This is a genomic window from Leisingera sp. JC1 (genome assembly GCF_001679925.1).
GTDB lineage: Bacteria > Pseudomonadota > Alphaproteobacteria > Rhodobacterales > Rhodobacteraceae > Leisingera.
On record NZ_LYUZ01000095.1, the window covers coordinates 1 to 45109 of the forward strand.

A 45109-nucleotide genomic window follows, 5' to 3' on the forward strand; every position below is an offset into this window, starting at 1 on the left:
GCTGGTCGGCGACGTCGATTTCGCCTCCGCCGCGGACCGCGCCGGCGCCATCACCCCGGTCCCCGGCGGCGTCGGCCCGATGACCATCGCCTGCCTGCTCGCCAACACCGTCACCGCCGCCTGCCGCGCCAACAACCTGGCAGAGCCCGAGGGCCTCACTGCCTGAAGCGCAGACCGCTGAGGTCCGAACAGATCTGCTCCCGCCGGAACGCCTCCGGCGGGAGTTTTTTTGTTCAAAGATGAAGGTGGAGATTAAGCGGAGACCGGCACCATGGTGCCTTGCAGGAGGGCGACCAGCTTTTCCTCTTCGCCTGTCACCGCGTGAACCTCTGCCGTGACGATCACCAGGCGGCGGCCGGGCTTGATGACCTTGCCGGCGGCACGCAGATAGTCCCCTGAACCGGGGGCCAGCAGGTTGATCTTCATCTCCGCTGTCATCACTTCACTGCCTTCCGGCATCAAGGTAAGCGCCGCATAGCCTGCGGCGGTGTCGCCGATGGCAAAGCTGAGCGCCGCATGGGCCACATCGTGCTGCTGGCGGCTGCCGGGCAGGATCGGGGCGGTGATCACCACTTCGCCGGGCGCGACGCTGGCGACCTCCGCGCCCAGTGTCTGCATCATGCTCTGCTTGGCGAAACTGCTGCGGATGCGGTCATCCATCACATCTGTCCTTCTGCTGGTTGCGCCAAGCATAGAAGAGGCCGGATGGCAAAGGGTCTGTGACGCTGCGCCACTTAGCGGGGCATTGGCACCGGCAGCGCCTGCGGGCCGGTCAGGATCGCCAGCGCGTCCCTTTGCATCAGCGTGGAGAGCGCGGGATCGGTGCTGCGCAAGCCGCCGGTGTAGGTGCCGAAGGCGGGCAGGATCAGGCGCGACTGGTCGAGCAGGAAGCAGGGGCGGGAGGTGCTGCGCACCCGCGCCTTGGGGTGGTAGTGACCGGAGATTTCTCCCTGGGCAGCAGGAACAGCGATATGGCGGAAGGTAAGGGGGGCAAGATGCAGCTCTGCCATCTGCTCGCCGCCCAGATCCGCAGGGGCCGGGTCGTGGTTGCCGGTGATCCAGATCCAGCGGCGATTCTGCATAAGGGCACCCAGCTGCGATTGCTCCGCATCCGGCAAAGCCCGCGAGGCGTCGTCGTCGTCGAAACTGTCGCCGAGGCAGACCACCGTGTCCGGCTGCAAGGCAGACACCAGGTCTGCAAGGCGGCTGAGCGTGTCCCAAGTCTCGTAAGGCGGCAGGGCGCTGCCGCCGCGCCGGATGTGGCGCTCGGATTTGCCCAAGTGAAGGTCGGAGACGCAGAGCAGACGGTGCTCTGCCCACCAGAGCGCGCCGGAGCTGAGGGCAGTGAGGCGGACGCCTGCGAGGGTGAAATCATATCCGGTCATGGTTCGGGTTTATCTGTCACAGCCCGGCAGGCAAGGGTTATTGCGGCAGCTTGTCCAGCCCGGATTGCTGCATCAGCGCCGCGGCCTCCTGCTGCAGCAGTTTCTCTTCAGCCGCGCCCTTGACCGGGACCTTGCCAACCTCCAGCAGCAGGGGTGCGGCGAGGGGGGAGATGCGCTCCAGCCGCCGCAGCGTGATGCGGCCGCGGGTCCGCTCCAGCATCTCCTCGATCCGCCCGAAATCCACCAGACCCCGCAGGGCTTCCTCACGGGTGATGTCCATCAGCAGGTGATCGGGATCGTACTTGCGCAGCGTGTCATAGAGGATGTCGGAGGAGAAAGTCGCCTGCCGCCCGTTCTTGCGCGCGCCGGGGGTGTTGCGCTCGATCAGGCCCGCGATGGTGGCAGCGCCGCGGAAGGAGCGTTTCATCACCGCATTGCCGGCCAGCCAGCCCTCCAGCCCGTCGCGCAAGCTTGCCGGGTCGAACAGCGGGGCGGGGTCGGTGACCTCTTGCAGGCCCCAGATCAGGGTGGCGTAGTCGGTCGATACAAAGCCCAAAGGATCTAGCCCCAGTTCCTCCATCCGCTTGGTCAGCAGCAGGCCCAGGGTCTGCTGGGCATTGCGCCCGGCAAAGCCGTAGACGCAGATGTGCTCGCGGCTGTCGTGCGGGAAGCTTTCGATCAGCAGCCGCCCGGCGCGGGGCAGTTCGGAGACCTCCCGCTGCAGGTCCAGCCAGTCTGCGGTGTGGCGGGGCAGGGAGGGCCAGCTGTCCTGTTTGAACATCGCCAGGATGCGGGCGCTGAGCTGGGTGGAGGTGGCGAATTTACTGCCGGAAAACACCGCGATCTTGGGCTTCCTCCCAGGGTTGCGGGTGACCTCCACGGTCATTTCGCGCAAGCCCTCGTAGCGCACGGTCTGGCCGCCGATCAGGAAGGTGTCTCCGGGGGTGAGGGTGGCGGCAAAGGCTTCCTCCACCTCGCCCAAGGGTTTGCCGCCGCGGCTGCGTTTCAGGCGGACCTTGATCAGGTCGGCGTCCTGGATGGTGCCCAGGTTCATGCGGATGCGGCTGGCCGCGCGCGGGTCGCGCAGCTGCCATTTGCCGTCCGGGCGCTGCAGCAGGCGCTGCCACTGGTCATAGGCCTTCAGCGCGTAGCCTCCGGTGGCGCAGAAGGTGAGGCAGGCATCAAACGCAGCGCGGGTCAAGCCAGCATAGGCGCCGGCTTGGGTCATCTCGGCATAAAGGTCATCTGCATCAAACGGGCCTGAACAAGCGGCAATCAGGATGTGCTGGCACAGCACGTCACGGGGGCCGGACCCGCGCGGGTCGCCGTCCAGATCATTTTCGCGCACCGCCTCCAGCGCGGCGCGGCATTCGACCACCTCAAACCGGTTGGCAGGCACCAGCAGGGCCTTGGACGGCGCATTGTAGCGGTGGTTGGCGCGGCCGATGCGCTGCACCAGGCGTTTCACGTTCTTGGGGGCGCCGATCTGGATCACCAGATCCACATCACCCCAGTCGATCCCAAGGTCCAGCGAGCCGGTGCAGACGATAGCGCGCAGCTCTCCCCGGACCATCGCCGCCTCGACCCGTTCCCGCTGAATCCTGTCGAGCGAGCCGTGGTGGATGCCGATCGGCAGCGCGTCTTCGTTGGCGAGCCAGAGATTGTGAAAGAAGATCTCCGCCTGGGCGCGGGTGTTGTGAAAGATCAGCGTGGTCTTGTGCGCCTTGATCTGTTCCATCACCGCCGGGATCGCATAAGCCGCACCGCCGCCGGCCCAGGGCGGGGCCTCTTCGGTTTCCAGCATCCTTATGTCCGGCGCAGGACCGGGATCGGCCAGCACGATATCGCAGGGGTCCGGATGGCGGGCCAGGTAGCTGGCGATGGCCTGCGGGTCATCCACCGTGGCTGACAGGCCCACCCGCCGCAGGTCCGGGCACAGCGTCTGCAGCCGCGCCAGCGCCAGCATCAGCTGGTCGCCGCGTTTGCTTTCGGCCAGCGCGTGGATTTCATCCACCACAACCCGCCTGAGGCCCTTGAATGTGCGGGCAGCGTCCTCGTAGGAGGTCAGCAGCGCCAGGCTTTCCGGCGTGGTCAGCAGGATATGCGGCGGGTCGGCGCGCTGGCGCCTCTTGCGGGAGGCAGGCGTGTCGCCGGTGCGGTCATCAATGCGGATCGGCAGGCCGGTCTCCTCAACCGGCGTGCGCAGGTTGCGCTTGATATCCGCGGCCAGTGCCTTGAGCGGCGAGATATAGAGCGTGTGCAGCCCGTCGTGGGTTCCGTCGGCCAGTTCCGCCAGTGTCGGCAGGAACCCCGCCATTGTCTTGCCGCCGCCGGTGGGGGCGATCAGCAGAGTGCAAGGCGCCCCGGCCCGCGCCAGCATGGCGTGCTGATGCGGATGGATGGTCCAGCCGCGGGCGGAGAACCAGTTTTCAATCGCTTCAGGCAGGGCAGGGGCGGTGTCACTCATCCTGCGGAATCTGGGAGGCTTTGCAGCTCATTGCAATGTCATTTGCTGTCATAGGCGGTACGGGAATCCAGAACCTGCTGATGCCGCCCGGCGGCCCAGATGGTCAGGGATTTCATGTGTTCCAGAAGCTCCTGCCCCAGGGGTGTCAGCGCATAGGACACAGCCACCGGCGGGCCGGGATCAACGCTGCGGGTGATATAGCCGTCGCGCTCCAGCTTGCGCAGGTTCTCGGTCAGCACCCGCTGGGTCACATCGCCGATGGTGCGCCGCAGCGCGCCGAACCGCAGCGCGCCGTCCTCCAGCACCAGCACGATCAGCATCTGCCATTTGCCTGTCACCTGCGACAGAACCTGCCGGATCGGGCAGTTCTCGGCTTGGTCCTTGGAGAGGGCGGTTACTGGAAGCATACCTGGTTCCTAAATAGTGCGTAATTGATATCTGGTGCAGAAAGGATACCACATTGGGCTGTCACGACAATGTGATTCGAAAGGACATCCGATGAGTGCCAAAGAACTCGTCCTGAATGCCGTAGCGGCGATCTTCACCTCGTTTAACCCGGAGGCGGCAGAGCAGCTGCTGGCGCCGGGCTATATCCAGCACAACCCGATGGTGCCGACCGGGGCTGCGCCCATTATCGGCTTCATTCCGGCGCTGAAGGAAAGCGGTGTCACGATGGAGGTCCACCGGGTGATTGCCGAGGGCGACATGGTGGTGCTGCACAGCACATTCGGCAATGCCCAAGCCTTTGGCGGGGAGACGCTTGTGGCCTTTGACGTCTTCCGGGTCGAGGACGGCAAGGTGGCTGAGCATTGGGACAACCTGCAGCCGCCCGCCGCGCCGAACGCCTCAGGCCGCACCTTGACCGACGGCACGACGGAGATCACGGATCTGGACAAAACCGCGGAGAACAAGGCGCTGGTGCAGGGTTTTGTAACTGACGTGCTGTACGGCAAGGCGCCGGAGAAGATCACCAGCTACGTCTCGACAGAGACCTACCTGCAGCACAACCCGAATATCGGCGACGGGCTGGAGGCCCTTGGCGGCATGATCCAGCATCTGGCGGAAACCGGCCAGGCGCTGGCCTACACCAGCACCCCGATTGTGGTGGCTGAGGGGAACTTTGTCTTTGCCGCCTCAGAGGGCAGCCTGGGCGAAACCCCAATGGCGTTCTTCGATCTGTTCCGCGTCGAGGACGGCAAGATCGTCGAGCACTGGGACACCGTCAGCCCGATCCCGGCAGAGATGGCGCATGAGAACGGCAAGTTCTGACGGCGGTCAGCGAAAAGGGCGGGGATGACCCCGCCCTTTTTTGATCACTTCACGATGTGCTCGTCCTTTACGAACATGTTGGCCCAGGCCCGGTCGATCAGTTCCGGCGACATCTGGTAGGGGATGCCCTCGAACTCGCAGATAGAGATCATCTGGTCGATCAGGAACACCGGCTGGTAGTTGGCGTAGATGTTGCTGATCGTCGGGTATTTCTTCTTCAGCAGGTGCACCAGCGCCGCCTCGTCCAGCGGCATGCCCTTCTTGCGGGCCACCATGGCAAAGATCTTGAGGAAGTTTTCCTGGTTCGGCCCGTCGATCTTGATCTTGAAGAAGATCCGGCGCAGCGCCGCCTGGTCGAAAATCTCATTCGGGTGGAAGTTGGTGGAGAAGATCACCAGCGTGTCAAAGGGCACCTCGAATTTCTCGCCCGATTGCAGCGCCAGGATGTCCTTGCTTTCTTCCAGCGGAACAATCCAGCGGTTGACCAGCGACTGCGGCGGCTCCGCCTGGCGGCCAAGGTCGTCGACGATGAAGATGCCGCCGGTGGATTTCAGCTGCAGCGGCGCCTGGTAGGTGCGGGCGGTGGGGTTGTAGACCAGATCCAGCATGTCCAGCGACAGCTCGCCGCCGGTGATCACGGTGGGGCGCTCGCACATCACGTAACGCTCGTCAAAACGGCGGCGGCGGCGCAGGGCGTTGGGGTCTTCCGGCTCCTGCTCGACCGCGGTGTGCACGATCGGGTCATAGACGGTGATCACCTGGCCCGCGTATTCGATGGCGCGCGGCACATAGACATGATCCCCCAGCGCATCGCGGATGCCGTTGGAGATCGAGGACTTACCGTTGCCCGGCGGGCCGTACATCAGGATCGAACGACCGGCGCTAACAGCCGGGCCCAGATGGTCCAGCAGGCTGTCCGGAAGCACCAGATGCCCCATCGCATTGGTCAGCTGGTCGCGGGTCACCTGGATATTGCGGATCGACTGGCGCTTCACCTGCTCGCGGTAAACCGCCAGCGGCACCGGCATGGCGCCGAAATATTCCGACTGGCTCAGCGCATCCTGGGCGCGGGACTTGCCCGCGTCGGTCAGCTGGTAGCCCATTTCATTGCCGCTGTTGGCGTTCAGCGTGCCGGTGGCCTCCAGCAGCCGCTGCTCGCGGGCCATGTCCACCAGCTCCTGGGTGACAGAGGACGGCAGGCAGATCGCCTCGGCGATCTCAGTCACATTTTCCACGTTCTTGCGGAAGATGGTCTTGAGCAGGATATCCCGCATCATCACCACCGGCAGCTGCATCTGTTCCAGCCCCTTGGGGGCGGGCGGGGCAACAACGGCGAGGTTTTGCATGTTCATGGCGGTGCCTGTTCCTGATATCCGTATCCGGCCCCGGCAGACGGGGCGCTCCTGGAAACAGACTATTCAGGACTGTGGCAACAGCGGGGCAGAGCTGCAGCATTTCCGCGAAGCAACACGGAAACGCCGAATTGTTTGAAACTTTTGCACGCTGTGCGCCTGCCTTGGGTCAGCTGCCGAACTGTGCGGCAAGCCCCAGGTAAATGGCGAGGGTGGCCCCCAGGCACAGGCCCATCGGGAAGCTCTTGCCGGTGTCCCAGCTTTGCCATTGCGGCGCTAGCTGCCGCAGGCGGGTGTATTTGGCAATCCGGTGCGCGGTGAAGCCGGCCAGCAGGGTGGCGGCGAAAACCACCATCAGGAACCGTAAATCTCCCAGGGCAATGAAGGGCGCGGCGGCGCCTGCAAATTTGGCGTCGCCGGCGCCGACAGCGCCGGCTGCATAAAACAGGAACCCAAGGCCGACGCCGATGGGCAGGTGCAGCAGCTGCCAGCCGTAATCCGCCCAGCTGGGCATCACCAGCGCCCCGATCACCACATAGATCACCGCCAGCAGGTCAACCGCCCAGTTGGGAATCCGCATGCCGCGCAGGTCAGTCAGCGCCACCGTGTAGCACAGCGGCAGCACGAAGGGCAGGAACCACAGGGCGGCATGGGCCGGGAACTGCATGGCTCAGCCGTTTTCCAGCGCCGCCAGGGAGCGCGCAGCTTCTTCAAAGTGCTGCGGGTGGGTGGCAATCGCTTCGCGCAGCAGGTTCTCGCCAACCTTAACGTCGCCCTGCTTGATCGCGGACAGCGCCAGCGTGTGCAGCAGCAGGGCGCGCTCGGTCTGTTTCAGCGGGATCACCGGCAAGGAGTAGTTGCGCTGCGCGCCGCGGGCCAGAACGAGGTTGTTCTTGGCGGTGAACAGGCTCTGGTCCTGACGGATCGCGTCGCCGAACAGGCGCTCTGCACCGGTAAAGTCGCCGCGGGTCAGCTTGGAATACCCCCAGTTGTTCATGATCTTGGCGGGCGTGGTGGTCAGCCCGACCGCGATTTCATAGAAGCTGTCGGCGCGTTTCCAGTCCTTGTTGGCGTCGGCGACAACAGCCTCCAGCCGGTAGCGCTCATAGGTCTCATAGGTCGGCGGCACCTTGTCCAGTTCCGCCTTGGCCTGATCCCATTCGCCGCTGCGCACCAGGGCGCCGGCCAGGTGGACGCGGTCCTCGCTGCTGGCGCCTTTCATCGACACAACCTGCTTCCAGGCAACGGCGGCTTCGGTGTTGCGCTTGGCGCGGGTCAGCGAATGCGCCAGGCCGCGGTGCAGTTCAATCCGGTCCGGACTGTTCCTGATGGTGCGCTGGAAATGGGCCACCGCTTCATTCGGATCGGCCACGTTCAGCATCACATCGTTGAGATTGCTTTCGTCGATGACGTTCACTTCCTGCAAGGCACGTTCGACGGATTCATCGGCTTTCTCCGCGCAGGCCGACAGGACCAGCGCCCCTGCTAGAGAAGCGGATAGAAAAATCTGCTGGCGCATTGGTGCGTCCTTTTTACTGCTCTGCCTCTGTTATGGTGTCTGGCGAATCAGGTAGCTGCCGCCGCCCTGCCGCACCAATTTGTAGTCTTCTTTTTGCGGAGCAGTATGCGCAGGATTTTCAAGTTTTGCGAGTGCCAGGCGTAAATTATCGCGGATTGCGTCACTTTCGCCATTGTCGAGCGCGTAGGCGCGATGGAACACCTGCACCGCTTCGGCGGTCTTGCCGCGTTCCATCAGCGTGACACCCAGATTATTCATCGGTTCCGGCCAGTCCGGATCGGCGGCCACGGCCTGGCGCAGCAGGTCCTCGGCCTGTCCCAGGCGCCGCAGGCCCAGCTGGGCGCTGCCCATGCCGGACAGCACTTCCGGCGTCAGCCCGTTATCCAGCGCCGCACGGGTGAAGGCCTCAAGCGCCAGGTTGTACTCTCCCGCGGCCATCAGCCGGTTGCCGACCAGCAGGGCGTCTGCCTCTTCGCCGCGCAGGTCCGCGCCCGGCGCCCAGGGGCTGTCCTTGTCCTGTCTCAAACCGCCCGGCGCACATGAAGCCGCCAGCGCAACAGCGCTGGCGGCGGTGAGAGCCAAAAGCAGCCGGACACCGGGTGCCCGTTCTGTCAAATTCATTATTGGGGTCCCAGATTGCCCAGATTTGCGATGTTCTGCGCCGAGGGGCCGACCAGGATGATCAGCAGCGGCGGAACCGTCAGCCCCATTGTGGCAAGTGTCATCTTCACAGGCAACTTGTTTGCGGCCTCTTCCGCCCGCATGACCCGTTTGTCGCGCATCTCGCCGGCATAAACCCGCAGCGCGTCGGCGATCGAGGTGCCGAAGCTGGCGGACTGGATCATCACCGTCACAAAGGAAGAGACATCCATCACGCCGCAGCGGGTGCCGAAATCCCGCAGCACCTTGTCCTTGTCCTTGCCCGCTTTCATTTCATGGGCAACCACCTGGAATTCTTCCGACAGCTCCGGGTAGGAGCTGCGCAGCTCCGAGGCCACCCTCACGATGGCCTGGTCCAGCGACTGACCGGCCTCGACGCAGACCAGCATCATGTCCAGCGCGTCCGGGAAAGCGTCCGTGATCGCCTGCTTGCGGGCCTCGATGCGGCGGGTGATCCAGTAACGCGGCAGGAAATAGCACACGGCCGCGGGGGCCAGAATGCGGATCGCCATCTGCTGGCCGTCGAATTCCACATCCGCCTTCAGAACGTAGACAAAGAACAGCCCGCCCATCAGGCCGACCAGCCCCAGGGCAAACTGGGCAAAGTGGAACAGCCGCACGGAGTCCTTGGAGATATAGCCCGCCTGCCGCAGCCGCAGTTCCATCGCGGACAGCTCGTCAGCATTCTGCGGCTCCAGGAAGTTGGCGAATTTCTGCAGCTGTTCATTGCGGCCGGTCTGCCGCAGCCGCTCCTTCTGCGGCGACTGCCGGGTTTCCGGCTTGATGTTCTTCTGCAGCTTCTTCAGCGGGTCTTCCCGCTGGTTCATGAGCAGCGGAATGGCCAGCAGGATCATGAACATACCCGCAATGCCAAGCGCCAGAAGCGGGCCGAACGGGCCGAACTGCGAGGTGAGGAAGCCTTCGATACCGGTCAGGAAATCCACGGTCCGCTCCTTAGACTTTGATGTTGGTCAGAATGCGCATGACGATCAGGTTGGCGGTCAGCATTGCGCCAACGACGAAACATGCAGGGATGAACCAGGGGTGGTCCGTGACGTTGTCATAGTAGTTGGGGTCCTTGACCAGGATCCCGATCAGGCACAGCAGCGGGAAACCGGACAGGAACTTGCCGGACCACTGCGCCTCGGCGGTGATCGCCTTCACCCGGCGGAACAGTCGGAAGCGGGCGCGGATCACCTTGGCCAGGCCTGCCAGCACCTCGGCCAGGTTGCCGCCTGACTGCTGCTGGATGGTCACAGCCACCGCCAGGAAGCGCATGTCCTGCATGTCCAGGCGCTCCGCCATCTCCTTGAGCGCCTCGCCGACATCGCGGCCATAGGCGCACTCATCGGAGATGACGCCGAATTCGGTGGCCAGCGGGTCTTCGACCTCGTTGGAGACGATCTGAATGGCGGAGGTGAACGGGTGGCCGACGCGAAGCGAGCGCACCATCAGCTCCACCGCATCGGGCAGCTGTTCCTCAATCAGCGCCATGCGCTTGGCCGCCTTCTTGTTGACCCAGAAGAACACCGCCCCGACACCGATGATCACGGCGCCCAGAACACGGACTGGCAGCGGCGCCGCAGTGCCGATGCTGAGACCGACAAACGCCAGCCCGGCCAGCCCGGCCATGATCACGATCAGCTGCTTGGGGGAAAAGGCGATGGCCGCCTTCTGCGCCCGTTCGGACAGCAGCGAATACAGCGGGATCGACTGCGATTTGGCGTGCTGGCCCATCTCCTTGCGCAGCTGCTCCAGCACCTGCTCGCGGTTGTTGCCCTTCTCCATCATCTCCAGCCGGCGGTTGACCTTGCTGTTCAGACTGATGGATTTGCCAAAGACAAACAGATACAGGCCTTCGACCAGCGCCAGAATCCCAAAGAAGATCGCGCCGTAAATAAGCGGTTCGGCACTCAGTTCCATCAGCGGGGCTCCATCGTGGTGGGTTCATAGATCGACGGCGGCAGGTCGTAGCCCCACAGGCGGAACCGCTCCGAGAAGTGGCTGCGCACGCCGGTCGCGGTGAAGTGGCCGATAATCTTGTTGTCCGGGGTCAGGCCGACGCGCTGGAACCGGAAGATTTCCTGCATCGAGATCACGTCGCCTTCCATGCCGGTGATTTCGGTGATCGAGGTCATCCGGCGGGAACCGTCCTGCAGGCGCGAGGCCTGCACGATCAGGTTCACAGCCGAGGCGATCTGGCTGCGCACCGCCTTGATCGGCATCTCGATGCCGGCCATGGCGATCATGTTCTCCAGACGCGAAATACCGTCGCGGGCAGAGTTGGCGTGGATCGTGGTCATCGAGCCGTCGTGGCCGGTGTTCATGGCCTGCAGCATGTCGATCACTTCCTCGCCGCGGGTCTCGCCGACGATGATGCGGTCAGGGCGCATCCGCAGCGCGTTTTTCAAACAGTCGCGGGGGGAAACCTCGCCTTTGCCTTCCACGTTGGGCGGGCGGCTTTCCATCCGGCCCACATGGGTCTGCTGCAGCTGAAGTTCCGCGGTGTCCTCGATGGTTAGGATGCGCTCGGCATTGTCGATGAAGGACGACAGCGCGTTCAGCGTGGTGGTCTTACCGGACCCGGTGCCGCCGGATACGATGACATTCAGGCGGGTGGAGACTGCGGCTTGCAGATAGGCCGCCATTTCCTCGGTGAAGGCGCCGAAATTCACCAGATCGTCGATGCCCAGCTTGTCCTTTTTGAACTTCCGGATCGACACCAGCGACCCGTCCACCGCAATCGGCGGCACCATCGCGTTGAAGCGCGAGCCGTCGGCCAAGCGGGCGTCCACATAGGGGTTGCTTTCATCGACGCGGCGGCCAACGGCGGACACGATCTTGTCGATGATCCGCATCAGGTGCTTCTCATCCTTGAACGCGATGTCGCTCAGTTCCAGCTTGCCGCTGCGCTCGACAAAGATCTGGTGCGGGCCGTTCACCAGGATATCGCTGACCGTCTCATCCTGCAGCAGGGTTTCCAGCGGCCCAAGCCCGGTCACCTCGTCATACAGTTCCTTGTTCAGCGTCTGCCGGTCCTCGCGGTTCAGCACGATGCTCTTTTCGGCCAGGATCTCTGTCGAGATGTTGGAGATCTCGGACCGCAGCTCGGCCTCGCCCGCGCGTTCCAGCGCCGCCAGGTTCAGGTTTTCCAGAAGCTCCCGGTGCAGCTGGATCTTGATCTCGTTCAGCCGCTCCTTGCGCTTGCGCTCCTTATCCATCGGGGCCGCTTCCGCCGCCTTGCGCTGGACCGGGCGCCGCAGGCTGACTGCAGGCTTGCCGTTTGCAGGTGCGGCCGGCTCCGGCGCCGGCGCCGGTGCAGCAGGTTTCGCGGCCTGTTTCTTGTACTTGGAAAACATCAACTCACCCCCAATTCAAGCCGTTCAGGCGGCTTCTGCTTCACTGCGGCCCAGCTCGTGCAGCGAGGCTGCAAGCTTGGCGATTTCCTTGCGCAACGGGTTCTTCGCGGCAGAGACAGCCAGCGGCAGACCGTGGTCGCAGCTCTGCAGGATCTGCTTGCCGCCGTCAGGCAGCTGCAGGTCGATCGAGATCCCCAGGGATTCGGCCATCCGCTTGACCCGGCTCTTGCCGGTCAGGTCGGTGAACTTGGGCGCCCGGTTCAGCGCAAAACGCAGCTTCTCGAACGGCAGGTCTTCGGCCTGCAGCGCCCGCTTCAGACGCAGCGCGTTCTGGGCCGAGCGCATATCCAGCTCGATCAGCGCGAAATAGACATGCGCCATGTTCAGCACCGTCTCGGTCCATTGCACCAGCGTGTGCGGCATATCGATGACGACGAAATCGAAATGGCTGCGGGCCATCGCAATGACACGGGTAATGTCCTCATGCGACAGCAGATCCAGCGGCACCATTTCGGCCGGCGCTGTCAGGACCTGCAGCTTGTCCTGGAACGGGATCAGGGCCTGGCCGAACAGATCCTCGTCCATGTTTTCCGATTCGCTCAGCATTTCCATCACCGCGTCGCGGCGCGGCAGGTCCAGGTAAGTTGCGGCCGAACCCGCCTGCAGGTCGAGGTCCAGCAGGCAGACGGTAGGCTCTTCATGCTCGCTGAGTGCTGCAAGCTCCCAGGCCAGGTTGACCGCCATGGTTGTGGAGCCGGTGCCGCCTGCCAGTCCGTGGCAGACGATCACCGCGCCTTCGCGCTGGCTGCCGGACTGCAGCTGATGCTGGTTCTGTGCCGCAGCGGGTGCCGGAGCCGGTGCCTGCAGCCGTTCGATGGCCGCCTGCAGCTCCTGTTCCGGCAGCGGGTAGGGGACAAATTCGTCAGCACCCTGGCGCAGCAGCGTGTGCAGCGCGGCCGGGGTCACGTCTTCGGCAATCAGGATGACCTTGATGCCGCGTGCTTTGGCCTGGGTGATGATCTCTCCCATCAGCGGCAGGTCGCCCTCGTCGGCGCTGTCGATGGCCAGAGCAATGAATTGCAGCGGTTCCGCTTCGGCCTGGCCAAAGAAGGCCAGCGCCTCGGTAAAGCCCAGATCGCCCCAGGCCTCGCCCAGTGCGGCTTCCATGTCTTCAATCAGGAGGTCGAAATTCTGCACGTCGCGGCTGACAGTGCAGGCAACAATCGCAGGTGTTTCTGTTTGCGGCATACCGCTGCTCATCGCCATCATCCTTGTTCACTTGGGCGGACCGGGCTTTGGGCACAGTCCGCCTCTTGGAAACAATGTCGGCGGCAATCTAGGCGATATTGGGGCCAAAAATCCCCAAATATGGGGAATTGTTACTACTTCGTAACCGACGGGCGGCAGGGGTCAGGACACAGCAATCCCGCATTTCTGGCGCGTGAACCGCCGCAAAGCAGCGGCCCTGACCCCTTGGACTTGACCGGTTTTGCCCCTGAGCTGCGCTATCGCCGCTTGAATTGGTGCCACTGTTCCAGCGGCCTTTGCCTGGTCAGGAACAAAATCAGGCAAACCAGCGGTGCAAAAAAGGAAGGGCCCTGATCCCAGGGCCCGCCTTATTAACCTTCGTCGATGGTGGTGATGGTCAGCGAGGTCGGAGGTATCGCGCTCTCGATATACTCGCGGTAAATGACCTTGGCGTATTTGCCGTCCAGCAGGGTCGGGTGCCGCTTCAGGAAGCCGCTCACCTCGGTCACGGTGCGGCGGTTGCGGCGCTCGCGGTCCGGCGTCGGAATCAGCGGCTGCGTCTCGCCGAAGGAGACCACCGCCTCAAGCCGGTTGCGGCTGATGCCGCGCGACACCAGGTAGTTGACCGCCGCACGTGCCCGGCGCAGGCCGAGGGACTTGTTGTAGGCGTTGCTGCCCACCGCATCCGTATGGCCGAACACGCGGAACCGCACCTCGGGGAACTGCTTGATCCAATGCGCCTGCCGGTCCAGCACCGCACGGGCTTCCTGATCCAGGCGCGCGCTGTCGAAGTCAAAGTTGATGGTGTTAGGCACTTCCTTGGCGAAGCGGCCGGCCAGTTGAATGGCATAGCTGCGGTCGCCCTTCATGACAGCGGCGTTGGTTGCGGCCGCGTCGCCGAAATGCTTTTGCTGCTGTGCGCTGAAACCCGTGGCGTCAGTGCAGGCTGCGACACTCAGCATCAGGCCGGCCCAGGCGATTTTTCTGATCATCCGCTCAATTCCCTCTGCTTAGTCCAGCACGTAGCCGTAGGAGCCGTTGAAATCCTGACGCGCAACTTCCGCAGCGGCGCCTTTGACATTGCGCTCCGTTGCACCCAGCAGGAACAGATCCGCTTCGCTGGGCGCTTTTACCCGGTCGGTCGGCAGCACCAGCGCTTCGCCGCGGGTCGGTGTGACCAGATGCGCGCTGACAATGATAACCAGCTCCGATTGCGAGTGCTGGAAATCTGCGCTGCGGAACAGGGCGCCGAGGATCGGCACGTCACCCAGCCAGGGCACTTGTGCATTGTTGTCGAGGAAGTTGTCTTCGATCAGGCCGGCGATGGCAAAGCTCTCGCCATCCCGCAGCTCAACAGTGGTCGATGCTTCACGGCGGGTGAAGGCGCTGACAGTCAGGTTGTTCAGGGTAAAGCCGTTGCTCGGGTCCAGTGCGGACACCGCAGCCACCAGCTCAAGGTTGATCAGATCACCGTCGACAACACGGGGAATGAAGCTGAGCTCGATGCCGAAGGGTTTGTATTCAATGCTGATTTCCCCTTCGTTCCCGGTGGTGGGGACGGGGTATTCACCGCCAGCCAGGAAGTTCGCTTCCTGCCCAGACAGTGCAGACAAGTTCGGTTCGGCCAGGGTGCGGACCAGCCCTTTACGCTCCAGCGCTTCCAGCAGCAGGCGCACGCGGGCGTTGCCGACACCGAAATCAAACAGGAACGCGCCCTGGATATTGTCCTGAGGGGTGATTGTGTCGGTGCCGACACCGTTACCGGCAGCCAGCATCGTGCCGGTTTCAATTGCCTTATTGCTCGAAGCGGTTGCCAGCGACGCGCTGAGCGACTTGGTCACTGACCGCTGCATCTCGGCGAATCGGACCTCAAGCATGACCTGCTGAATGCCGCCAACCGACATCAGGTTGCTGACACGCTCGGGCGCATAGCGCTCCGCCAGGTCCAGCGCCCGCTGCAGGCGGGCAGAGCTGGACACCACGCCCGACAGCACGATGCCGTCGTTTGCGGTGCGCACTTCGATTTTCTCGTTCGGCAGGATCTGGCGCAGGCGCTCCTTGAATTCGGTCACATCCGCAGCCACCCGCACTTCCACGTTGGTGATCAGCTGCCCGGAGCCGTCAAGCAGCGTCAACGTGGTCAGACCCGGGGATTTGCCCAGCACATAAATTGTGCGGTCGGACAGGGACGAAATGTCCGCGATGCCCGGATTCGCGATGCTGAGTTCCGCGAAGGGGGTTTCGCTTTCAACCACCACGGCGCGGTTCATGGGCACGTCCAGCGTCGCCGCCGTGCCTTTTTTTACCACCCGCAAGGATTGTGCCGATGCCCCATCCGCACCCGGTATGCCAATAAACGATAGACCCAAAAGGGCCGCCGCAACGAACCTACGAATTTTCATGTGACCTGCCTTTCCGATCACGCCTCATTGTTCGGGTCTTTATGCCCGCTCTTTCCGGCACTGTGGGACAGTTCCCGAATTATTGCAAGAATCAATGGCTTCGGGGCCTTTCTTAAGCAGCGCGGCATGTGGGGCCTAAGCAACAGACAGTTCAGCCGCGCTCCGGAAGGACGCGCGGCTGAACCTGTTAATGCACTGTAATGGAACAGAAAGCTTAGTTGGTGCAGGGGATCGGGATGGCCACAACTTCTGCGCCGCGGCGGGTACGGATGGTGCAGACTTGTTCCCTTTCGACCTCCTGCGGGGCTTCGATTGCGCCAAGGCCCAGAAGCTTGCGCTGGTCCACTTCGATGACTGAGGCAATGGTGTCATCGCCTGCACCCACCAGCGCCAGCGTCAGCTTGCCGGTGCTCTGCGCCTGGGCCAGGGCGGCAACTTGTTCAGGTCGCGCTGCAACAGTAACCGTGCGGGCAATGACGGCCCCATCGATATCGTTGCTGGCCTTCTGGTCCACCGCGATCAGTTCCACATTGGTCTCGATCAGCCGGGTGAAATCGCCCTGAACAGCGCCTTCCTGGCGCACTTGGCCAGTCCAGTAGATGTCGACCTTGTCGCCGGGACGCAGAAACCCTGACACGCCGGAGGACACATCCACCCGGATCGCAAAGGCACGCATGCCGCGCTCCAGCCGCGAAGTGATGCCGGCGTCTTCACCGGGCAGGGTGATCTTGCTGGCCATGATGGCCTCGTTCTTTTCCATGGTGCGCAGGATGACGCGGGGGGCGTCGTCCGAACCCGGCGGGAACAAAGCTTCAAGGCTGGTGAACACGCCTTCCGGCAGGCTTTCCTTGGGCCAGCGCACCTGGCGGATGTTTTCCTTGGTCAGGCGGTGGCCGTATTTCAAAGTATCCGTCGCAACAAAGATGTCGACGGTGGGGATGTTCTCAACCCGGGACGCGCGTTCCTGCGCAAGCGCGTTCTGATATGCGCTGACATATTTCTTCGTCATCATCACGGCGCCGCCGGCCAGGGCAACGCCAACAATCAGTACCAGTACAAAAATACCGCGCATAACTGTTCCTTTCGTGTGGTCTTCAACCCGCCGGGCAGGGGGTGTCAGCGCCGGAATGCCGTATTGTTACAGGGGCAGCTGCACCTGGGTTCAGGCGTAGTGCGCAATCAGGCGGAAATGGCCTGACTTATTGGAAGACCGAGTCTTGCAACTCGCCAATCGTTTCGGCAGCGTTATTCACATAGGTCTTGGTGCTGGTGCTGACTTGCTCAACGCCTGCCCCGATCGACACAAATGCAATGCCTGCAATCGACGCAACAACTGCAGTCAGAACAACCCAGTCAACGGTCACCGCTCCGTGTTCATCTGAGCGGAATTTGGCAAAAAGTGAAAACATGGGTTCCACCTTCTTTCTGCTTTTCTTGGGAAAAGAGGCCGCGCATCTTCGCAATGCGCGGCCCCTCAGCTTAAGAAATTGCCGTTTGCGGCCACTGCTTACGGAGTGGTGGTGCCGGTGTCGAAGGTGGTCGGCACTTCGCCGTCAACCGCGGTCAGGAAGTCGCCGGTCGAGCCTGCGATGGTTTCGATGCCGCCACCGATCGAGGAGTAGGCAACGCCGGCCAGGGCTGCAACAGCTGCGGTCAGAACGACCCAGTCAACAGTCACGGCGCCGTCTTCGTCTTTGCGGAAGTTTTTGATGAACTTGATCATAGTTTGGTCCCTCCAAAGGATCTCAGAATTTGGTCCATCCCGCCGTCGCTCTGGAACCTGCTCTCTCACCAGCTTTGGTTCCTGTCCGGCTTGGATGAGTACATATAGCCAGTGCAGCGTGGCAGGATTTGGGCTGAAAGCCGCAAAACGCTGCCCAATTTTAACTTTTCAACAAGATCTCATGTAACCTGCTGTTTTTGCGGGGTTAAAAAATCATTACCAGCGGGACTCCCGTGGTATTTTCGCGCCAGTCAGGGGCAAATATGGCGATTACGCCAGATTCCCGGGCGGAAAAGCTGGTATTCGCCCGCCGGTTTTCCGAGTCTCGGGCGATAAAAACCAACGGCAGGCAGAGCAATGTCCGTGCGAAACGCAATATTGTCGGCGGCCCTGTGCGTCTTGCCCCTGGCGGCAGCGGGGCAGGAGGCGCCCAAACCCTTTCCCGCGTTCGAAGCTAAGCGGGTCAAGCCGCCCGCACCGGGAACCGGCAAGCGCATCACCGTGCAGATCGAGCCCGCGCCAGAGCCGGAGGCGGACATCGCAAGCCCGGCAGCCCCTGCCGCCGGAGCGCCGGCACCCAGGTGTCGCCGGCCCTGGTCCTTGCGGTGATTGCAGTCGAAAGCGCAGGTAAACCCGATGCGGTCAGCTCTGCCGGGGCGCAAGGGCTGATGCAGCTGATGCCCGACACTGCCGCGCGGTTCGGGGTCAGCGATGCGCTGGAGGCCAAGCAGAACATTTCCGGCGGCGTCCGCTATCTGGACTGGCTGATGAAGGAGTTCGAGGGCGACCCGATGCTGGTCCTTGCGGGCTATAACGCGGGCGAGGGCGCGGTGCGGAGCCACAAGGGCGTGCCGCCCTATGCCGAGACGCGCGACTACGTGCCCAAAGTTCTGGCCGCCTATCGGGTTGCGCGCGGATTGTGCACGACCCCGCAGATGTTCCTGTCCGACGGCTGCGTGTTCCGGATGCAGAACTGACACCGCGCTGCGCCCGGCGGCGCTGCGCGCTTTGTTCCGGGCGGGATGGCGTTCTTTCGCAGGGTGTTGCACCCCCACCGTACGGTGCCTTCACGCAATCCTCACCCCGATCTGCCATACTCCCAAAAGATCGCGATCCCCCGCCATGGTTTCCGCGCGCGGGGCCATGATACGAGGCGCAGGCATCTGTGAGGCTGCCTGCGTAACACCCGGAGACCGGCCCTGATAAAAAGGGGGTCGTCCAGGATATCCTGTCCGAGCAGGCCCCCCGTGGGGTCTGTCCAACTCCACCCGGCGGCGCCGCCCCCTTAACTGGGACACAGCGCGAAACGGCACGAACCGAACAACAAAGACCTGCAAAACAAAAAACCGCCCGGGCAGATGCGCCCCGGCGGCTTGAAGGCCTGCGGCTGAGGCAGGCGTTTGGCTATATCCGCGGCAGCAGCGCCGCGTCAGTCCACGATGGTGGCTTCGGTGGCTGCGCGCAGCTCGTCTTCGCTGACGCCCTCAGCGCATTCCACGATCTTCAGCCCGCCCTCGACAACGTCCAGAACGCCGAGGTTGGTGATGATCCTGTCGACCACGCCCCGGCCTGTCAGCGGCAGGGTGCATTCCTTCAGCACCTTGCTGTCACCATGCTTGTTGGCGTGGTCCATCACCACCACCACACGGCCGACACCGGCCACCAGGTCCATGGCGCCGCCCATGCCCTTGACCAGCTTGCCAGGGATCATCCAGTTCGCCAGGTCGCCGTTCTCGGCCACTTCCATCGCGCCCAGGATCGCCATCGCGATCTTGCCGCCGCGGATCATCGCAAACGACTGCGCCGAGTCGAAATAGGCAGTCTGGGGCAGCTCGGTGATGGTCTGCTTGCCGGCGTTGATCAGGTCGGCGTCCTCTTCGCCCTCATAGGGGAAGGGGCCCATGCCCAGCATGCCGTTCTCCGACTGCAGGGTCACTTCCACTCCCTCGGGGATGTAGTTGGAGACCAGCGTCGGAATGCCGATGCCGAGGTTCACATACCAGCCGTCCTGCAGCTCCTGCGCGGCGCGAGCCGCCATCTGATTGCGGTCCCAAGGCATTATGCTTGCTCCTTCTTCTGACGGACGGTGCGCTGTTCGATGCGTTTCTCGTGGTCGCCCTTGATGATGCGGTGCACGTAGATGCCGGGCAGGTGGATCGAGTCGGGATCCAGCGAGCCGGTGGGCACGATCTCCTCGACCTCAACCACGCAGACCTTGCCGCAGGTGGCAGCCGGCGCGTTGAAGTTGCGGGCGGTCTTGCGGAACACCAGGTTGCCGGTCTCATCCGCTTTCCAGGCCTTGACGATGGCGAGGTCGGCAAAGATGCCTTCCTCCATGATGTAGTCTTCCATCGCGCCGTCGGGGCCGGTGGGGAACTGCTTCTCCATCTTGCCCTCAGCAATCACGGTGCCGACGCCGGTCTTGGTGAAGAAGCCGGGGATGCCCGCGCCGCCGGCGCGCATGCGCTCCGCCAGGGTGCCTTGCGGGTTGAACTCCAGCTCCAGCTCGCCGCTCAGGTACTGGCGCATGAATTCTGCGTTCTCGCCCACGTAGGAGGAGATCATCTTCTTCACCTGCCGGGTCTGCAGCAGGATGCCGATGCCGAAATCATCAACGCCCGCGTTGTTGGAGGCAAAGGTCAGGTCCTTGGTGCCCGCGTCCTTGATCGCCTGCAACAGCAGCTCGGGAATGCCGCAGAGGCCAAAGCCGCCCGCGGCGATGAACATGCCGTCGTGAAGCAGCCCGTCGAGCGCTTCAGCGGCGCTGGAATATACCTTTTTCATGGAGATCTCCCATTATGCCGGTTGCAGGGAGTTCTGGCGCTGAGCCGGTGCAGAGTCAATGAATACGGAGAGGGCTGCGTATTTCTACGGAGCGCAAGGCGGCCCGCCTAGCCGGCGGACCGTCAAGGCCGGAGGTCATACAGGCAGGGCGTCTTCGGCGTATTGCGCCGCGAAGGCTGTGCTGGGCGGGATCGGGGTGATCACGTCGATCAGCACGCCGTTCGGGTCTGCCGTGATGAAATGGCGCTGTCCGAAGTCTTCGTCAATGAGCGGCTTCAGCACCGGCAGGCCGGCGCCTGTCAGCCGGGTGTATTCGGCTGCGGCATCCTCCACCTCGAAGTTCAGGATGACACCGGCACTGCTGCCGCGCCCGGCCTCTGGGATCGTGGGGTGCGTGCCATCCAGGATGGCCAGGTTCACGGCCGGGTCGGTGCTCGACTGCAGATGCACGTACCAGTCTGCCTCGAAGGCCGGGCGGAAGCCGAAATGGGTTTGGTAAAACGCGGCGGTGCCTGCGACATCGTTTGTTTGCAGCACCGGATAGTATTGAGTGACTTTCATCTTGCACCTCATTTGAAAAACATACAGGCTGTATGTATGAAGAAATAAACATACAGGCTGCATGTATGCAAGAGAGAAATACCCCTGTCCCAAACACGGCGCGCCGGGCCGCCATGCGTGAGCGGCTGATCGCTGCCGCCCGCAATCTGTTTTCGGAAAAGGGCTACGCCGAGACATCAACGCCGGAAATCGTCAAGGCCGCGGAGGTGACACGCGGCGCGCTTTACCACCACTTCGATGGCAAGGAGGCATTGTTCCGCGCTGTTGCCGAGGCTGAGGCGCAAGCGGTCACCAAGGCAATCGAGGCCGCGGCCAAGGCGCCGGGCGGGGAGGGGCTGGAGGCGGGCAGCCGGGCCTTCTTTGCCGCAATGGCGGAGCCGGGCCGCGCCCGCATATTGCTGGTGGACGGGCCTGCCGTGCTCGGAGCCGCTGCGATGGACGAAATCGACGCCGGCGGCGGGCGCAGTGCGCTGCGCGCGGGGCTGGCGTCTGCCGGCACGGGCCTGAAAGAAGGTGAGCTTGATGCGCTGGCGGCGGTGATGTCAGCGGCCTTCGACAGGGCGGCGCTTGCCATTGCCGAAGGTGCCGAGACGGCACCGTATGAGGCGGCGATGGCGGCATTGATGCGCGCCGCCATCGGACCGGGGACTTAGGTCGAGGCTTTCTTGGCGGCAGGCTTTTTCTTGGCGGCGGGCTTCTTCGCTGCCGCCTTCTTCTTGCCGCCCTTGGAGGACTTCTCGGCAATCAGCTGCACTGCCATCTCCATGGTGACGTCCTTGGGTTCCACGTCCTTGGGCAGGGTGGCGTTCACCTTCTCCCATTTGACATACGGCCCGTAACGCCCGTCCATGATGTTGACGGCACCGCCGCTTTCCGGGTGTTCGCCCAGCTCCTTCAGCGGCTTTGCGGCAGCCCGGCTGCCGCGGCGGCCCGGGTTGGCGCGTTTCTCGGCCAGCATCTCCACCGCGCGGTTCATGCCGATCTCAAAGACGTCCAGCGTCTCCTTGAGGTTCACGTAAACCGGCTTTTCCTCATCCGGCAGCTGGTGCGCGATGTACGGCCCGAAGCGGCCCAAGTTGGACTGGATCGCACCGCCGTCCGGGTGCTGGCCGATTTCGCGCGGCAGGGTCAGCAGGGTCAGTGCCTGCTCCAGGGTGATCTCGTTCGGGCCCCAGCCGGGCAGGAAATCCTTGCCCTGTTTGGGCAGCGAGGAGCGCGGCGGCTTCTTGTTCTCGGGCGTCGCCTCTCCGCGCTGAACATAGGGCCCGAAACGGCCGGATTTCAGGTGGATCTCGTCGCCGTCGTCCTCGCCCAGGATACGCTCATAGCCCTCTGCACCTTCACCGGAAATCGGCCGGGTGTAGTTGCATTCGGGGTAGTTGCCGCAGCCGACAAATCCGCCGGTGCGCGAGGTCTTGAGGTGCAGCTGGCCTGCACCGCATTTGGGGCAGGTGCGCGGGTCGGTGCCATCTTCGCGCGGCGGATAGAGCTGCGGTGCAAGCGCGTCGTCCAGGACATCCAGCACCTCGGTGATGCGCAGGTCGGAGGTTTCTGAGATGGCTGCGGAGAAATCGCGCCAGAATTTGCCCAGCAAATCCTTGTAGTTGCGGTCGCCGGCGCTCACGTCATCCAGTTCTTCTTCCAGATCGGCGGTGAATTCATAGCCCACGTATTTGCGGAAGAAGTTCAGCAGGAAGATGGTGACGATCCGGCCCTTGTCCTCCGGGAACAGGCGGTTCTTTTCCTTGCGGACGTATTCGCGGTCCTGGATCGTGGTGATCACGGAGGCATAGGTGGATGGGCGGCCGATGCCCAGCTCTTCCATCCGCTTGACCAGTGTCGCCTCGGTATAGCGCGGCGGCGGCTGGGTGTGGTGCTGCAGCGCCAGCACAGCACCGTCTTCGGACAGAACCGATGCGTCCTTGCCGGCCTTTTCGGCCTGCGCTGCCAGCGAGGAGGCAAACTTCAGCGCCTCGCCCTGCATGATCTGCGGCAGGCGCTTGTCGTCCTCATCCGCCACATCGTCGCGGCCTTCCTCGTAAACCCGCATGAAGCCGTCGAACAGCACCACCTGTCCGGTGGCACGCAGCACGACCTGCTGGTCGCTGGAGCCGATGTCGACGGTGGTGCGCTCCAGCCGGGCGCCTTCCATCTGGCAGGACAGGGTCCGTTTCCAGATCAGGTCATAAAGCTTGCGCTGATCGTCGTCGCTGACCTTCAGGCTGGCGGCGTCGCGGCTCATGTCAGTGGGGCGGATACACTCGTGCGCTTCCTGCGCGTTCTTCGCCTTGTTCTTGTAGATCCGCGGGGAGGACGGCACGTATTCGGCGCCATAACGCTTTTCGATCTCGGCGCGGGCTTCCTGCACCGCCTCCGGCGCCATGTCGATGCCGTCAGTCCGCATATAGGTGATGAGGCCGGCCTCATACAGGCGCTGGGCCGCGTTCATGGTCTGGCGGGCGCCCATGCCGAACTTGCGGCTGGCTTCCTGCTGCAGGGTGGAGGTCATGAAGGGGGCAGAGGGGTTGCGGGCCGCGGGCTTGGCTTCGACCGACAGCACCGACAGCTTGCGCGAGGCCACGGCCTGCACCGCCAGTTCGGCAGAGGTCGAGTTCTTGAGGCTGTATTTGTCGAGCTTGTCGCCGCCCATGACGGTCAGGCGCGCCTCGAACTCCTGGCCGCGGGGGGTGGCCAGCTGGGCACGCACCGACCAGTACTCCTGCGCGTTGAAGGCTTCAATTTCCATCTCGCGCTCAACGATCAGGCGCAGGCAGACGGATTGCACACGGCCCGCCGAGCGGGCGCCCGGCAGCTTGCGCCACAGCACCGGCGACAGGTTGAAGCCCACCAGGTAGTCCAGCGCGCGGCGGGCCAGATAGGCCTCCACCAGCGGCATGTCGACCTGCCGCGGGTTCTGCATCGCCTCGGTCACCGCTTCCTTGGTGATCGCGTTGAAGGTCACCCGGCTGACGGCGGTGTCCTTCTTGATTGAACGCCGCTTGGTCAGCGCCTCCTGCAGATGCCAGCTGATCGCTTCTCCCTCGCGGTCGGGGTCGGTGGCGAGAATCAGCGCATTGTCGTCTTTCAGCGCGTCGGCGATGGCCTTCACATGCTTGCGGGAATCGTTGGCGACCTCCCAGGTCATGCCGAAATCATTGTCGGTGTCGACCGATCCGTCCTTGGGCGGCAGGTCGCGCACATGCCCGTAGGACGCCAGAACCGTATAGTCGGGGCCAAGGTATTTATTGATTGTTTTTGCTTTGGCCGGGGATTCGACAACTACTACTGGCATAAATTCTGATACCTTTTCGGACGGCTTTGGCGGGTTCTATGGCGGGGCAGGATGTGGGGCGCAAGGGGAGAATGTCAATCCGGGCTCAATGGACGCGGCGCAATTGCTGCCTTTGCGGGCCTGTTGCGGCGGGTTCCGGCGGGGGGTGATGCTGGCGTCAGCGGCACCGTCAGGAGGGATCAATCCTTGTCCTCAGGGTAGGCGCGGGACAGCAGGCCGCCGGGATCGCGGCAGATCGCGCCCTCCAGCTCCAGGTCGGTCAAAGCCGGTCCGAGGTCCTGAGGCGGCAGGGACAGGTCGCGGATCAGCTGCATCTCGGAAGTGGGCGAGGGGCCGAGGCTGCCGAGGATCTGCTGGTGCAGGGCATGGGTCTCAGCCAGGCTGCGCTGTTGCGGGGGCTGAGGCGGCAGGGCGGCCAGCGCCTGCTGCAGGTCCTGCGGGGCGGCGGCCTGCGCGGCGGGCATCTCCTGCGGCGGCAGGGCCTCCAGAATGTCGCTCGCGTCACGCACCAGCGTGGCACCGTCGCGGATCAGCCGGTTGCAGCCGGAGCTGCGCGCGTCAAACGGGTGGCCGGGCACCGCCAGCACCTCGCGGCCATAGTCCAGCGCATCCCGTGCGGTGATCAGGCTGCCGGATTTGGCGGCGGCCTCCACCACCACCAGCGCCCGCGACAGGGCGGCAATGATCCGGTTGCGCTTGGGGAAATCGCGGGCCTGCGGCGTAAGGCCCATGGGCTGTTCCGACAGCCGCAGCCCGGTTTCGCTGATCCGGGCCGCCAGATCAGCGTTTTCCGCCGGATAGATCACGTCAGCGCCGCCTGCCAGCACCGCGATGGTGCCGGTATTCAAGGCCGCCTGATGGGCCGCGGTATCGATGCCGCGAGCCATGCCGGACACCACTATATATCCGGCGTCGCCCAGGGAGTGGGCCAGCGACCGGGCCATCCGCACCCCCAGGGAGGAGGCATTGCGCGCACCGACCATGGAGATCATCGGACGGTTCAGGACCGACAGGTCGCCAATGGCCCACAGCAGGGGCGGGGCATCTTTCAGGCCCTTGAGAAGGGCGGGATATTCGGGGTCTGAAAAGCACAAAAGCCGCGCTTTGGCGGCTTTTGCGGTCTTGAGTTCTTTGTCCACCGCCTTGGCAGGGCATGTTTCATACCCGTTGATGCCTGCGGAGCGTGCCACTTCGGGCAGCGCATCCAGCGCGTTCTGCGCCGAACCATATTCTGCGAGCAGCCGGTGAAAGGTCACCGGGCCGACCCGTTTGGAGCGCAAAAGGCGAAGCCATGAATACCGGTTATCTTCCGTGGTGGGTGGGAGTGGGGGGTGAGTGGAAGAAAGTGTTTCTTCGGTCATCCGCAGCTCCGCCTGTTTGCAGGACAAGAATTAACCTTGAGGGGGTTAACAGGTGGTGAACACCTGGCAATTTTTTGGTAATGCCCTGAAAATTTTTGCTAAGTTGCGAAAACTGCTTAAGAAATCCAAGTTCAATCAGGGGTTGCGCGTTGCCGGTTGCCGCATTTGGGCCCGGCTGGCTGTGCAGCCGGGCCCCGGATTTTGCGGCAAGCATATGGTTTCGCCGGGAATTTACGCAGCAGACCCGCCAACTGTCAGCCCGCCCATCAGCACTGACGGCTGGCCGACGCCGACCGGCACCCATTGCCCGGCCTTGCCGCAGTTGCCCATGCCGGGGTCCAGCGCCATGTCGTTGCCGAGGCCGCGAATCTGTTTGAGCGCGGTGGCGCCGTCGCCGATCAGGGTAGCGCCCTTAACCGGTTCACCGACCTTGCCGTCCTTCACGCGGTAGGCCTCGGTGCAGGAGAACACGAACTTGCCGTTGGTGATATCGACCTGGCCGCCGCCGAAGCCCACCGCCCAGATGCCGTCCTTGATTCCCGCCACTAGGTCGCCGGGATCAGCCTCGCCGCCCAGCATGTAGGTGTTGGTCATCCGCGGCATCGGCGCATGGGCATAGCTTTGCCGCCGCCCGTTGCCGGTGGGGGAGACCCCCATCAGCCGCGCGTTCTGGCGGTCCTGCATGAAGCCGACCAGCACGCCGTCCTCGATCAGCGTGGTTTTCTGGCTCGGGGTGCCCTCGTCGTCCACGGTGATGGAGCCGCGCCGGTCGGGGATGGTGCCGTCATCCAGCACGGTGACACCCTTGGCGGCGATCTGCTGGCCCATCAGCCCGGCAAAGGCCGAAGACCCCTTGCGGTTGAAATCGCCCTCCAGCCCGTGGCCGATTGCCTCGTGCAGCAGGATGCCGGGCCAGCCGGGGCCAAGCACCACATCCATCTCGCCGGCCGGGGCGGGGACCGCATCCAGGTTAACAAGCGCGATGCGCAGCGCCTCCTGCACCTGGGCCTGCCAGTGCGCGGGATCGACCAGTCCATCAAGGCCCAGACGCCCGCCGCCGCCGGCGGAGCCGCTTTCGCGGCGGCCGTCTTTCTCGACGATCACGGAGACGTTCAGGCGGGCCATCGGGCGTGTGTCGCGCACCCGCACCCCGTCGGCGCGCAGGATCTCCACCTCTTGCAGCGAGGCGGCAAGCGAGGCAGACACCTGCACCACGCGTTTGTCGAGGTTGCGGGCATAGTCGTCGATCTCGCGCAGCGTTTCCACCTTGACCGGGAAGGGCATGGCGCTGATCGGATCGGCGTCGGTGTAAAGCTTCTTGTTGGTGGCCTGCGGTGCGTCCGCATAGGTGCCGCCGCCGCCGCCAACCGCCAGCTTGGCGGTTTCCGCCGCCCGCCGCAGCGAGGCGATGGAGACATCGGTGGAATGGGCATATCCCGCCACATCGCCGTTCACGGCCCGCAGGCCGAAGCCTTCGGAGGCATCATAGCTGGCGCTGCGCAGCCGTCCGTCATCAAAGGACAGCGCCTCTGACTTGCGGCGTTCGGCAAAGATCTCGCCGTCCTCGGCACCGTTCAGGGCATCACGCAGGGTGGCCAGGGCCTCATCCTCCGGAAGCGCGGTTTCGAAGGGTCGGAAGGATGGGTTTTCCATGGCACGGTCCTCAGATTTTTTGATCTAAATCAAGAAAGCGACGGTTTGACGCTTGGCTGCCTCTTTATCTGTACGCCCGAATATGGTTTTAAGCTGCATCAAAGACAACGGGGCAGGTGCGTTTTGCGGAATCATTGATTCCCGTGCATTTCGTGCTGCCGCAGGAACAATACGATCAACCGATCAGGACAGAACATGAAAAACGCTTTGATGCTTTCGGGCCTTTTCGCCGGCCTTTCGAGCCTTCCAGCAATGGCGCAAGAAGGCCTGGAAACCATTGGTAAGCCGGTGGACGGCGGCCTGAACTTCCAGCCGGCGGCGACCTCGCTGATGGAAGGGATCCACAAGCTGGACTGGATGATCCTGGTGATCATCACCGCGATCTGCATCTTTGTGGCCGGTCTGCTGCTGTGGGCGATCCTGCGGTTCAACAAGCGTGCCAACCCGACCCCGGCCAAGTTCAGCCATTATACTCCGATTGAGATCGCCTGGACCGTGATCCCGATCCTGGTGCTGGTGTTCATCGGTTCCTTCTCGCTGCCGCAGCTGTTTGCCCAGCAGGAAATCCCCGAGGGCGACATCAACATCAAGGTGACCGGCTACCAGTGGTACTGGGGCTATGAGTATGAAGACCACGAGTTCGGCTTTGAGAGCTTCCTGCTGCCGAAAGACCAGCTGGCCGCCAAGGGCTATGCCGAGGATGAATATCTGCTGGCCACCGACACCGCAGTTGTGGTGCCGTCGGGCAAGACCATTGTGATGAACGTGACCGGCGCAGACGTGATCCACTCCTGGACTATCCCGGCCTTCGGCGTGAAGCAGGACGCGGTTCCCGGCCGTCTTGCACAGCTTTGGTTCAAGGTCGAAGAGGGCAAGGAAGGCATCTACTTCGGCCAGTGCTCCGAGCTGTGCGGCAAGGACCACGCCTATATGCCGATCACCGTCAAAGTGGTGACCCAGGCAGAATATGACGCCTGGCTGGAAGGCGCCAAGGAAGAATACGCGGGCATCCCGCAGGCCTATCAGGTCGCTTCCAACTGATAACCTGGCCGCAGGGGCCCCGAGGGGGCGCCGTGCGGCACAGTGACAAGACCTGGGTGCGCAAGCTTGCGCACCCGTTGCCGCCAAAGGACCCAAGATGAGCGACGCAAGCATCAACGCAAGCCGGGCATATGAGGACGAGGCCAGCTTCGGCGATTATTTCGCCCTGCTGAAGCCCCGTGTCATGTCGCTGGTGGTGTTCACCGCTCTGGTCGGGCTGCTGGCGGCCCCGGTTTCCGTGCATCCCGTTGTCGGCTTCTGCGCCATCCTGTTCATTGCCATCGGCGGCGGTGCCTCCGGCGCGCTGAACATGTGGTGGGACGCGGATATCGACAAGGTGATGAAGCGCACCAAGTCGCGCCCGATCCCGGCCGGCAAGGTTGAGGCCGGCGAGGCGCTGGCGTTCGGCCTGGCGCTGTCGGGCCTGTCGGTGATCATGCTGGCGCTGGCCGCCAATGTCTTTGCCGGCGCGTTCCTGGCTTTCACCATCTTTTTCTACGTGGTGGTCTACACCATGTGGCTCAAGCGGGCGACGCCGCAGAACATCGTCATCGGCGGTGCCGCAGGGGCCTTCCCGCCGGTCATCGGCTGGATTGCTGCCACCGGCACCATGTCGGTTGAGCCCTGGCTGATGTTCCTGCTGACCTTCATGTGGACGCCACCGCATTTCTGGGCGCTGGCGCTGTTCATGCGCTCTGACTATGACGACGCGGGCGTGCCGATGCTGACCGTCACCCACGGCCGCCGCTCCACCCGTATCCATATCCTGGCCTATACTGTTCTGCTGGCCGTGCTGGCTGTTGACACTGCGTTCTCCGGCATTGGCGGCCCGCTGTATCTGGCCGTGGCCCTGGTGCTGAACGCGCTGTTCCTGCATGGCGCCTGGAAGATCACCCGCCGCGACGAGGATGATTCCGAGGCCGACAATTTCAAGGTGGAGCGCAGCTTCTTCAAGCTGTCGCTGCTGTACCTTTTCCTGCATTTCGGCGCCATTCTGGCTGAGGCCCTGCTGAAGCCCTATGGCTTGGGAGGCTGGTAAGATGGCTCTGCGCAAGGAACATGAGATCCACAAGCGCCGCTCCGGCCTGAACAAGGGCGTCGGCATTCTGCTGGCGGCCTTTGTGGTGCTGATCATGGCGCTGACCATGGTCAAGGTGACCTCGGCCAGCTTTAAGTTCCCCGATGCACAGGGGAAGCAGAACTGATGGCGCTGCAGGGCCCCAAGAAGACGGTTGTTCAGCTGGTCGGCGTTGTTGTCCTGATGGGCGGGCTGTCCTGGGCGTCGGTGCCGTTTTATGACTGGTTCTGCCGTGTCACCGGCTTTGGTGGCGTGACACAGGTTGCCGATGCGGGATCGGATACGATTCTGGAGCAGACCATCAAGGTCCGCTTTGACGGCTCCAAGGAACGCGGCATGCCGTGGGAGTTCAAGCCGGTGCAGCGCGAGATGGAGATCCGCCTGGGTGAAACCGGTTTGGCCTTTTACGAGGCCTACAACCCGACCGACCGCCCTGTGGCAGGGCAGGCGTCCTACAACGTGGCGCCTTATCAGGCCGGCGGGTTCTTTGAGAAAATCGACTGCTTCTGCTTTACCGAGCAGGTGCTTCAGCCGGGGGAGCGGGTTCAGATGCCCGTGACCTTCTTTGTTGACCCGGAGATCATTGATGACCGGGACGCAAAATACGTGCATACGATCACGCTGTCGTACACGTTCCATGAAATCGATCTGCCCGAGGGCGTTGCCGCTCTCGACACCGGGGATAACACCGGGGCAGGCACAACCACGAACTAGGCCGCTAGGTGAGGGACACTTAAATGGCGCACGCTAAAAATCACGATTACCACATTCTGCCGCCGTCGATCTGGCCGCTGGCAAGTGCCGTTGGCGCATTCATCATGCTGGTTGGCGCAGTCTTCTGGATGAAGGGCATCACCGCCTGGGCCTTCTGGATCGGCTTTGTTGCCGTGCTCTACTCGGCCTATGCCTGGTGGGCGGAAGTTGTTGCCGAAAGCAAGCAGGGCGACCACACCCCGGTTGTCCGCATCGGCCTGCGTTACGGCTTCATCCTGTTTGTGATGTCCGAGGTGATGTTCTTCTTCGCCTGGTTCTGGTCGTTCTTCAAACACGCCATCTACCCGATGGAGACCTATATCGGCACCGAGTACGTCAAGCCGGAGATCCTGCCGGTCGACCCGTTCCACCTGCCGCTGATCAACACCCTGATCCTGCTGCTGTCCGGCTGCGCCGTGACCTGGGCGCACCACGCGCTGGTGCACAACAACGACCGCAAGGCGCTGGTGCAGGGCCTGGCCATCGGTATCGCCTTCGGCATCGCCTTCACCGCGCTGCAGGGCTATGAGTACGCCCACCTGCTGCACGAAGGCTGGCAGTTCGGCGGCGACGAGTTCTACTCCAACTTCTTCATGGCAACCGGCTTCCACGGCTTCCACGTTGTGATCGGCACCATCTTCCTGACCGTCTGCCTGATCCGCGCGATGAAGGGCGATTTCACCCCCGAGCAGCACGTCGGCTTTGAGGCAGCTGCCTGGTACTGGCACTTTGTGGACGTTGTCTGGCTGTTCCTGTTCGTGGCCGTCTACATCTGGGGCACCGCTGGTTTGTAATGGTTACATGTTTGCGGTTCCAAAAACCGCAGGCAGACCTTAATGAGCAAGGCGCGCAGGGGACACCTTGCGCGCCTTGTCTTTTGAAGCGGAGCGGCCCGGATGCGGCGTGTCATCTTCCTGTTGATCATCGGAGGCGCGGGCCTGGCGATTCTGATCGGCCTTGGCACCTGGCAACTGCAGCGCAAGGCCTGGAAGGAAGACCTGCTTCAGACGATTGAGGTCAGCATCGCGGCTGCACCGGCGGCTTTGCCGCAGGCCCCGGTGAAGGAACAAGACCGCTACCGGGCCGTTACCGTCGAAGGTGAAATCGAAGGCAATGCGCTGCATGTGTTCTGGGTCACCAAAGACGCCGAAACGGGGTACCGGGTCATTGCCCCTTTCGTGACCACCGATGGCCGGCGTGTCCTGTTGGACCGGGGCTTCATCCCTGCCGCTGAAAAGACCACATCTCTCAGCAGCGGGCAGGCAGCGGTCACCGGCAATCTTCTCTGGCCGGATGAGGGCGACTGGACGACCCCCGCGCCGGAAGTGGACACCAATATCCTCTATTCCCGGGACGTGGCTTATATGGCAGAGCGCCTGAACACCGAACCCGTTTTGATTGTCGCCCGCAGCGCAGCGCCTGAGGCCGCGGTCACACCGCAGGCCGTGACAACTGCGGGCATCCCGAACAACCACTTGCAATATGCGATCACCTGGTTTTCGCTGGCCTTTATCTGGGCCGCGATGACCGTCTACTTCCTGCGGCGCAGCCGCCCCTGAACCCGAAAGAGCTGAAGGCGATGAAATATATCTCGACCCGGGGCCAAGCGCCCGAGCTGACCTTTGAAGATGCGATGCTGACCGGCCTCGCGCGTGACGGCGGCCTGTATGTGCCGGCAGAAATCCCGCAGATGTCCCACGATGATATCGCGGCGCTGGCAGGGCTGTCCTATGAGGAAACCGCCTTCCGCGTCATGCGTCCCTTCCTTGGCGACTGCTTCACCGACGAGGAATTCCGCGGCATCATCGCTCGCGCCTACGAGGGGTTCGGCCACGCCGCCCGCGCGCCGCTGAAGCAGCTGGCGCCGAACCATTTCCTGCTGGAGCTGTTCCACGGCCCCACGCTGGCGTTCAAGGATTTTGCGATGCAGCTGATCGGCCAGCTGTTCCAGGCAGCACTGGAGCGCCGCGGCGACCGGGTGACCATTGCAGGCGCCACTTCCGGCGACACCGGCTCTGCCGCCATGGAAGCCTTCCGCGGCCTCAGCAATGTGGATGTGTTCATCCTCTACCCGCATGGCCGCGTGTCTGAGGTGCAGCGCCGCCAGATGACCACGCCGCAGGATGCCAATGTGCACGCGCTGGCCGTGGATGGCGACTTTGACGACTGCCAGGCGCGTGTGAAGGACATGTTCAATGACTTCGATTTCCGCGATGGCGTGAAGCTGGCGGGCGTCAATTCGATCAACATCGCGCGGGTGCTGGCGCAGGTGGTTTATTACTTCTCTTCCGCCGTGTCGCTGGGTGCGCCGCAGCGCAAGGTGAGCTTCACCGTGCCGACCGGCAACTTCGGCGATATCTTTGCGGGCTTCATTGCCAAGCAGATGGGCCTGCCGATCGACCAGTTGGTGGTTGCTACCAACCAGAACGATATCCTGCACCGCTGCCTGTCGGGGCAGGGGTACTACAAGGGCGACACCCAGCCCTCGATCTCGCCGTCGATGGACATTCAGGTGTCCTCGAACTTCGAACGCGCGCTGTTCTATGCCTACGGCCAGGACAGCAAGGCAGTGGCGCAGCTGATGGATGAGCTGAAGAACGGCGGCTTTGACGTCTCCCAAGGCGCGATGCAGGCGCTGGCGGAGAATTACACCTCCGGCCGCACCTCCGAGGAGGAAACCCTGGCGACCATCAAGTCCGAGCTGGCGTCTTCGGGCGAGCTGATCTGCCCGCACGGGGCGGTTGCCGTGAAAGTGGCGAACGAGCACCGCAAGGGTGATGTGCCGATGATCACGCTGGCCACCGCGCACCCGGCGAAATTCCCGGCTGCCGTGGAAGAAGCCAGCGGCATTCATCCGCCTCTTCCCCCCCGCATGGCAGACCTGTATGAGAGATCGGAACGGGTGACCCGGATCTCCAACGATCTGGCTGCCCTTGAGGATCACATCAGAAAGAACATCGCGAATTGACAGTTCAGCAGCACACACTCGCCAACGGGTTCCGCATCGTCTCCGAGCATATGCCGGGTCTGGAATCCGCGGCGGTTGGGATCTGGGTGAGCGCCGGCGGCCGCCACGAGCGGCTGGAGCAGAACGGCATTGCCCATTTCCTTGAGCATATGGCCTTTAAGGGCACCAAGCGGCGCTCGGCCCTGCAGATCGCAGAGGAGATCGAGGATGTGGGCGGCTATATCAACGCCTATACCTCGCGCGAGGTGACGGCCTATTACGCCCGTGTGCTGAAAGATGACGTGCCGCTGGCGGTGGACGTGATCGGGGATATCCTGCTCAATCCGGTGTTCGATTCACGTGAAATCGAGGTTGAGCGCGGGGTGATCCTGCAGGAGATCGGCCAGTCGCTGGACACGCCGGACGACGTGATCTTTGACTGGCTGCAGGAGGAAAGCTACCGCGGGCAGCCGCTGGGGCGGACCATTCTAGGGCCTGCAGAGAGGGTGCGCAGCTTCAGCCGCGAGGATCTGCAGGGCTTTGTCGGCGAACACTACGGCCCCGGCCAGATGATCCTGGCAGCAGCGGGCGGCGTCGATCACGATGCGCTGGTCAAGCTGGCGGAGCAGCTGTTCGGCCATATGGAGGCCAAGCCGGAGTTCACTGCCGAAGGCGCGCAGTTCACCGGCGGCGAGGCGCGGCAGGTGAAGGATCTGGAGCAGGCGCATTTCGCGCTGGCCTTTGAGGGCCCCGGCTACCGCGACCAGTCGATGTACACCGCGCAGATTTATGCCAGCGCCCTGGGCGGCGGCATGTCCTCGCGCTTGTTCCAGGAGGTGCGAGAGAAGCGCGGCCTCTGCTACACCATTTTCTCGCAGGCGGGATCTTATGCCGATACCGGCTCAATGACCGTCTATGCGGGCACATCGGGCGAGCAGCTGGCGGAGCTTGCAGGCATCACCATCGACGAGATGAAGCGCGCAGCGGACGACATGAGCGACGCCGAGGTGGAGCGCGCCCGCGCCCAGATGAAGGCCGGGATGCTGATGGGGCTGGAAAGCCCCTCGAACCGGGCGGAGCGGCTGGCGCGGCTGGTGCAGATCTGGGACAAGGTGCCGTCGCTGGAACGCACGGTAGAACGCATCAATGCGGTCACCACCAAAGACGTGCGCGAACTGGCGGAGACCATGGCGGTGACGGCGCCTGCGGCGCTGGCTTTGTACGGCCCGGTCGCAGATGCCCCGGCGCTGGAGCGGCTGCAGGAGAGGCGCGCCGCCTGATGCTGCTCAACCGCCGCAAGGTCCGTATCGAAACCGAGCGCCTGACCCTCAGGCCGCCGGTGCATGCGGATTTTCACGGCTGGGCGGCATTGAGGCTGCAGAGCCAGCCTTATCTGACCCCGTGGGAGCCAAGCTGGGCGGCGGATCACCTCAGCCGCAAGAGTTTTACCAACCGGGTCTACTGGGCGCGGCGGTCGGTTTCCGGCGGTACCGCGCTGCCGCTGTTCCTGATCCGGCGCGACGATCAGGTTCTGGTGGGGGCGATCACGCTCGACAATATCCGCCGCGGCCCGGCGCAGGCGGGCACGCTGGGGTATTGGACCGGGCTGCCGTTTGCGCGCCAGGGCTACATGCGCGAGGCGATCGGCGCGGTGGTGCATCATGCCTTCACCAAGCTGGACCTGAGCCGGATCGAGGCGGCCTGCCTGCCGGAAAACCAGGCGTCGCGCGGATTGCTGGAGAAATCCGGTTTCAAATACGAGGGCGTCGCCCAGTCTTACCTGCAGATCAATGGCCGCTGGCGCACCCATGTGCTCTATGCCTCCCTGCGCCACGACCGCCGCGGCAAGACGCTGGCGGGTCAGGCCTAAGCCAAATATTCTATCAGCGAAGTGCTCCCGCCCGTCGCTGGCGCATCAGAAGATGCGCCGCTCCCGTTGGGCCGGGCGCCGCCCTTGCGGTGCGGCGCGGCGCGTGCGGCAAGCGGTGCTGCGCCCTGCATCAGCGGGGCGCCACGCCCAACTGCGGTGCGGAATTTTCAATTCCGCTGGCGCAGGCGGGAGGGCCCGCGGTGCGAATTTTCTTCGGTAAGGGCTGACAACGTCGGTTTGCGCCCTAGAACCTGCCTCATGCGCGCGTTTGCCTCTTTCCTGTGTTTCATTCTGTGTTCCGCTGCCCTCCAGGCGCAGGAGCGGCGGCAGAGCCATTGCATTGCCCTGGCGGAGGCAGCGCCCGGCCTGGAGTACCTGCATCGGGCCAGCTGGCAGGACCCGGTGGCAAAGGACAGCGTGCTGATCCGCTACATCGCCCATGCGTCCTTTCTGCTGCGCACCGAGGGCGGGCTGAATGTGGTCACCGATTTCACCGGCTTCACCGGCGCTGCCCCGCTGATCCCGGATGTGGTCACCATGAACCACGCCCATGAGACCCATTGGACCGCCTATCCCGACCCCGCGATCCCGCATGTGCTGGAGGGCTGGGGGCCGTTCGGGGCAGGCATCGACCATCACCTCGACCTGGGTGAGATGCTGATCCGCAATGTGCCGACAGACATCCGCAACATGTTCGGCGGGGTGGAGGCGCGCGGCAATTCGATCTTTGTCTTTGAAGCAGCGGGGCTGTGCATCGGCCACCTCGGGCACCTGCATCATGTGCCGACACCGGAGCAATACGCCGCGCTGGGGAGGCTCGATGTGGTGATGGCGGCGGTGGATGGCGGCATCACCCTGCCGCTGGATCAGATGCTGGAGGTGCTGGGGCGGCTGCGGTCCTCGGTGATCATCCCGATGCACTGGTTCAGCGACTATTCGCTGCAGAGTTTCCTGTCCCGGATCGGCCCGGAGTTTGATGTGGTGGATGAGGGCAACAGCGAACTGTCGGTGTCCCTGCGCAGCCTGCCCGGCCGCCCGACCATCCATGTGCTGCGGCCCAAGTACCTGCTGGACGACGAGTGAGCCGCCTTGCCAGCCGCGGGGCCTTGCGGCATGGATAGGGCATGACGCTGAACCCTGCTGATCCCGCCTTTGCTGCCCGCCTTTCCCCCTTGTTGCCTGAGGGCGTTTTGCGGGACGCCGAACCGCGCTACCTGGAAGAGCCGCGCGGCCGCTATCAGGGTCAGGCGGGGCTGCTGGCGTTGCCGCGCAGTGTGGAGGAAGTGTCCACCTTGGTCCGCGAAGCCAATGTGGCGCGGGTGCCGGTGGTGCCTTATGGCGGCGGCACTGGCCTGGTCGGCGGCCAGGTGATGCCGGAAGGACCGGCGCCGCTGGTGATCTCACTGGAGCGGATGGCAGCGATCCGGGCGGTTCACGCCCGGGAGAACGTGCTGATTGTCGAAGCGGGCGCCATTCTGGCGGATGTGCAGGCTGCGGCGCGGGAGGCCGGTCGGCTGTTCCCGCTGTCGCTGGCGGCGGAAGGCTCGGCCCGGATCGGCGGCAACCTCTCGACCAATGCCGGCGGCGTCAATGTGCTGCGATACGGCAATGCCCGCGACCTCTGCCTGGGGCTGGAGGCGGTGCTGCCTTCAGGCGAGATCTGGAACGGCCTGTCGCGCCTCAGGAAAGACAACACCGGCTATGACCTTCGGAACTTGCTGATCGGGGCCGAGGGCACGCTGGGGGTGATCACCGCTGCGGCGCTGAAACTGTCGCCCATTCCAGCGTCGCAGGGCACTGCCGTTTTCACCGTGAAGGACCCGCAGGCCGCCATTGACCTGCTGGCCCTGGCCCGTGATCACGCAGGCGAGGGCGTGAGCGCCTTTGAGCTGGTTCACCGGCAGGGGCTGGAATTCCTGGCGGAGACGCTGCCGCAGGTTCGCCAGCCCTTTGCGGAAGCGCCGGAGTGGTGCGTGCTGATTGAGCTGGGCCTGCCGCGCGGGCTGGAGGCGGAGGACACTTTGGCCGCGCTGTTTGAAGCCGCCGAGGCGGCGGGGCTGGCCCGCGACGGGGTGATCGCTCAATCGGACAGCCAGCGGCAAGCGTTGTGGGCCGTGCGGGAGCATATTCCGCTGGCCAACAAGGTCATTGGTTCGGTGTCCAGCCATGACATTTCGGTGCCGATTTCGGAGATCCCCGCCTTCATCGAACAGGGCAGGGAGGCGGTTGCCCGGCTTGGCGATTTCCGCATCAATTGCTTTGGCCACTTGGGCGACGGCAACCTGCACTACAACGTGTTCCCGGCCAAGGGCCGCAAGCGGGAAGACTATGACCCTCTTCGCGGTGCCGTCAAAGAAGCGGTGCATGATCTGGTCCACGCCTTCGGCGGCTCCTTCAGCGCCGAGCACGGGGTCGGGCGGATGAAAACAGGCGATCTGGAACGCTATGGCGACCCGGCCAGGCTGGCGGCGATGCGGGCGATCAAGCAGGCGCTGGACCCGAATGGCATCATGAACCCGGGCGCGGTGCTGCGCGCGGAGTGAAGCGTTTCATAAGGGGGGCGCTCCCGCAGCCGCGGCTGCCCGGCTGTGCCGGACGCCTGGCGGCTTTGGGCCCGGCGCCGCGCATCCGCGCGGCGCGCCCCTTCCGGCCCAGGGGGTCTGAAGGGGCCATGCCCAACGGGAACAGCCTTTCCCGGAAAGGCGCCTGACCGGCGGGAGCGCTGCGGCCATGTACAGGCGTCAGCGGGGGTGTTCAGAGGCCTTCAAACTCGCAGAGCACATGCACGTCCATGCCCATGTCCTCCAGCAGCTTGCGCCCGCCCAGTTCGGGCAGATCTACGATAAAGGCGCAGGAGACGATCTCGCCGCCCAGCCGCTCGATCAGCTTGATGCCCGCGCCCGCGGTGCCGCCGGTGGCAAGGAGGTCATCGACCACCAGGATCTTCTCGCCCGGCTGGATGGCGTCGTCGTGGATCTCCACGATCGCCTCGCCGTATTCCAGCTTGTAGTCTTGGCTGATCGTCGTGCCGGGCAGCTTGCCCTTCTTGCGGATCGGCACAAAGCCGGTGCCGAGCTGGTGGGCAATGGCACCGCCGAGGATGAAGCCGCGCGCCTCAAGCCCGACCACCTTGTCGATCTGCTCCCCGGCGTAGGGGTGCAGCATCTGGTCGATTGCCATGCGGAAGCCGCGCGGGTCGGCAAACAGCGTGGTCACATCGCGGAACATGATCCCTTCGTGCGGGAAGTCGACGATGGTGCGGATGTAGTCCTTGACGGCGGGTTTCTTGGGCATCGGCGCGGCTCCCCTAGGGCAATATCGGTGTTGCGGCCCGGCAGAGGGCCGGGCCAGCAGCGGTTTGGACGATCCAGGGCCCTGTTGCAAGGGAAAGCAGGCGGCGGCCGGCTTCGGGTCGCCGGGCCGGATTACCGGGCCAGGTTCGTGCTCCAGCGCATCAGCGCCTCCAGCGGCCCGCGTTTGGCAAAGAGGTTCCAGAACCACACCAGCACCATCGACAGCGCGCAGAACCCCAGCGAAAAGCCGAAGATCTGCGCCGGGCTGAGCGAGCCGTCCAGCTGCCCCATTGCCTCCAGCGTGCCCATGCCCAGAAGGATATGCGCGGCATAGAGGCTGAGCGCCTGCCGCCCCGGCGCGGCCAGCCATTCCGCCAGCCCGGCTTTGTCAAGCATCGGGGTGAGGGCCAGCACCAGCCCGGTAACCGCCAGCGCGCTGCCGGAAGCCGACAGGATATAAAAAGGGCCCGGCGGGATGGCGCTGGTGCCGAACAGCTCTGCCAGTTCCGGGTCCTGGACCAGCATGCCGGGAACGGCACCCAGCACCGCAGCGGCGGCTCCCCACAGGATCAGATGCGCCTGCACCCGTCGGCTGGAGAGCTGAAGGCGGCCCGCCCACATGCCCAAAAACAGGAAGGCGGCCCAGGGAAACACCGGGTGCCAGCCGTTGAAGAAGGAATTCCGCAGGAAGCCCTCAAGGGTCCAGAAATCCGCATACTCAAGGGTTTCCCAGGTCCAATGCGCCTCGTAATCCAGGGCCAGCAGGCTGATCAGCCCGATCAGCAGGGTGCCCGCCGCGGCCAGCAGGAGCGCCCGGCTGGAGGCGGTCAGGAAGGGCAGCGCCACCAGGAAGTAAAGCGCGTAGAAATGCAGGATGTCGGCCTCGAATATGGTGAGGTTCAAGAGCCCGATCACAAACAGGAACACCGCCCGGCGGAAAACCGTTGTGCGGTCCGGGCGGCCCAGCGTGAGACCGATGCCTGCCAGCACCACAAACAGCGCCGCAGCCCGTCCCTCCAAGGCGTTGGTGAGCAGCGATGCGGTATCCGCGCCCGGCGTTACCTGAGCAGCAATGCGGAAGTTCACCAGCACCATGCCGCAGAAGGCCAGGAAGCGTGCAATGTCCAATCCGTGCAAACGCATGAAAACCCCGTGAAATCAGGAATATGAAAAGAGCTTGTCCTGCTAGGATAAAGGAACTGCCGGCGGCAAAGAAAAGGGGCGGTCCGCAAAGACCGCCCCCGTGTGCTGCTGAATTCAAGGGCTGCCGGTCAGCCCAGAACCCGGCCCGCCACAGCGTCCAGTTTCGCCAGCAGTGCGGGATCGCGTTTCTCAGGGGCGGTCATGATGGCGTATTCCAGCGCCTTGTCGCAGCCGTGCGGGCAGTCCTGCCGGTTCTTGCCCAAGAGGCTGGGCAGGCGGCGCACCAGTTCCCGGGCGTTGGCGGAATTGCCCTGCAAAGTGGCAATGATATCAGTTATTTCCACCGCACCGTGCTCCGGGTGCCAGCTGTCGTAATCGGTGACCATGGCGATGGAGGCATAGCACAGCTCCGCCTCGCGGGCGAGCTTGGCCTCGGGCATGTTGGTCATGCCGATGACGTCGCAGCCCCACTGTTCGCGGTAGAGTTTGCTCTCGGCCATCGAGGAAAACTGCGGCCCCTCCATGCACAGGTAGGTGCCGCCGCGGTGGACCTTGACGCCGGCATCGCGCGCCGCCGCCTCTGCCGCGTCCGAGAGCCGTTCGCAGGTGGGATGCGCGACGCTGACATGGGCGACGCAGCCGGTGCCGAAGAAGCTTTTCTCGCGCGCGAATGTCCGGTCAATGAATTGATCCACAACAACAAAATCACCCGGCGCCATCTCCTCGCGGAAGGAGCCGCAGGCGGAAACGGAGAACACATCGGTGACCCCCAGCCGCTTCAGCGCGTCGATATTGGCGCGGTAGGGGACCTCAGTCGGGGAGTGCACATGGCCGCGGCCGTGGCGGGGCAGGAAGGCCATTTTGACGCCGTCGAGCGAGCCGGTCAGGATCTGGTCCGACGGCGCCCCCCAGGGCGTTTCGACCGCGGTCCACTGGGCGCCTTCCAGCCCGTCGATCTCATAAATGCCGGAGCCGCCGATCACGGCGATCATGGTTTCCCCGGGTTCTGAAATGGTCACGTCCTGCCCTCCTGTTGCTGCTGAATTGGATATGCGCAAGCGGGGGCGGATTTGGCAAGAGCGGGGCGGTAAACAGGGGGTGACATGGGTGCACCTCCTGTGCAGCGGATGGGTGCCGCAGAGGCTGGAAGCCTCCCCTCTCGTCGGCAAAGCCGCCTGCCGGGCAATGGGACGCGAGTATTTGGGGGAAGATGAAGGGGCAAGGGGGCTGTTCGTGCCGGAGGGTCGTGGTCAGCGCCACTACACCGGGCGGAAAAAAGAACCCGCCATGCGGCGGGTTCCTTGGATTCACGCTTGTGCAAGGGTCAGCCCTCGTAGTCGGGCATTGCCTTCAGCTCTTCCTCGGTCATCGGGATGTAGACGCGCAGGTCGGAGCCGTCGTCGGCGCGCAGGATGTCGATCTTGGACAGGTCCAGCTCAACCGGCTTTTCGCCAAGGCCCAGGAAACCGCCGACGTCGATGACTGCGGATTTGACCTTGCCTTCGTCGGTCAGAAGCAGCTCGGAGACCTCGCCGATCCATTCGTCGTTGGCGTCATAGGCGGCGGCGCCGGTCAGTTTCTCGGCGGTCAGGTCGGTTTCTTCCGCGGTCATGTAACCGTCGCGCTCAACCGGAACGCGGGGCTGCATGGCGGCGGTGGTTCCGGTGTCTGACATGGTTTCGGCAGAGCCGGACTCGGCGGCAGCGCTTGCCTCAGCCTCGGCTTCCACCGCGGCTTCGGCCTCTGCAGCCTCTTCCGTCACTTCTTCTGCCGCAGCTTCAGCTGCCGCTTCAGTCTCCGCGGCCGCTTCGCTGGTTTCTTCGGCAATAGTCTCGCCGGCTTGTTCAGCCGCGTTGGCGGCGTCGGACGCCAGTTCCGCGCCCTGTTCGGCGGTTGCCTCTGCAGCTTCCTCGACGGTGGTGTCGGAGGCAAAGGCAGGGAAGGTGGTCACGGCGGCAAGCGCCGTGGAAAGTAGCAGCTTTTTCATAGCGTTCACTCCTCGGTTTGTTGGTGGCTTGTGCGCGAGTACTCATCGGAGAAACGCCCTGCGCGGGGTTCGGTTCCCGCGGGATTTGAGAAAAGCTGCAGCGGGGCGGCCAGGCAGAGGCCTGCGGGGCCGCAAAGGCCTGCATGCGCCCCGCGCCCTTGCCCCGTTGGCGGTTTTCCGCTAGGGGCGGGCAGCGAACACTCCTCCTCCCGAGCACAGGTACCTGACATGAGACGCGCAGCCGTGGCTTTGCTGGCCAAGCAGATTTCCCCGCCCAATCTTTCGATCATGCAGGACGAGGGCTTTACCGTGGGCCGCGTGCGCACCGAGCTGCTGTCGGGCCTCACTGTGGCGCTGGCGCTGGTGCCGGAGGCCGTCGCCTTTGCCTTTGTTGCGGGGGTGCATCCGCTGGTCGGGCTTTATGCAGCCTTTATGGTGGGGCTGATCACTGCTGTGTTCGGCGGCCGGCCGGGGATGATTTCCGGCGCAACCGGGGCACTGGCGGTGGTGATGGTGGCGCTGGTGGCGCAGCACGGGGTGGAGTACCTGTTTGCGACTGTGGTCTTGATGGGGATTTTGCAGATCTTTGCCGGTGTGATGCACTGGGGCAAGTTCATCCGGCTGGTGCCGCATCCGGTGATGCTGGGCTTTGTGAACGGGCTCGCCATCGTGATCTTCCTGGCGCAGCTGACGCAGTTCAAGGTGCCGGGCTCAAACGGGGCGGAATGGCTGAGCGGGATGCAGCTGTACATGATGCTGGGGCTGGTTGGCCTCACCATGCTGATCATCTGGGGGATGCCGAAGATCACCTCCGTGATTCCGGCGCCGCTGGCGGGGATCGGTGTTGTGGCGGTTCTGGTGATTGCACTGAACATCGACGTGCCGACCGTTGGCGATATGGCCTCGATCAAGGGCGGGTTCCCGTCGTTCCACAACCCGTTCGGCACCGGTGAGGGGCTTTATGGCACTGCGCTGGCGCCCTTCACGCTGGAGACACTGTGGATCATCCTGCCCTATGCGGTGATCCTGGCCGCCATCGGCCTGATCGAGAGCCTGCTGACGCTGAACCTGGTGGGCGAGATCACCGGCAAGCGCGGCGGTGCCAGCCAGGAGTGCATTGCGCAGGGCGCGTCGAATGTTGTCACCGGCTTCTTTGGCGGCATGGGCGGCTGCGCGATGATCGGTCAGTCGATGATCAACGTGAAATCCGGCGGCCGGACGCGGATCGCGGGCATTGCCGCGGCGCTGTTCCTGCTCTTGTTTATCGTTGTGGCCTCGCCGCTGATCGAGCAGATCCCGCTGGCGGCGCTGGTGGGCGTTATGTTCATGGTGGTGATCGGCACCTTTGCCTGGAACAGCCTCAAGATCATGACCAAGGTGCCGCTGATGGATGCCTTTGTGATCGTGCTGGTGACCGTTGTGACAGTGATGTCGGACCTGGCGGTTGCGGTGGTTGTGGGCGTCATCGTCTCCGCCCTGGCCTATGCCTGGAATAACGCGCGCCGCATCCACGCCTATACCCGCGAGTCCGCGACCGACAAGGGCGCCAAGGTCTATGAGATCGAGGGGCCGCTGTTCTTTGGCTCCACCGACGGGTTCATCGAGCTGTTTGATGCGGCGAATGATCCGGAGCGCGTGATCGTCGACTTTGCCCGCAGCCGGGTGGTGGACCAGTCGGCGCTGCAGGCGATCGAGGCGGTGGCCGGCAAGTATGAGGCCGAGGGCAAGAAGCTGGTGCTGCGGCACCTGAGCCGCGACTGCCACCAGCTGCTGACCAAGGCGGGCCACCTGATGGTCGATAGCGACGACGACCCGGAATACGAGGTCGCGGTGGACTATTCGGTCAAGACCGGGATCCTGGGCGGCCACTGACGGTTGTCCGTTTCAAAAAGAAACCCGCGGTTCCGGTGAACCGCGGGATTTTTGTTTAAGTGGGAGCTTCCGGCTCACCATACCTGCAAATGCCGGGCAGGGCGTCAGTCGGGGGCGATGCTTTCGAGCATGTCGAGGTCGCCGGACAGCAGTGCCGGTTCGGCGCGGGTGATGAGGTCTGCGGGCCAGTCCCACCATTTGAGCGCCAGCAGGCGGGCGATCTGGGGCTTGGAGAAGCGGTGCCCATGCACCGCGCCCGGATTGCCGGTGATGATGGCATAGGGCGGCACGCTGCCGCGCACCACGGCGCCGGCGCCGATGATGGCGCCATCACCGATGCGCGCACCTGGCAGGATCAGCGCGCCGTAACCGATCCAGACGTCATTGCCGACGATGGTGTCGCGGGTGTCGGGCTGGAAGCCGGCCATCTGATCCGGGTCAAAGACCGGGAACGGAAAGCAGCTGAGCCCGTCCTGCGCGTGATTGGCCGAGGCGGTGATGAAGCGCACCCCGTGGGCGATCTGGCAGAAGCGGCCGATCACCAGCCGCTCCCGCGATCCGGGGAACAGGTAGGGCGCCAGGTGCTGCGCCCAGTCCTGCGGCGGGTCGAAATCGGAGGCGTAAGTATAGTCGCCTGCCTTGATGTTCGGATGATCGAGGACCTGGCTCAGCATTACGGTGCCCGCGTGGGGCGTGCCGTCGGGCAGGATGATCGGGTTGCGCTTGCGGGGATCGGGAAGCGGCATGGCGGGCCTCAGTCGTCGGGGCGGGTGAGCGGGAACAGGTCGCGCACTACTGAGTAGTCGCGGTAGCCGAGGCGGGCCAGCGGCTGGAACGCGGTGACGTCAAAGGTTCCGTCGCGCAGGCAGTCGTCGTGCAGGTGCACGCCAGTGACCTCGCCGAACACCACCTTGTTCGCCTCGCCCGGCAGGGTGACAATCCGGGTGAGCTTGCATTCCAGTGCGGCAGGCGCGGCGGCGACGCGGGAACAGGTGATGGTCTCGCATTCATCGGCCTCAAGGCCTGCGTGGGCAAATTCATCCACGTCCTTGGGCAGCGCGCCGGAGCTGGCGTTCATCGCATCGCGCAGCGCGTAGGAGACCACGTTGACGCAAAAGACGCCGGTGGCCTCGATATTGGCGACCGAATCCTTGGTGCCGTCCTGATCCGGCTTGGCGCTGGTGGAGGCGAACATCACCTGCGGCGGGGTGTAGGCGACGGCGTTGAAGAAGGAATAGGGCGCCAGGTTGTTCACCCCGTCCGGCGATCGGCTGGAGATCCAGCCGATCGGGCGCGGCGTGACAATGGCGTTGAACGGATTGTGGGGGAGGCCGTGGCCGTCCTCGGGCCGGTAGAACATTTCTGTTTCCTGCTCTGGTCATAGATGTTTGCCCAAGGCTTACGCCCATGCTAGGCCAAACGCCAGCCTGCAGGGAAGAATGCGGAGGCAGGGACGGCGTGATCGAATTGAGGGCAGAGCAGCCGGAGGACCGGTGGGAGGTTGAGGCGCTCTATGACCTGTGCTTTGCGCCCGGGCGCGAGGCGCTGTCATCCTACCGTCTGCGCGACGGGGTGCCGCCGGTTGAGGGCCTGAGCGAGGTGGCCCGCGACAGTGATGGCATTCTGGCCGCAGCGATCCGGTACTGGCCGGTTCTGATTGGCGGTGCCTCTGCGCTGCTGCTGGGTCCGGTGGCGGTGCACCCGACGCGGCAGGGCGAGGGGCTGGGCGGGTCTTTGATTCGCGACAGCCTGGCCAAGGCAGAGGAAACCGGCTGGGCCAGGGTGATGCTGGTCGGCGATGCGCCCTATTACAGGCGGTTCGGCTTCTCCAAGCTGATAGGGGTCGAAATGCCGCCGCCGACCAACCCGGAGCGGGTTCTGGGGCTGGCGCTGCAGGCGGGTGCCTGGGACGGCGTGCAGGGGCAGGTGGGCCGCTGGCAGGCTTGAAATTGTGCCTTTCGCTGCCGATCTTTAGGAAGGCAGAGGAGACACAKGTGGCAGATGTTCTGACAAACGCGCGGGCCTATACCCCGCAGGAAATCGACGCCGAGCTGGACGCGCTGGCGGCGCGCTACCGGGCTGCCGGCGGG

General features: G+C 63.9%; 44 protein-coding genes and 2 pseudogenes. 17 read left to right on the forward strand and 29 right to left on the reverse strand.

Going from position 1 to position 45109, the window contains the following annotated elements; genetic code table 11:
* A pseudogene (locus tag A9D60_RS14320) lies at positions 1–166 on the forward strand (bifunctional methylenetetrahydrofolate dehydrogenase/methenyltetrahydrofolate cyclohydrolase); the annotation flags it as partial.
* 86 nt (positions 167–252) lie between these two features.
* Here A9D60_RS14320 and A9D60_RS14325 read toward each other — a convergent pair.
* The 4 genes from A9D60_RS14325 to A9D60_RS14340 all read right to left on the reverse strand — a co-directional run bounded on the left by A9D60_RS14325 (position 253) and on the right by A9D60_RS14340 (position 4259).
* Positions 253–660, reverse strand: coding sequence for a PaaI family thioesterase (locus tag A9D60_RS14325; protein WP_065268222.1), 408 nt, complete (start codon positions 658–660; stop codon positions 253–255).
* A gap of 74 nt (positions 661–734) precedes the next feature.
* Positions 735–1385 (reverse strand): ligase-associated DNA damage response endonuclease PdeM, encoded by a 651-nt coding sequence (gene pdeM / locus A9D60_RS14330; protein ID WP_065268223.1) that lies wholly within the window; start codon positions 1383–1385, stop codon positions 735–737.
* 37 nt (positions 1386–1422) lie between these two features.
* Complete coding sequence (locus A9D60_RS14335) at positions 1423–3852, reverse strand: ligase-associated DNA damage response DEXH box helicase (RefSeq protein ID WP_065268224.1); 2430 nt, start codon at positions 3850–3852, stop codon at positions 1423–1425.
* A gap of 38 nt (positions 3853–3890) precedes the next feature.
* The gene (locus tag A9D60_RS14340; protein WP_065268225.1) at positions 3891–4259 is read right to left on the reverse strand and encodes a winged helix-turn-helix transcriptional regulator; all 369 of its coding nucleotides are present in this window, start codon (positions 4257–4259) and stop codon (positions 3891–3893) included.
* Between the two features lie 91 nt (positions 4260–4350).
* On the opposite strand from A9D60_RS14340, the gene A9D60_RS14345 reads away from it, so the two are divergent.
* On the forward strand, positions 4351–5121 hold the full coding sequence (locus tag A9D60_RS14345; RefSeq protein WP_065268226.1) for a nuclear transport factor 2 family protein: 771 nt from the start codon (positions 4351–4353) through the stop codon (positions 5119–5121).
* Positions 5122–5165: 44 nt separating this feature from the next.
* Here the strand turns inward: A9D60_RS14345 and A9D60_RS14350 are convergent, their stop codons facing one another.
* The 13 genes from A9D60_RS14350 to A9D60_RS14410 all read right to left on the reverse strand — a co-directional run bounded on the left by A9D60_RS14350 (position 5166) and on the right by A9D60_RS14410 (position 17384).
* Positions 5166–6473: an ATPase gene (locus A9D60_RS14350; protein ID WP_065268227.1), complete on the reverse strand. Its 1308-nt coding sequence runs from the start codon at positions 6471–6473 to the stop codon at positions 5166–5168.
* 169 nt (positions 6474–6642) lie between these two features.
* Entirely contained in the window at positions 6643–7140 is a 498-nt protein-coding gene (locus A9D60_RS14355) for a prepilin peptidase (protein ID WP_065268228.1), read from the reverse strand.
* A gap of 3 nt (positions 7141–7143) precedes the next feature.
* Entirely contained in the window at positions 7144–7992 is an 849-nt protein-coding gene (locus tag A9D60_RS14360; RefSeq protein ID WP_065268229.1) for a tetratricopeptide repeat protein, read from the reverse strand.
* Positions 7993–8022: 30 nt separating this feature from the next.
* Positions 8023–8613 (reverse strand): tetratricopeptide repeat protein, encoded by a 591-nt coding sequence (locus A9D60_RS14365; RefSeq protein ID WP_065268230.1) that lies wholly within the window; start codon positions 8611–8613, stop codon positions 8023–8025.
* Positions 8613–9596, reverse strand: a complete 984-nt coding sequence (locus A9D60_RS14370; protein WP_065268231.1) for a type II secretion system F family protein — start codon at positions 9594–9596, stop codon at positions 8613–8615. Before A9D60_RS14370 ends, A9D60_RS14365 begins: the two co-directional genes overlap by 1 nt.
* 10 nt (positions 9597–9606) lie before the next feature.
* Positions 9607–10575: a type II secretion system F family protein gene (locus tag A9D60_RS14375; protein ID WP_065268232.1), complete on the reverse strand. Its 969-nt coding sequence runs from the start codon at positions 10573–10575 to the stop codon at positions 9607–9609.
* Positions 10575–12011 (reverse strand): CpaF family protein, encoded by a 1437-nt coding sequence (locus A9D60_RS14380; protein WP_065268233.1) that lies wholly within the window; start codon positions 12009–12011, stop codon positions 10575–10577. Before A9D60_RS14380 ends, A9D60_RS14375 begins: the two co-directional genes overlap by 1 nt.
* 24 nt (positions 12012–12035) lie before the next feature.
* Positions 12036–13271, reverse strand: a complete 1236-nt coding sequence (locus A9D60_RS14385; RefSeq protein ID WP_065268260.1) for an AAA family ATPase — start codon at positions 13269–13271, stop codon at positions 12036–12038.
* A 359-nt stretch (positions 13272–13630) separates the two neighbouring features.
* Positions 13631–14251 carry an OmpA family protein gene (locus A9D60_RS14390; protein ID WP_065268234.1) on the reverse strand — a complete coding sequence of 207 codons (621 nt, stop codon included), beginning with the start codon at positions 14249–14251 and terminating at the stop codon, positions 13631–13633.
* Positions 14252–14269: 18 nt separating this feature from the next.
* On the reverse strand, positions 14270–15661 hold the full coding sequence (locus A9D60_RS14395; protein WP_065268235.1) for a type II and III secretion system protein family protein: 1392 nt from the start codon (positions 15659–15661) through the stop codon (positions 14270–14272).
* Positions 15662–15875: 214 nt separating this feature from the next.
* Complete coding sequence (cpaB, locus tag A9D60_RS14400; protein ID WP_065268236.1) at positions 15876–16733, reverse strand: Flp pilus assembly protein CpaB; 858 nt, start codon at positions 16731–16733, stop codon at positions 15876–15878.
* 127 nt (positions 16734–16860) lie between these two features.
* A complete protein-coding gene (locus A9D60_RS14405) occupies positions 16861–17070 on the reverse strand; it encodes a hypothetical protein (RefSeq protein ID WP_065268237.1) in 210 nt (69 codons plus the stop codon).
* Between the two features lie 98 nt (positions 17071–17168).
* Complete coding sequence (locus A9D60_RS14410) at positions 17169–17384, reverse strand: hypothetical protein (protein WP_039180491.1); 216 nt, start codon at positions 17382–17384, stop codon at positions 17169–17171.
* Between the two features lie 357 nt (positions 17385–17741).
* Between A9D60_RS14410 and A9D60_RS14415 the strand changes: the two are divergent.
* Positions 17742–18361, forward strand: a pseudogene (locus tag A9D60_RS14415) (lytic transglycosylase domain-containing protein).
* 452 nt (positions 18362–18813) lie between these two features.
* On the opposite strand, the gene A9D60_RS14420 reads toward A9D60_RS14415, so the two are convergent.
* The 3 genes from A9D60_RS14420 to A9D60_RS14430 form a co-directional block, all read right to left on the reverse strand.
* Entirely contained in the window at positions 18814–19443 is a 630-nt protein-coding gene (locus A9D60_RS14420) for a CoA transferase subunit B (RefSeq protein WP_019298341.1), read from the reverse strand.
* Positions 19443–20168, reverse strand: coding sequence for a CoA transferase subunit A (locus A9D60_RS14425; protein WP_019298342.1), 726 nt, complete (start codon positions 20166–20168; stop codon positions 19443–19445). Before A9D60_RS14425 ends, A9D60_RS14420 begins: the two co-directional genes overlap by 1 nt.
* A 135-nt stretch (positions 20169–20303) precedes the next feature.
* On the reverse strand, positions 20304–20729 hold the full coding sequence (locus A9D60_RS14430; RefSeq protein ID WP_065268238.1) for a VOC family protein: 426 nt from the start codon (positions 20727–20729) through the stop codon (positions 20304–20306).
* Between the two features lie 113 nt (positions 20730–20842).
* Between A9D60_RS14430 and A9D60_RS14435 the strand changes: the two genes are divergently transcribed.
* Positions 20843–21382, forward strand: coding sequence for a TetR/AcrR family transcriptional regulator (locus A9D60_RS14435; RefSeq protein ID WP_083194209.1), 540 nt, complete (start codon positions 20843–20845; stop codon positions 21380–21382).
* Here A9D60_RS14435 and topA read toward each other — a convergent pair.
* From topA to tldD, 3 genes are all read right to left on the reverse strand, one after another.
* Positions 21379–24021, reverse strand: a complete 2643-nt coding sequence (topA, locus tag A9D60_RS14440) for a type I DNA topoisomerase (RefSeq protein WP_065268240.1) — start codon at positions 24019–24021, stop codon at positions 21379–21381. The genes A9D60_RS14435 and topA overlap by 4 nt on opposite strands.
* A 179-nt stretch (positions 24022–24200) precedes the next feature.
* On the reverse strand, positions 24201–25382 hold the full coding sequence (dprA, locus tag A9D60_RS14445; RefSeq protein ID WP_065268261.1) for a DNA-processing protein DprA: 1182 nt from the start codon (positions 25380–25382) through the stop codon (positions 24201–24203).
* A 231-nt stretch (positions 25383–25613) separates the two neighbouring features.
* On the reverse strand, positions 25614–27035 hold the full coding sequence (gene tldD / locus A9D60_RS14450; protein ID WP_065268241.1) for a metalloprotease TldD: 1422 nt from the start codon (positions 27033–27035) through the stop codon (positions 25614–25616).
* 195 nt (positions 27036–27230) lie between these two features.
* On the opposite strand from tldD, the gene coxB reads away from it, so the two are divergent.
* The 11 genes from coxB (at position 27231) to A9D60_RS14505 (ending at position 37267) form a co-directional block, all read left to right on the forward strand.
* Positions 27231–28076 carry a cytochrome c oxidase subunit II gene (gene coxB, locus A9D60_RS14455; RefSeq protein ID WP_065268242.1) on the forward strand — a complete coding sequence of 282 codons (846 nt, stop codon included), beginning with the start codon at positions 27231–27233 and terminating at the stop codon, positions 28074–28076.
* A 97-nt stretch (positions 28077–28173) separates the two neighbouring features.
* Positions 28174–29115: a heme o synthase gene (cyoE, locus tag A9D60_RS14460; RefSeq protein WP_065268243.1), complete on the forward strand. Its 942-nt coding sequence runs from the start codon at positions 28174–28176 to the stop codon at positions 29113–29115.
* 1 nt (position 29116) lies between these two features.
* Positions 29117–29281 carry a cytochrome C oxidase assembly protein gene (locus A9D60_RS14465; RefSeq protein WP_065268244.1) on the forward strand — a complete coding sequence of 55 codons (165 nt, stop codon included), beginning with the start codon at positions 29117–29119 and terminating at the stop codon, positions 29279–29281.
* A complete protein-coding gene (locus A9D60_RS14470; protein WP_065268245.1) occupies positions 29281–29868 on the forward strand; it encodes a cytochrome c oxidase assembly protein in 588 nt (195 codons plus the stop codon). The genes A9D60_RS14465 and A9D60_RS14470 overlap by 1 nt, the downstream gene beginning before the upstream one ends.
* 23 nt (positions 29869–29891) lie before the next feature.
* On the forward strand, positions 29892–30701 hold the full coding sequence (locus A9D60_RS14475; protein WP_065268246.1) for a cytochrome c oxidase subunit 3: 810 nt from the start codon (positions 29892–29894) through the stop codon (positions 30699–30701).
* A 102-nt stretch (positions 30702–30803) separates the two neighbouring features.
* Positions 30804–31466 carry an SURF1 family protein gene (locus tag A9D60_RS14480; RefSeq protein WP_065268247.1) on the forward strand — a complete coding sequence of 221 codons (663 nt, stop codon included), beginning with the start codon at positions 30804–30806 and terminating at the stop codon, positions 31464–31466.
* 20 nt (positions 31467–31486) lie between these two features.
* Complete coding sequence (thrC, locus tag A9D60_RS14485) at positions 31487–32875, forward strand: threonine synthase (protein WP_065268248.1); 1389 nt, start codon at positions 31487–31489, stop codon at positions 32873–32875.
* A complete protein-coding gene (locus A9D60_RS14490) occupies positions 32872–34134 on the forward strand; it encodes a M16 family metallopeptidase (protein ID WP_065268249.1) in 1263 nt (420 codons plus the stop codon). The genes thrC and A9D60_RS14490 overlap by 4 nt, the downstream gene beginning before the upstream one ends.
* Positions 34134–34724 (forward strand): GNAT family N-acetyltransferase, encoded by a 591-nt coding sequence (locus A9D60_RS14495; protein ID WP_065268250.1) that lies wholly within the window; start codon positions 34134–34136, stop codon positions 34722–34724. The genes A9D60_RS14490 and A9D60_RS14495 overlap by 1 nt, the downstream gene beginning before the upstream one ends.
* Positions 34725–34982: 258 nt before the next feature.
* Positions 34983–35807, forward strand: coding sequence for an MBL fold metallo-hydrolase (locus tag A9D60_RS14500; protein WP_065268251.1), 825 nt, complete (start codon positions 34983–34985; stop codon positions 35805–35807).
* Positions 35808–35848: 41 nt separating this feature from the next.
* On the forward strand, positions 35849–37267 hold the full coding sequence (locus A9D60_RS14505; RefSeq protein WP_065268252.1) for an FAD-binding oxidoreductase: 1419 nt from the start codon (positions 35849–35851) through the stop codon (positions 37265–37267).
* 211 nt (positions 37268–37478) lie between these two features.
* Here A9D60_RS14505 and A9D60_RS14510 read toward each other — a convergent pair whose 3' ends face one another.
* The 4 genes from A9D60_RS14510 to A9D60_RS14525 all read right to left on the reverse strand — a co-directional run bounded on the left by A9D60_RS14510 (position 37479) and on the right by A9D60_RS14525 (position 41147).
* Positions 37479–38018 (reverse strand): adenine phosphoribosyltransferase, encoded by a 540-nt coding sequence (locus tag A9D60_RS14510; RefSeq protein ID WP_019298359.1) that lies wholly within the window; start codon positions 38016–38018, stop codon positions 37479–37481.
* A 131-nt stretch (positions 38019–38149) separates the two neighbouring features.
* Positions 38150–39160, reverse strand: a complete 1011-nt coding sequence (locus A9D60_RS14515) for a DUF418 domain-containing protein (protein ID WP_065268253.1) — start codon at positions 39158–39160, stop codon at positions 38150–38152.
* Positions 39161–39288: 128 nt separating this feature from the next.
* Entirely contained in the window at positions 39289–40152 is an 864-nt protein-coding gene (locus tag A9D60_RS14520) for an S-methyl-5'-thioadenosine phosphorylase (RefSeq protein WP_065268254.1), read from the reverse strand.
* A gap of 332 nt (positions 40153–40484) precedes the next feature.
* Entirely contained in the window at positions 40485–41147 is a 663-nt protein-coding gene (locus A9D60_RS14525) for a PRC-barrel domain-containing protein (protein WP_065268255.1), read from the reverse strand.
* A gap of 228 nt (positions 41148–41375) precedes the next feature.
* Here A9D60_RS14525 and A9D60_RS14530 point away from each other — a divergent pair, with 228 nt between their 5' ends.
* The gene (locus tag A9D60_RS14530) at positions 41376–43019 is read left to right on the forward strand and encodes a SulP family inorganic anion transporter (protein WP_065268256.1); all 1644 of its coding nucleotides are present in this window, start codon (positions 41376–41378) and stop codon (positions 43017–43019) included.
* Positions 43020–43123: 104 nt separating this feature from the next.
* Here the strand turns inward: A9D60_RS14530 and A9D60_RS14535 are convergent, their stop codons facing one another.
* The gene (locus tag A9D60_RS14535; protein WP_065268257.1) at positions 43124–43765 is read right to left on the reverse strand and encodes a CatB-related O-acetyltransferase; all 642 of its coding nucleotides are present in this window, start codon (positions 43763–43765) and stop codon (positions 43124–43126) included.
* A gap of 8 nt (positions 43766–43773) precedes the next feature.
* Complete coding sequence (locus A9D60_RS14540; protein ID WP_065268258.1) at positions 43774–44379, reverse strand: flavin reductase family protein; 606 nt, start codon at positions 44377–44379, stop codon at positions 43774–43776.
* A 98-nt stretch (positions 44380–44477) separates the two neighbouring features.
* Between A9D60_RS14540 and A9D60_RS14545 the strand changes: the two genes are divergently transcribed.
* On the forward strand, positions 44478–44966 hold the full coding sequence (locus tag A9D60_RS14545) for a GNAT family N-acetyltransferase (protein WP_065268259.1): 489 nt from the start codon (positions 44478–44480) through the stop codon (positions 44964–44966).
* Positions 44967–45109 lie beyond the last annotated feature (143 nt).

Coding starts and splice junctions, on each gene's coding strand:
- A9D60_RS14360 (WP_065268229.1), bottom strand. CDS start 7,992: ATGCGCCAGCAGATTTTTCTATCCGCTTCTCTAGCAGGGGCGCTGGTC.
- A9D60_RS14425 (WP_019298342.1), bottom strand. CDS start 20,168: ATGAAAAAGGTATATTCCAGCGCCGCTGAAGCGCTCGACGGGCTGCTT.
- A9D60_RS14355 (WP_065268228.1), bottom strand. CDS start 7,140: ATGCAGTTCCCGGCCCATGCCGCCCTGTGGTTCCTGCCCTTCGTGCTG.
- A9D60_RS14405 (WP_065268237.1), bottom strand. CDS start 17,070: ATGTTTTCACTTTTTGCCAAATTCCGCTCAGATGAACACGGAGCGGTG.
- A9D60_RS14480 (WP_065268247.1), top strand. CDS start 30,804: ATGCGGCGTGTCATCTTCCTGTTGATCATCGGAGGCGCGGGCCTGGCG.
- A9D60_RS14395 (WP_065268235.1), bottom strand. CDS start 15,661: ATGAAAATTCGTAGGTTCGTTGCGGCGGCCCTTTTGGGTCTATCGTTT.
- A9D60_RS14530 (WP_065268256.1), top strand. CDS start 41,376: ATGAGACGCGCAGCCGTGGCTTTGCTGGCCAAGCAGATTTCCCCGCCC.
- tldD (WP_065268241.1), bottom strand. CDS start 27,035: ATGGAAAACCCATCCTTCCGACCCTTCGAAACCGCGCTTCCGGAGGAT.
- thrC (WP_065268248.1), top strand. CDS start 31,487: ATGAAATATATCTCGACCCGGGGCCAAGCGCCCGAGCTGACCTTTGAA.
- A9D60_RS14340 (WP_065268225.1), bottom strand. CDS start 4,259: ATGCTTCCAGTAACCGCCCTCTCCAAGGACCAAGCCGAGAACTGCCCG.
- pdeM (WP_065268223.1), bottom strand. CDS start 1,385: ATGACCGGATATGATTTCACCCTCGCAGGCGTCCGCCTCACTGCCCTC.
- A9D60_RS14500 (WP_065268251.1), top strand. CDS start 34,983: ATGCGCGCGTTTGCCTCTTTCCTGTGTTTCATTCTGTGTTCCGCTGCC.
- A9D60_RS14495 (WP_065268250.1), top strand. CDS start 34,134: ATGCTGCTCAACCGCCGCAAGGTCCGTATCGAAACCGAGCGCCTGACC.
- A9D60_RS14535 (WP_065268257.1), bottom strand. CDS start 43,765: ATGCCGCTTCCCGATCCCCGCAAGCGCAACCCGATCATCCTGCCCGAC.
- A9D60_RS14410 (WP_039180491.1), bottom strand. CDS start 17,384: ATGATCAAGTTCATCAAAAACTTCCGCAAAGACGAAGACGGCGCCGTG.
- A9D60_RS14470 (WP_065268245.1), top strand. CDS start 29,281: ATGGCGCTGCAGGGCCCCAAGAAGACGGTTGTTCAGCTGGTCGGCGTT.
- dprA (WP_065268261.1), bottom strand. CDS start 25,382: ATGACCGAAGAAACACTTTCTTCCACTCACCCCCCACTCCCACCCACC.
- A9D60_RS14430 (WP_065268238.1), bottom strand. CDS start 20,729: ATGAAAGTCACTCAATACTATCCGGTGCTGCAAACAAACGATGTCGCA.
- A9D60_RS14345 (WP_065268226.1), top strand. CDS start 4,351: ATGAGTGCCAAAGAACTCGTCCTGAATGCCGTAGCGGCGATCTTCACC.
- A9D60_RS14325 (WP_065268222.1), bottom strand. CDS start 660: ATGGATGACCGCATCCGCAGCAGTTTCGCCAAGCAGAGCATGATGCAG.
- A9D60_RS14420 (WP_019298341.1), bottom strand. CDS start 19,443: ATGCCTTGGGACCGCAATCAGATGGCGGCTCGCGCCGCGCAGGAGCTG.
- A9D60_RS14350 (WP_065268227.1), bottom strand. CDS start 6,473: ATGAACATGCAAAACCTCGCCGTTGTTGCCCCGCCCGCCCCCAAGGGG.
- topA (WP_065268240.1), bottom strand. CDS start 24,021: ATGCCAGTAGTAGTTGTCGAATCCCCGGCCAAAGCAAAAACAATCAAT.
- cpaB (WP_065268236.1), bottom strand. CDS start 16,733: ATGCGCGGTATTTTTGTACTGGTACTGATTGTTGGCGTTGCCCTGGCC.
- A9D60_RS14540 (WP_065268258.1), bottom strand. CDS start 44,379: ATGTTCTACCGGCCCGAGGACGGCCACGGCCTCCCCCACAATCCGTTC.
- A9D60_RS14375 (WP_065268232.1), bottom strand. CDS start 10,575: ATGGAACTGAGTGCCGAACCGCTTATTTACGGCGCGATCTTCTTTGGG.
- A9D60_RS14475 (WP_065268246.1), top strand. CDS start 29,892: ATGGCGCACGCTAAAAATCACGATTACCACATTCTGCCGCCGTCGATC.
- A9D60_RS14380 (WP_065268233.1), bottom strand. CDS start 12,011: ATGTTTTCCAAGTACAAGAAACAGGCCGCGAAACCTGCTGCACCGGCG.
- A9D60_RS14390 (WP_065268234.1), bottom strand. CDS start 14,251: ATGATCAGAAAAATCGCCTGGGCCGGCCTGATGCTGAGTGTCGCAGCC.
- A9D60_RS14435 (WP_083194209.1), top strand. CDS start 20,843: ATGCGTGAGCGGCTGATCGCTGCCGCCCGCAATCTGTTTTCGGAAAAG.
- A9D60_RS14515 (WP_065268253.1), bottom strand. CDS start 39,160: ATGCGTTTGCACGGATTGGACATTGCACGCTTCCTGGCCTTCTGCGGC.
- A9D60_RS14385 (WP_065268260.1), bottom strand. CDS start 13,271: ATGAGCAGCGGTATGCCGCAAACAGAAACACCTGCGATTGTTGCCTGC.
- A9D60_RS14465 (WP_065268244.1), top strand. CDS start 29,117: ATGGCTCTGCGCAAGGAACATGAGATCCACAAGCGCCGCTCCGGCCTG.
- cyoE (WP_065268243.1), top strand. CDS start 28,174: ATGAGCGACGCAAGCATCAACGCAAGCCGGGCATATGAGGACGAGGCC.
- A9D60_RS14525 (WP_065268255.1), bottom strand. CDS start 41,147: ATGAAAAAGCTGCTACTTTCCACGGCGCTTGCCGCCGTGACCACCTTC.
- coxB (WP_065268242.1), top strand. CDS start 27,231: ATGAAAAACGCTTTGATGCTTTCGGGCCTTTTCGCCGGCCTTTCGAGC.
- A9D60_RS14335 (WP_065268224.1), bottom strand. CDS start 3,852: ATGAGTGACACCGCCCCTGCCCTGCCTGAAGCGATTGAAAACTGGTTC.
- A9D60_RS14510 (WP_019298359.1), bottom strand. CDS start 38,018: ATGCCCAAGAAACCCGCCGTCAAGGACTACATCCGCACCATCGTCGAC.
- A9D60_RS14505 (WP_065268252.1), top strand. CDS start 35,849: ATGACGCTGAACCCTGCTGATCCCGCCTTTGCTGCCCGCCTTTCCCCC.
- A9D60_RS14520 (WP_065268254.1), bottom strand. CDS start 40,152: ATGATCGCCGTGATCGGCGGCTCCGGCATTTATGAGATCGACGGGCTG.
- A9D60_RS14365 (WP_065268230.1), bottom strand. CDS start 8,613: ATGAATTTGACAGAACGGGCACCCGGTGTCCGGCTGCTTTTGGCTCTC.